Source organism: Bradyrhizobium sp. Y36, assembly GCF_002531575.1.
Taxonomy (GTDB): Bacteria; Pseudomonadota; Alphaproteobacteria; order Rhizobiales; family Xanthobacteraceae; genus Bradyrhizobium.
In genome coordinates, this window is the sequence record NZ_NWTI01000033.1 from 1 (window position 1) to 57,187 (window position 57,187).

Here is a 57,187-nt window from a genome sequence, read left to right on the forward strand (position 1 = left end):
CTGCTTCACGCCGGGAAAACCCGGGCATGCTCCGCGTCACAGTGAATCATTCCCCGGACAGCCCTGCGCTTTCGCGGGGAATGACAGCAGCCACTTGCCAGCTCAGTTGCCCCACACTTCCTTCGCGATCTCGACCGCGAGGCCGAGCTTGGCCCATTGCTCTTCCTCGGAGAGGATGTTGCCCTCTTCCGTCGAGGCAAAGCCGCATTGCGGAGAGAGCGCGAGCTGCTCCAGCGGGGCGAACTTCGAGGCTTCCTCGAGACGGCGCTTGATGTCGTCCTTCTTCTCGAGCTCGCCGAACTTCGAGGTGATGACGCCGACCACGACGACCTTGTTGCCCTTGGGCAGGAAACGCAGCGGCTCGAAGCCGCCGGCGCGGTCGGAGTCGTATTCGAGGAAATAGCCGTCGTAATTGGTGCCAGCGAGCATGGTCTCGGCCACCGGCTCGTAGCCGCCCGAGGAAATCCAGGTCGAGCGGAAATTGCCGCGACAGACGTGGGTCGTCACCACCATGTCGGCGGGCTTCTCGGCCAGCGCATAGTTGATGATGCGCGCATAGATCTGCTGCAGTCCGTCCGGATTGTCGCCGCGCTCGCGCGCCTTCTGCAATTCGTCCTGCGAGCAGAGATAGGCCCACACGGTGTCGTCGAACTGGAGATAGCGGCAGCCGGCGTCGTAGAACGCTTTCACCGCCTTGCGATAGGTCTTGCCGAGGTCCTCGTAGAAGGCGTCGAGATCGGGATAGACGTCCTTGGAGATCGACTTGCGGCCGCCGCGGAAGTGCAGCACCGCCGGCGAAGGTATCGTCATCTTGGCAGTGACGTGGGCCTGATCCGCCACCTTCTTCAGGAAGCGGAAATGGTCGAGCATCGGATGGTTGTCGGGGAAGTCGAGCTTGTCGATCACCCGCACCGCGTCGTGGCGGGTCTGCACGCCTGCGAACTGGATGCCGGCGTCAGGATGAAACAGCTCGCAGCCGGTGAGCTTGGCGAGGAAGTCGAAATGCCACCAGGAGCGGCGGAATTCGCCGTCGGTCGCGAGCTTCAAGCCGACCGAGGCCTGCTTGTGCACGACCTTCTCGATCTCCATGTCCTCGATCTTGCGCAGATCGTCGGCGGAGATCTCGCCCTTCTCGAGACGACTGCGGGCTTCCTTGATCTTGGCCGGACGCAGGAGGCTGCCGACCTCGTCGGCGCGGAAGGGGGCTTTGGTTCGCTGCATGTCTTACTCCCTGGAGATTTTAGTCTAGTGGGCCGCCGCCCCGGCGACGCCGAGATGGCGTTCCAGGACCGATGGGTCGGCCCTCAGTGCGGCGCTCGGGGCGTCGTGGACGATCGTTCCGCGCTCCAATATCACAACGCGGTCGGCCAGCCCCAGAATCTTTTGGGCATTCTGCTCGACGATGATCGAGCAGATGCCGCCCGCGCGGGTGATGGCGCCGATCGCCTTTAAGAGCTCCTCGACGATGATGGGGGCAAGACCCTCGGTCGGCTCGTCCAGCAGCAGCACTTTCGGGTTCAGGGTCAGCGCGCGGCCGATCGCCAGCATCTGTTGCTCGCCGCCGGAGAGCTGGTTGCCGAAGTTGCTGCGTCGCTCCTTCAGCCGCGGGAACATCTCGTACACCTTCTCGACCGTCCAGGGGCCGGGCTGGGCCACCGCGGTCATGTTCTCCTCGACGGTGAGCGAGCGGAAGATATTGCGCTCCTGCGGCACCCAGCCGATGCCGGCGCGCGCCCGCTGGTCGGGCCGGAGCGAAGTGACATCCGTGCCGGCGAGCGCGACGGTGCCGGAGAAGCGGCGAGTGACGCCGACGATGGAGTTGATCAGCGTGGTCTTGCCGGTGCCGTTACGGCCCAGCAGCGCGAGCACCTGCCCCTCGGCGAGGCGCAAGCTCATCTTCGGCAACACCACGGCCTCGCCATAGCCGGCGCGCAGGGAATCGATCGCGAGCAGGTCAGACATTGACCGCCTCCTCGCCGAGATAGACTGCCTTGACCTGCGGATCGCGCGCGACCTGTTCGGGCGGGCCCTCGGTCAGCAGCGCGCCGGAAACCAGCACCGAGATGCGGTCGGCAAAGGAAAAGACGAGGTCCATGTCGTGCTCGATCAGCAGCACGGTGACGTCGCGCGGCAGCGCGCCGACCACGGCCAGAATGTCATGCCGCTCGCTCTCGGGGACGCCAGCGGCTGGCTCGTCGAGCAGCAGCACGCGCGGCTTGGCCGCGATCGCCACCGCAATCTCGAGCAGGCGCTGCTTGCCGTAAGGCAGCGTCACGGTCTCTTCGTTCATGACGTCGAGCAGATGGAAGCGCGTCAGGAGATCGGCGATCTCGCCGTTGACGTCGCTGCGCGTCCCCATCCGCCGCCACCAGTCGCCGCCATGGCCGAGGCGCTCGGAGACGGCGAGGCCGATGGTCTCGAGCGGGGTGAGATCGGGATAGAGCTGGTTGATCTGGAACGTGCGCGACAGACCGCGCAGCACGCGCTTGTGCACGGGCAGATCGGTGATGTCCTGGCCTTCGAGCAGGATGCGGCCCGAATTCGGCTTCAGCACACCCGTGAGCTGGTTGATGACCGTGGTCTTGCCGGCACCATTCGGGCCGATCAGCGCGTGGCGGGCGCCCTGCTCGATCTTCAAGGACAGGTCGCGGGTGACGCGCAAGCCGCCAAACTGCTTTTCGAGGTTTTGGGTTTCGAGCGCGATGGTCATGAATCGCTCTCCGGCACGGCGACGACCGCTTTGCGGCCCGCGACCTGCTTGATGACCAGGTTCGGCACATAGAGCACCCAGCGATGCAGGCGCTGGCGGCCGACCAGCACGATCACGACCAGCACGAGGCCGATCCAGAACTGCCAGTATTGCGGGGTGATGGTCGAGAACAATTCCTGGAGCATGCGGAAGATCACCGCGCCGATCAACCCGCCGTAGAGGTAGCCGGTGCCGCCGATGACGAGGACCAGCATGAGGTCGGCGGAGCGCTCGAAGGCGAAGACGTCGAGCGAGGCGATCGCCGTGGTCTGGGTAAACAGCGCCCCCGCAATGCCGGCATAGAACGCCGCCAGCGTGTAGATCGCGATCAGGCGGCGGTTGACGGGGATACCGATGGCGGCGGCGCGCAGCGGATTGTTCTTGATGGCGCGCAGCGACAGGCCGAACGGCGAATGCACGACGCGGCGGGCGAACAGGAACAGCAGGAACAGGACAGTCAGCGAATAGAAGAAGCCGGCCTTGCCGAACATGTCGAACGGGATCTGGCCGAGGATCGGCTGCATCTCGATGCCCTGCAGGCCGTCGGTGCCGCCGGTGATGTTGGAGAAGCGTTCGGCGAGCGCTTCGAGCAGCAGCGCGATGCCGAGCGTCACCATCAGGCGCGTCAGGTCGACGCCGCGGATCACCAGGAAGCTGGTGGCAAAGCCGAGCACCATCGCGGCAAGGCCTGCGACGACAAGCGCGAGCACGGGCTCGTTGATGATGCCGTGGAGCGCGAGCAGCCCCGCCGCGTAGGCGCCGACGCCGAAGAAAGCGGCATGGCCGAGCGAGACGATGCCGGCATAGCCGAGGATCAGATCGAGCGACATCGTGAACAGCGCAAGGCGCAGGATGTCGGTCATGATCAGATAACGCGAGGGAAATGCGAAGCCGCAGGCCAGCACGACCAGCCAGAAGGCGACCTCGCCAAAGTGCCAGCGCGCCTGGCGCTGGGCGGAATGACCGACGTCGGAAGCAGCGCTCATCGGCGAACTCAACGCGCGGCCGTGCGGCCGAACAGGCCGTTCGGGCGCCAGATCAGGATCACGATCATCATGGTATAGATCACGAAGGGTCCCATCTTCGGCACGTAGTATTTGCCGGCGACGTCGCCGATGCCGAGCAGGAGCGAGGCCAGGAACGGGCCGGTGATCGAGGAGGAGCCGCCGACGGTGACCACGATCAGGAAGTAGATCATGAACTTCAGCGGAAAATACGGATCGAGGCCGAGGATCTCGGCGCTCAGCGCGCCGCCGAGGCCGGCGAGCCCGCAACCGAAGGCAAAGGTGAAGGCAAACACCTGCGGCACGTTGATGCCGAGCCCGCTCGCCGCGCGCGGATCATCGACAGCGGCGCGCAAGCGGCTGCCGAAGCGGGTTTTGGCCAGCACCAGCTGCAGGCCGATCGTGAGCAGGCCGCAGATCACGATGATCATCAGCCGGTAGCGGCCGATGCCGACGCCGAACAGGTCGAACTGGCCCTGAAGCGCGGCAGGCAGGTTGATGAAGACCCGCGAGGAACCCTGGATGTAGTCGACGGCCGCGACCGACATGAAGGTCAGGCCGATGGTGAACAGCACCTGGTCGAGATGGCTGCGCGCGTAGAGATGGCGGTAGAGCGTGCGCTCGAGCACGATGCCGATCGCCGCGGACGAGACGAAGGCGAGCGGCAGCGCGGCGAAGAACGGCCAGCCCATCCGGTTGACCAGCACCATGCAGACATAGCCGCCGGCCATGGCGAAGGCACCATGGGCGAGATTGACGAAATTCATCAGGCCGAGCGTGACTGCGAGCCCGCAGGCGAGCACGAACAGCAGCATGCCGTAGGCGACGCCATCGAACAAATTGGTGAGGATTGCGGTCATCGAGGGTTGATCGGTCCTGGTAGGCGTTCGTCATTCCGGGGCAGCGAATGCACCGCCCCCGGAATGACGCTTCAACAACTTCGAGATCCCGGGTTCGCGCTAATGCGCGCCCCGGGACGACGCGCTTTCGTGCGTCACTTCTTGGTCTTGCCGAGATCCTTGACGGCTTCGAACGTTGCGAACTCGACATTGTAGAGCTCGCCGTCGACCTTCTCCACCTTGCGGATGTAGATGTTCTGCACGATGTCGCGGGTCTCGGGGTCGATCGAGATCGGGCCGCGCGGGCTCTCCCACTTCTGGCCCTTCATCGCCTCGATCAGCTTGTCGCCGTTGGTGTCGCCACCGGTCTTCTTCAGCGCTTCGTAGATCAGGTGGATGCCGTCATAGCCGCTCACCGCCATGAAGCCCGGACGATTACCGAAGGCCTTCTTGTAGGCGGCGACGAAGTCCTTGTTCATCTGCGAGGGGTGCGCCGCCGAGTAGAGATGCGCGGTGACCGTGCCGAGCACGGCGTCGCCCATGTTGTTGAGCAGGTCGTCGTCGGTGACGTCGCCCGGCCCGATCACCTTGATGCCGGCCTTGTCGAGACCACGCTCGGCATATTGCTTCATGAAGTTGCCGCCCTGGCCGGCCGGCACGAACACGAAGATCGCGTCGGGCTTGGCGTCCTTCATGCGCTGCAGGAACGGCGCGAAATCGGGATTGGCGAGCGGGGTCTTGACCTCTTCGACGACCTCGCCGCCACCCGCGGTGAAGTTCTGCTTGAAGAAGTTCAGCGCGTCATTGCCCGGCGCGTAGTCCGAGGTCAGCGTCGCCACCTTCTTGATGCCGTTCTTCACCGCCCAGTCGCCGATGATGGTCGAGGACTGCGCCAGCGTGAAACTGGTGCGCACGATATAGGGCGAGCGCTCGGTGATGATCGAGGTTCCCGCCGCCATCACGACTTCGGGGATCTTGGCCTGCGTGGCCAGCGGCGCGGCCGCGAGCGCGGCCGGCGTCACGCCGAAGCCGGCGATGAAGTTGACCTTGTCGTTGACGATCAGCTCCTGCGCGGCGGTCTTGGTCTTGTCCGGAATCGCAGCGTCGTCCTTGAGGATGATCTCGATTTTCTTGCCGGCGACCGTGTCGCCCTTCTGCTGCATATAGAGCTTGATCGCGTTCTCGATCTGCTTGCCGGTCGAGGCCTGGCCGCCGGTCATCGGCAGGATCAGGCCGACCTTCACACTGTCCTCGGCCTTGGCGGGCGCGACGGCCGCGAGGCTTGCGATAGCGGCCGCCACAGCGGTCCGCGAAAAGATCTTGCGTTCGAACATCAGATGTCCCTCCCCTTCATTCCTGACCTGTTGTGCCTGGACCGAGTACCCGGTCCTTGCCGCGCTCTAATCTACGGACAAGCCATGCCGCACGGCCACATGGCGTCCTCTGTAACCCCGTTGTCAATCGGACGTTGGGCGACCATTCGGCGCAAGCCGCACGGTCACCTCGACAGCAGCCAGGACGAGATTTGTACGATCGTACAAATAAAATGGTCTTGTCAACGAAAATCCCTGCGCGGCCTGCCCGCAGGTTTTCCGATGCGCCACTTTAGGAAGCCCCACGGCGGAGTGGATGGATAATTCCGCCTCTCATTTGCAGAATCTGAACATTCCAGGACGCGTCGCCGTCAGAAGCACCGCAGCGCCCGCGAATTCCCCGTCCTGCTGAGTACGTATTGTATACATTATCAGCAAGAAGACATCGTTCAAGGGCCGATATACCCTACTATATTACCCTAATGTATACAGAATTTTCCACCCTCGAATAGGCCAATTTTACATATTGAGGATTAGAGTCCGCCCTTGGCGCCCATCCCGGGCACACCTCACCCGACCCGCGCCCGATCGGGCACGATCCAGAAGATGCCCATGCGTTTCCGTTCGCTTTCGATCGCTGCCGTCGTCGCCTTGCTGGCCCTTACAGGCTGCGGCACGGTCAACGAAAAACTTTCCGCCGGCATGGGCGACTCCATCCCGCAATGGGCCGGCGGCCTGCCGGCCGACGCCCCGCCGCGGCCGGGCACGCCGCAATACGATGCCTACATGAAGGAACGCGAACGCAAGCGGCTGCTGCCGGCGGCGGATCGCGAGAAGGAAGAGCAGGCGCAGAAGGGTGCGACGGGACCGACGTCCGCCGGCGCGGTGCGTTAAGGGAGCAAATGGCGAACCGGGGAGTGGCGAATGTCGCCACCCGTTCCATTCGCTACTCGCCACTCGCTAATCCACGAACACCACGGTCTTGCGGCCGTTGAGAATGACGCGGTCATCGAGATGGTAGCGGATCGCGCGGGCGAGCACGCGGCGCTCGATGTCGCGGCCCTTGCGAACGAGATCCTCGGGCGTGTCGCGATGGCTGATGCGCTCGACGTCCTGGTCGATGATCGGGCCTTCGTCGAGGTCGCGCGTGACATAATGCGCGGTGGCGCCGATCAGCTTGACGCCACGTTCATGCGCCTGATGATAGGGTTTTGCGCCCTTGAAGCCCGGCAGGAACGAGTGGTGGATGTTGATGCAGCGGCCCGAGAGCTTGGCCGACAGATCGTCCGACAGGATCTGCATGTAGCGGGCGAGCACGACGAGATCGGTCTTCGTCTTGGCGACGAGGTCCACGATCTGCGCCTCCTGCTCGCGCTTGGTTTCCCTGGTGACCGGCAGGTGGTGGAACGGGATGTCACCAAAATCGAGCCCGGCATAGACCTCGCGCGGATGGTTGGAGACGATGCCAGTCAGCATCATCGGCAATTCGCCGGTGCGCCAGCGATAGAGGATGTCGACCAGGCAGTGGTCGGACTTCGACACCAGCAGCATCACCTTGCGATGCGCGGCGCGGTCGCGCATCTGCCATTCCATGCCGAAGCGCTCGGCGATCGCCGCAAAGCCGGTCTGCAGCGCCGACAGTTCCACGGCAAGGTCGGCCGCGGCGAACACCACCCGCATGAAGAACTTGTTGGTCTCGATGTCGTCGAACTGCTGGGCGTCGAGAATGTTTTGTCCGTTGTGGGCGAGGAACGTCGACACCGCCGAGACGATGCCGGGCCGATCCGGACAGGACAAGGTCAGGACATATTGATGATCGGGCATGTTGATGAACAGGCTGGCTCTTGATGAAGGTTTGTGCAGCGGAACGATCCGCGATTTGCACCTGCTCTAGCACCGACGCGACCCTTGCGCCAATCCCGGGCCAAGAGTCAGGATGAACGGACGATTGCGATTTATACCGGAGCATCCCCATGGCCGACCGCTTGAACGGCACCCGCATCCTGATCCTGGAAACGCGCGAGGAAGCGCAGTTTTCCAAGCTTCTGGCCGAACAAGGCGCCGAGGTCGTGCAATGCCCGATGTTCACCATCCAGGATGCGCCCGACCCCACTCCGGTCGAGGCCTGGATCTGCCGCGCCATTGACGAGCCCCTCGACGATCTCGTGCTGATGACCGGCGAAGGCCTGCGGCGGATCATGAAGCTTGCGCGCGCCCGCGGGCTCGATGCCGCCCTCGTCGCCGCGCTCGTCAAGACGCGGAAATTCACCCGCGGCCCAAAGCCCGGCAAGGCGCTGCGCGAGGTCGGTCTGGACGCCCAGCAGATGACCGAGAAGCCGACCACCGAGGGTGTGATCGAGATGCTGGGCAAGCTGGACCTGAAGGGCCGCCGCCTCGGCCTTCAGCTCTATCCCGACAAGGACCACAGCGCGCTGACCGGCGCGCTCGCCGCGCAAGGCGCCGCGGTCGATACCGTGCTGCCCTATGCCTACGATCCCAGGGCAGCGGACGCCAACATCGTCGCTGCGATCGACGACATGGCCGCGGGGCGGATCGATGCGCTTGCACTGACCAATCTCGGCCAGGTCCGCCGCCTGATCGAGGCGGCGAAGGCGCATGGCAGCGAGGCCAAGCTCCGCGCCGGTCTCGAACAGACGCTGATCGCGTCGGTTGGCCCGGCGGTGTCAGGCGAACTTGCGGCGCACGGCCTGCGCACCGACGTCTCACCGGCGGAAGACGCCTATTTCATGCGCCCGCTGATCTCGGCGATGGCCGCGGCTCTCGCGGAGCGGAAGCCGGCGGCGACCAGATAGGAGCTGAGCGCGGGAGCGGCATGCGGCGACTTTGATTGACAGCCGCGTCGTCGGCCCTACCTTGCCGGAAATGAAAAGAAACCACACGGGGCAAGGAATCGCCGTGACACGAGCCATCGCGCCTTGAGCACAGCCTTACGACCGTCTGCGCTCGCGCCGTTCCGCATCCGCAATTACCGCTTTCAATGGCCGTCGGATCTGCTCACCTCCTGGGCGTTCGAGGTCGAGACGCTCGTGCTCGGCTGGTACATCATGGTCGAGACCGGCTCGGTGCTGCTGCTGACCGTGCTGGCCTCGCTGCAGTTCGTCGGGACCCTGGTCGCGCCGGTGTTCGGCATGATCGGCGACCGGATGGGCCACCGCGACCTCCTGGTCGTGATGCGCCTTGCCTATACGGTGCTGTCGTCGACCATCATGGTTCTGGCGCTGAGCGGTCATCTGTCGCCGCTGAGCGTCATGATCATCGTCGCGATCATGGGCCTGATCCGCCCCTCGGATCTCGGCGTCCGAGGCGCGCTGCTCGCCGAGATCATGCCGGCCGAACAGCTGGTGGGTGCCATCAGCGTTGCGCGCACGACCCAGGACAGCGCGCGCATCGCCGGCGCGTTGACCGGCGCCGGGCTGTTCGCCGTCCTCGGCATCGGCTTCGTCTATGTGGCGATCGCCTGCCTCTACTTCACGGCCGCGCTTCTCATGCTTTGCCTGACCCGGCCGACAAGAACCGTCACCACGAGCGATCTTCCCGCGAACAGCCACGCCATCTCGCGGCTGTTCGGCGACCTCAAGGAGGGCATCGTCTACGCCTGGAACGGCCCGGGAATGCGCGCGGCGCTGTGCGTCGCGTTCCTCGCCAACCTCACCGCATTTCCCTTCACCGGCGGACTTCTGCCTTACATCGCGCGGGAGATCTTCCAGACCGACCAGACCGGCCTCGGCTATCTCTCGGCGAGCTTCGCCGTCGGCTCGCTGATCGGCTCCATCACGCTGAGCCTCGTCAGCGGACTGCGCATTGCGCGGCTTCTGATCGGCGCGACACTGGCCTGGTACGCCATGCTGCTGATCTTCGTCGAAGTCAGGACCATGCCGGTGGCCATGTCCTGTCTCGTTCTCGCCGGTATCGCGCAGAGCATGTCGATGATCTCGGCGGCCGTGATCCTGATGCGGACGGCGAGTGCGCATCTGCGCGGCCGCGTCATGGGCGTGCGCATGATGGTGATCTATGGCCTGCCGCTCGGATTGCTCGCCGCCGGCAGCCTGATCGACGTCATCGGCTATTCCGCGACAGGCTCGCTCTATGCCGCCTTGGGCATCATCGCGATGCTGGCGATCGCGATCCGCTGGCGGGCCGACCTCTGGCCATCTCACGCCCCCGCCAATGCGCGGTGACGGCTATTCCTTATCCCCGTACCCGCGCAGCCGCTCGATATCGAGGATCGTGACGCCGCCGTATTCGAGCCGCAGCAATCCCTCCTTCTCCAGCCGGTTCAGCGCGCGGTTGGCGTTCTGGCGGGACATGCCGGAGAGCGCACCGATCTCCTCCTGGGTGATCTCCAGATGCGCGGTCGATTCCGGATAGAGGATCGGGTTGAACAGCGAGGCGATGCTGCGGGCGAGGCGCGCGGTGGCATCCAGCGTGCGGTTGACCTCGAGCATGCCGATGAACTGGCCGAGCCGTTCGTTGAGCTGGCGCACCAGAAAGCGGTTGAAGCCGACGCTGTTCTCGAACAGCCACATGAAGGCGCTGCGTTCCATCAGTGCGACGCGGCTGTCGCGCAGCGCGACAACGTCATAGCGGCGCGGCTCGTTCTTGAGCACGCTGCCCTCGCCGAACCAGGCTCCCGCCGTCAGCCCGGCCAGACTGGTCTCCTTGCCGTCCCGCGAAACCCCTCCCATGCGCGCGAGGCCGCCCACCATCCCGGCCCAATAGGCAAACGTGTCACCCCGCATAAACACGGTCTCGCCGGTGCCGTAGGACCGCTCCGTGATTCCGGCGCGTGCGACCTCGATCTCCGCCTGCGTGAGCTCGCGCGACCAAGCCGCGACGCGCCTCAGATGATCTTCTGAAATCATGATGTCGCGGCCAGCCGCACCGTTTCGTCACTCCACCTTCTGCTGCATTGCAGCATGATAATTCCGGCCGCCATCCGACGAAAGATGAAGACCGCGGCCGCCCGGCAAACTTTGTCGCAGAATTGTCAGCCGGGAGACATTTCAAAATAGCGCTTTCCCCTATTGAGGACCACCTCGGGCGATGCGGCTTTTGATCCCTGACGGGAACGAGAGTGGCGCGGCTCCGGTCGAGACCATCTGCTGCATGGCCTCACCGGCACCGCCGTACTAGGATCGCCGGGCAGGAACGGACGAAGAGCGCCGCTAAAAAGCGCCATCACCGGGAGGGATTCGTTTGGTGGCTACCAGTCTTGAAGTGCGCGGCGTGTCCTTGCGATTCGGCGGCGTCCGGGCGCTGACCGATGTCGGCTTCGCCATCAGGGAGGGCGAGCTGTTCTCGATCATCGGTCCCAACGGCGCCGGCAAGACCTCGATCGTGAACTGTATTTCCGGTCGCTACAAGCCGACCGAAGGCCAGCTGTTCTACCAGGGCCGCGACATCACCGGCCTGACGCCGAACGCGCGGGCCTCGCTCGGCATCGGCCGCACCTTCCAGAATCTTGCGCTGTTCCACCACATGAGCGTGCTCGACAACATCATGGTCGGGCGCCATCATCTCTTGAAGAACAACTTCCTCACCGGCTCGCTGTACTGGCTCACCGGCGCGCGCAAGGAAGAGCTCGAGCACCGCCGCAAGGTCGAGGAGATCATCGACTTCCTCGACCTCCAGTCGGTGCGGAAGGCCACCGCCGGCACTCTCTCCTACGGCCTGCGCAAGCGCGTCGAGCTCGCCCGCGCCATGGCGCTGGAGCCGCGTCTCATCCTCCTCGACGAGCCGATGGCCGGCATGAACTTCGAGGAGAAGGAGGACATGGCCCGCTACATCGTCGACCTCAACGAGGAGTTCGGGATGACGGTGGTGATGATCGAGCACGACATGGGCGTGGTGATGGACATCTCCCACCGCGTCATGGTGCTGGATTTCGGCAAGAAGATCGCCGAAGGCGATCCGGCCACGGTGCTCGCCGATCCCCATGTCAAGCGCGCCTATCTTGGCGAAGAAGACGAAGTGCTGGTCGATCCGGATGACGCTGCACCCGCGCAGGAGAGCGCGGCATGATGGATTACGCAGGACGCGTCGCCCAGGCCGACACCTATCCCAAGATGCTCCGGCTCAACGCCAAGGAGCACGGCAACGAAATCGCATTGCGCGAGAAGGATCTCGGGCTCTGGCGACTATTCACCTGGAACGACTATCAGGCCCGCGTGCGCGACTTCGCGCTCGGTCTCGTCGAAATGGGCCTTGGCCGCGGCGACGTCGTCGGCATCATCGGCGACAACCGGCCGGACTGGGTCGCGGCGGAAGTGGCGACGCACGCCATCGGCGGCCTCAGCCTCGGACTTTATCGCGACGTGCTCGACGAGGAGGCCTCCTATCTCCTCAACTATGGCGAGGCGCAGCTCGTCTTCGCCGAGGACGAGGAGCAGGTCGACAAGCTGCTCACCCTCGCCGACCGCGTCCCGAAGCTGAAGCACATCATCTATTCCGATCCGCGCGGCATGCGAAAATACGACGACCCCAGGCTGATGTCGGCGGAAAAATTCGCCGAGCTCGGCCGCGCGCGGGCCACCCGGGAGCCGGAGCTTTACGACGGACTGGTCGATGCCACCAAGGGCGAGGACGTCGCGATCCTCTGCACGACGTCGGGCACCACCTCTCATCCCAAGCTCGCGATGCTCGCCGCCGGCCGCGTGCTCGGCCATTGTGCGACCTATCTCGCCTTCGACCCCAAGGGTCCGGACGACGAATATGTCTCGGTACTGCCGCTGCCCTGGATCATGGAACAGGTCTACGTGCTCGGCAAAGGTCTGCTGTGCCGGATGAAGGTCAACTTCGTCGAAGAGCCCGACACGATGATGAACGATCTGCGCGAGATCGCGCCGACCTTCGTGCTCTTTGCCCCAAGGGTCTGGGAATCCATCGCCGCCGACGTCCGCGCCAAAGTGATGGACGCCACGCCCTTGAAGCAACGCATGTTCGATGTCGGCATGAAGTCGGGTCTGGCCGCACTCGCGCAGGGCAAGCGCTCGGGCCTTGCCGACGCGATCCTGTTCCGCGCCCTGCGCGACCGGCTCGGTTTCACCCGCCTGCGCTCGGCCGCCACCGGCGGCGCGGCGCTCGGCCCCGAGACCTTCAAGTTCTTCCAGGCCATGGGCGTGCCGCTGCGCACGCTATACGGCCAGACCGAGCTGCTGGGAGCCTACACGCTGCACCCCGAGGGCAAGGTCGATCCCGACACCACCGGCGTTCCGATGGCCGACAGCGTCGAGATCCGTATCGACAATGCCGACGTTCACGGCGTCGGCGAGATCGTGGTGCGGCATCCCAACATGTTCCTGGGCTACTACAAGAACCCGGAAGCGAGCGTCGCCGACATCAAGGACGGCTGGATGCTGTCGGGCGACGCCGGCTATTTCAACGCCAACCAGCAGCTCGTCGTCATCGACCGCATCAAGGACCTCGCCGAGACCTCGCGCGGCGAGCGCTTCTCGCCGCAATTCATCGAGAACAAGCTGAAGTTCTCGCCCTATATCGCGGAGGCCGTCGTGCTGGGCGCGGGCCGCGATGCGCTCGCGGCGATGATCTGCATCCGCTACTCCATCATTTCGAAATGGGCGGAGAAGAACCGCCTCTCCTTCACCACCTACAGCGACCTCGCCTCGCGGCCCGAGGTCTATGCGCTGCTCCAGAAGGAGGTCGAGACCGTCAACGCCACGCTGCCGCCGGCCCAGCGCATCTCGCGCTTCCTGCTGCTCTACAAGGAGCTGGACGCAGACGACGGCGAGCTCACCCGCACGCGAAAAGTACGCCGCGCCGTCATCAACGAGAAGTACGAAGGCATCATCGACGCCATCTACCGCGGCGATGCCGACATCCCCGTCGACACCGTGATCCGCTTCCAGGACGGCACCACCCAGCGCGTGCGGACGACGCTGCGTGTGGTCGATCTCGGCGGGCACGGGCACATGGCGGAGGCGGCGGAGTGATGCAGTCTATAGCCGCGGACGCCGCTGCCGCCTCGCATGCGGGAGCTCCCCCTCACCCGCCGCGCGCTGCGCGTCGGCCTCTCCCCGCAAGCGGGGAGAGGCGAAAGGTCCACCATACATGAACACCGCCTTCCTCATCCAGCTCCTGGTCAACGGCCTCGTGGTCGGCACGCTCTATGGCGTGGTCGCGATGTCGTTCGTGCTGATCTACAAGGCGACGCAGGTCGTCAATTTCGCGCAAGGCGAGTTGCTGCTGGTCGGCGCCTGGGTGTGCTGGGCGCTGCTGGCGAAGTACCAGGTGCCGTTCTGGATCGGCATGCCGCTGACGCTGGTGTTCATGTTCGTGTTCGGCATTGCGATCCAGGTCCTCATCCTGCGGCCGATGATCGGCGAGCCCATTATTTCCGTCATCATGGTGACGATCGGCCTGTCCACGGTGCTGCAGGCGACGCTGAAATGGATGTTCGGCGTCAATCCGCAGCCGTTCCCGCGCGTGTTCGAGAGCCAGTCGGTCAGCCTGCTCGGCCTTCAGATCCAGACCGTCTACGTCATGAGCCTCGTGGTCTCCGTCGCCATGATGATCGGCATGGCCTGGTTCTTCCGCGCCTCCAAATACGGCCTTGCGATGCGCGCCACTGCGTTCAACCAGCAGGTCGCGCAGTCGCTCGGCATTTCCGTAAAGAGCGTGTTCGCGATGGCCTGGGCGATCTCGGCGACGGTGTCGGCGGTCGCGGGCGTCGTCGTCGCCGTCGTCAACGGCGTGTCCTCGGGCCTTGCGGCCTACGGCATCAAGGTGTTTCCGGCGGCGATCCTCGGCGGGCTCGACTCCGTCGGCGGCGCCGTGCTCGGCGGCATCATCATCGGCCTGCTCGAGAACGTCGCGCAATATATCGACAGCGAGTACCTGCACTGGGGCAATCTCTACGAGATCGCGCCGTTCTACGTCCTCATCATCGTGCTGATGATCAAGCCCTACGGCCTGTTCGGCACCCACGACATCGAACGGATCTGACCCATGGCCGGCCCTGCCCTCATTCCCGCTGGTGATTTCCGCACCTCCTACGCGGCCGACACCACGATCTTCCCGACGACGACGAGCCGCAACTTCGCGATTCTGGGCGTCGCGCTGCTCTGCCTCGCACCGCAATTCTTCAGCGGCTACTGGCTCAGCATCCTGATCCAGATCGGCATCTTCTCGATCGCGGCGCTTGGCCTCAACATCCTGGTCGGCTTCACCGGGCAGATCTCGATCGGGCACGCTGCATTCTTCCTGCTCGGCGCCTTCACCTCGGCCTACATTTCCAACAACGCGCCGATTCCGGTGTTCTTCGCGATCCCGCTCGCTGGCGTCATCACCGCACTGGTCGGCCTGATCTTCGGCATTCCGGCGGCGCGGCTGAAGGGGCTCTATCTCGTCATCGCGACCCTGGCCGCGCAATACATCCTGCTCGATTTCTTCTCCCGCGCGGAGTGGTTCACCGGCGGCTCGGTGCCGGCGAGCGCGAATCCGTTCTCGATCTTCGGCTATGCGCTGCGCGGCGATAAGCAGTATTTCTACGTCGTGCTGGCCTATGTCCTGCTCTGTTACATCCTCGTCACCAATCTGATGCGCACGCGCGATGGCCGCGCGCTGGTGGCGATCCGCGATCATTATCTCTCCGCCGAGATCATGGGCATCAACCTGACGAAGTACCGCACGCTGTCGTTCGGACTCGCCGCCTTCTTCGCGGGCATCGCCGGCGCGCTCTACGCGCACTATCAGCTCGTGGTGTCGCAGGAGGGTTTCGGCATCGAACGCTCGATCCTGTTCCTGGCCATGATCATCATCGGCGGCACCGGCTCGGTGATGGGCACGCTGATGGGCACCGCCTTCGTGGTGCTGCTGCCGGAGTCCATGGAATTCATCAGCCTGTACCTGAAGGGCGGCGCGATCGACAAGGCGCTGTCGCTCAACACCAACATCACCTTCCTGCGCGAGATCGCGATCGGGGTGATCATCATCGCGTTCCTGATGTTCGAGCCTGACGGGCTCGCGCATCGCTGGCGGCAGATCAAGGCGTACTGGAAACTCTACCCGTTCTCGCATTGAGCGCGGGCAACCAACTTCACTTAAACAATAAACAGGAGGACCCGACCCATGACGATGAAGTCCCTTTTGAGCACCGCATCGCTCGCGATCGCGATCGCCGCATTTTCGACCGGCGCGCAGGCGCAGATCGCGATCGGCCATCTCGCCGACTATTCCGGCGGCACCTCCGACGTCGGCACGCCCTATGGCCAGGCCGTCGCCGACACCTTCGCCTGGGTCAACAAGAACGGCGGCGTCGGTGGCAAGCAACTCAACGTCGACACCAACGACTATGGCTACCAGGTGCCGCGCGCGATCGCGCTGTACAAGAAGTGGTCGGCACCGGACAGCAAGGTCGCTGCGATCATGGGCTGGGGCACCGCCGATACCGAGGCTCTGACCGGCTTCCTCGCCCAGGACAAGATCCCCGACATGTCCGGCTCCTATGCCGCAGCGCTGACCGATCCGGAAGGCACGAGCGGCAAGGCCAAGCCAGCGCCTTACAACTTCTTCTATGGCCCGAGCTATTCGGACTCGCTGCGCGCGATGCTGATGTGGGCCGCCGAGGACTGGAAGGCCAAGGGCAAGTCCGGCAAGCCGAAATTCGTGCACATGGGCGCCAACCACCCCTATCCGAACGCACCGAAGGCCGCCGGTGAGGCCATGGCGCAGGAGCTCGGCTTCGAAGTGCTGCCGCCGCTGGTGTTCGCGCTGGCGCCGGGCGACTACAGCGCCCAGTGCCTGAGCCTGAAATCGTCGGGAGCCAACTACGCCTATCTCGGCAACACCGCCGCCTCCAACATCTCGGTGATGAAGGCCTGCAAGACCGCCGGCGTCGAAATCCAGTTCATGGGCAATGTCTGGGGCATGGACGAGAACGCCGCCAAGACGGCGGGCGACGCCGCCAACGGCGTGATCTTCCCCTTGCGCACCGCGGTGAGCTGGGGCGGCGATGCACCCGGCATGAAGACGGTGATGGAAATTTCCAAGATGTCCGACGCCAGCGGCAAGGTCTATCGTCCCGTGCACTACGTCGCGGCCGTCTGCTCGGCGCTGTACATGAAGGAAGCGATCGACTGGGCCGTCAAGAACGGCGGCGCCACCGGTGAGAACGTCGCGAAGGGCTTCTACCAGAAGAAGGATTGGGTGCCGGCCGGAATGGAAGGCGTCTGCAACCCCTCGACCTGGACCGACAAGGACCATCGCGGCACGCTGAAGGTCGATCTCTATCGCACCAAAATCTCGGGCGCGACCGACGGCGACCTCAACGACCTCATGGCCAAGGGCACGATCAAGCTCGAGAAGGTCAAGACCGTCGAGCTGCCGCGCAAGCCGGAATTGCTGGGCTGGTGAGCTCAGCTTTCGCCACACGCACAACTGTCATCCCCCGCCTTGTGCGCATTGCGCACTGGAGCGGGGGGTCCAGTACGCCGCGGCCTCTCGGGGAACGACGGGCGTCGCTGGAATACTGGGTCACCCGCCTACGCGGGTGACGACAGCGGAGAATGAAGGCGCATGACCCAGACCACAGAAGCTGTTCGAACCACCCCCACCGTCGTCCCGGCGCCGCCCCTCCTCGCCGTGCGCAACATCGAGGTGGTCTATGACGACGTCATCCTGGTGCTGCGCGGGCTCAGCCTCGACGTGCCCAAGGGCGCGATCGTGGCACTGCTGGGCGCCAACGGCGCCGGCAAGTCGACGACGCTGAAGGCGATCTCGGGGCTGCTCAAGACCGAGGACGGCGAGGTCACGCGCGGCGAGATCCTGTTCGAGGGCGAGCCCATCAACGGCATCGATCCCGACAAGATCGTCCGCCGCGGCATCTTCCAGGTCATGGAGGGCCGGCGCATCGTCGCCGACATGACGTCGCTGGAGAACCTCAAGCTCGGCGCCTTCACCCGCAGGGACCGCGAGGTCGATTCCGACCTGGACATGGTCTTCAACTATTTCCCGCGCCTGAAGGAGCGCACCGGCCTTGCCGGCTATCTCTCCGGCGGCGAGCAGCAGATGCTCGCGATCGGCCGCGCGCTGATGGCGCGCCCGAAGATGATCCTGATGGACGAGCCGTCGATGGGCCTGTCGCCGCTGCTGGTGAAAGAGGTGTTCTCGATCATCCAGAAGATCAACCGGGACCTCGGCGTCACCATCCTCCTGGTGGAGCAGAACGCGCGCGCCGCACTGTCGGTGGCGAGCCACGGCTACATCATGGAGCAGGGCAAGGTCGTGCTCGACGGCACCGCCGACGAACTGCGCGACAACGAGGACGTCAAGGAATTCTATCTCGGCGGCGCCGGCGACCAGCGCAAGAGTTTCAAGAACCTCAAGAGCTTCAAGCGGCGCAAGCGGTGGTTGTGAGATTCAACTCAGCACCTGCTCCGCTTCCGTGACCGCGCAGAGAACATGATAGAACGACGACGCAGGAATGGTGTCGACCAGCGATTTGCCGTCGCGATCGAACTGGTCGTACCAGCCGCCCCGCACGGGATGGCTGAGATAATGCCGTTCGAGCCGCACCAGCGCTGCGCGCGCCTCGTCGGCCGCGCCCGCTTCGCCGGATTCGGCCTGCGCGATCCACGCTTTCGCAATCTCGGTCTGCGGCCACAGCCGGCGCGTGTGACGGCGGATGTTGCCGCTGTCGTCCCCCTCGTCGATCAGGCAGCCCGTGGCCTCGTCGCGATAGCGCAGCGCGGTCGCGAGCAACTCGGCCCGCCGCTGTCCGGTCGGACAGCCCGTGATGCGTTCGAACCCCTTCAAGAGCCAGACCCATTCCGCCTGATGGCCGGGCTCGACGCTGACCGGCTCGATCTTCGACCAGTCCTCTTCGAAATACTCGCTGAGCACGCACTTCCGCTTGTCATAGAGGTTGGCGAGGAACAGCGCGAAGAACTCCCCGGCACGGTTCTGGAACGACAGATCGTGGGTCGCCTCGAAACACGCGATCATCGCCTCGAACAAATGCATGTGCGGGTTCTGCCGACGCGGCAGCGAAACCGGAAGGCCTTCGTGCACGCCCCCGTGCGGCGAGCGGAGATGGCCGTCGAGAAAGGCGAGCAGCGCGTCGATCTCGGCGCGGATCCGCGCGTCCTGGTTGAGCGCGTAGACGGTCGCGAGGGCAAACAGAATGAAGGCATGGTCGTAGGCATCGCGCCGGCCGTCCAGCACCGTGCCCTCCGGCGTCAGCCGGTGCACATAGCCGGGCCGGCCGTCGGGCCCTTTGGCCTTGGCCAGCAGATATTCCAATCCCTTCAGCGCGATGGCGCGCCCCTCGGGATACCAGCCCATCTGCGCCGCCTTGGCGTAACAATAGATCTGGCGGGCCTGCACGAACACGCGCCGCGGCGCGGCGATATCCGCAGTACCGTCGCGGTGCAGCCGGTCCATGAAGCCGCCGGCGGCCTGATCCCAGCCGACGGTCGACCACAGCGGCAGCGCATCGTCGATCATGCGGCGCTTCAGGCGCGCGACGACATCTGCAGCCTCATTTGCCGCAATGTTTCCTACGTCCGCCATCGGGTCCTCTCCAGGCCTTGCCTATGGCGGTCTGATAGCCATGCCGGTGGCGGCGCGCAACGGATGCCAACACGGAAAGAACAGCCATGACCGCCCATTACGACGCCCGCGAGACGCGCGAGCCAGCAGCGCGCGAGGCCGATCTGTTCTCCCGCCTGCCGGAGGTGTTGCGCGCAGCGACGGCAGCCCCGGCCTATGCCGAGCGGCTGAGAGGTTTCGATCCCGCCGCCGTGACCTCCAGAGCGGCGCTGGCGGGCCTGCCGGTGCTGCGCAAGTCGGAACTGCCCGCCCTGCACAAGGCCTCCGCGCCCTTCGGAGGCTTCGTGGCGGCGGCCCCCGGCTCGTTCGCCCGCCTCTTCACCTCTCCCGGCCCGATCTTCGAGCCGGAGGGGCGACAGACCGACCCCTGGCGCGGTGCGCGGGCGCTGTTCGCGGCCGGGTTCCGCCCGGACGATATCGTCCTCAATACCTTCAGCTACCATCTCACCCCCGGCGGCTTCATCTTCGATGCGTCGGCACGTGCGCTCGGCTGCGCCGTGATCCCGGCAGGGCCCGGCAATACCGAGCAGCAGTTCGAGCTGATCGAGGCCTACCGCCCGGTCGGTTATAGTGGCACGCCGGACTTCCTGAAGATATTGCTCGATGCCGCGGCGGGCTCGGGCCGCGACGTTTCCTCGATCAAGCGCGCCCTGGTCTCGGGCGCGGCCTTCCCGCCCTCGCTCCAGGCCGAGATAAAGGCGCGCGGCATCGACGCCTACCAGGCCTTCGGCACTGCCGATCTCGGCCTCATCGCCTTCGAGACGGAAGCGCGCGAGGGCATGGTCGTGAACGAGGATCTGATCCTGGAGATCGTCAAGCCCGGCACCGGCGATCCCGTCGCGCCGGGCGACGTCGGCGAGATCGTGGTGACCTCGCTCGATCCGCACCATCCCTGGATCCGGCTCGCACTCGGCGACCTCACCGCGGCACTATCAGGCACGAGCCCCTGCGGGCGCACCAATATGCGCATCAAGGGCTGGATGGGCCGCGCCGACCAGACCACCAAGGTCAAGGGCATGTTCATCCGCCCCGAGCAGATTGCCGAGATCGGCAACCGCCATGCCGCGCTCGGACGACTACGCCTCGTCGTCACCCGTCATGGCGAGAGCGATGCGATGACGCTGAAGGCGGAAACGGCCGCTGCGAGCGAGGCGTTGCGCGAAGAGATCGCCGGCACCCTGCGCGCCGTGACGAAGCTCGGCGGAGCCGTCGAGCTGGTCAGCCCCGGCGTGCTGCCCAACGACGGCAAGGTGATCGCGGACGAGCGGTAGTCGACCTGGCTTAGGTAACAGCGAATATTCGCAAAAGCTGAGCCCCATTGAGCCGTAGATCTGCGCAAAAACCCCGAGATTTCCGGGACTTGTGCGCCACTGGCGAGAGGCGGGATGGAAAATAACAGGGAATACCAAACTGCGATCAGCGAATTCTTCCTCAAAGAAAAGCGAATATATCGAGCCGAAGCAGGGAAGCTTTCCGGCAACCACGGGGTGAGCGCGCACGACGCCCCGCTGATCTCCCCTTAGCCGGAAGCAGCTGAGCAGGAGGGTGGCCAAGCTGAATCGCTTGGGGCCCTTCTTGCGGCGATTGTGGACCAGCGCTTGTCACGGCCTTGTGATGGATTCCGAAAATCCAATAGGACGCCTCTACATTCGCCAATTGGACTCGCCCGCTCCCCCCATAGCCCTCCGAATCCGCAATATCGGATTTTGAGCGTTTACCAACGCGGCGCGCCGCTCTCTGCTGCGGCTCCATTCTCCGCTAGCGTCTTCGCACCCGCGACTTCAAGGAGACCGACATGAGCATTTCATTCGACGAGCAGCCGCAGCAGCTTCGCAACGATCCGCCATGGTTCGTCCGGCACGAGCCTCCCGCCACAAAGCGTCGCGGTCGGCCCCGCAACAACCCGGCCTTGGAGGACTTTACGCTCGAGCAGGTCGACCGGATCTATCCGTGGCTGTGCAGGCGGCTCAAGGCACGCCACGTGGCGAAGCGGCGCACCGCCGATCATAAGGCTCTCAGCGAGCGCGCTTACGGGCTGTTGACCGATTGGGTGAGAGAGCGCTTTCCGAACATCCATTGGACGACCCTCCGCAATAAACACACCTTTTGGAAGCGCGGGCACCTTCATGGCGAGGAATGCTGCACCAATTCCGAGGACTTCGACGCCGAGATTGAGCGACAGTTTCCACATCCTTCAGTGGCCCACTGTAACCGCTGATTTTCGTGAGCGAATTCTGCCGTCGATCGTGAAAGGACTTCTCCTGGAGCAATCCCGCTCCAAACGAACTTTAATCCAGGAGAAGTCCGTTGCAGATTGAACGCCTATCAATCGACGCGTTAAAGCCTTACGCCGGAAATGCCCGCACCCATTCGCCGAAGCAGATCAAGCAGATCGCAAAGAGCATCGAACGGTTCGGGTTTAACAATCCCATTCTGATCGATGATGACGGTCAGGTGATAGCAGGTCATGGCCGTCTCGCGGCGGCAATCCTGCTGAACCTTGAGACGGCGCCCTGTGTACGCCTTTCGCATCTGAGCGAGACCGACAAGCGGGCCTATGTTCTTACCGACAACCGCCTTGCTGAAAAGGCTGGCTGGGATAACGCGATTCTCGCGATCGAGCTTAAGCAGCTCGCCGAGGTCGGATTCGACATCGATTTGACGGGGTTTGAAGCCGCCGAGGTCGATTGCATTATCGAAAACTTCGACGAGGACTCCGAGCAGCCGGAAAACCGGATTCCGGAGCGCGGCGAGGGTCCACCCGTGAGCCGTCTCGGAGATACCTGGCACCTCGGTAAGCACGTCCTCATCTGTGGCGACGCAACGTATCCCACAGTCTACCGCAATCTCCTCGACCGCGAGCGGGCCGACTTCATTTTCACGGACCCACCGTACAATGTCCGGATCGGGGGCAATGTATCAGGGCTTGGCGCCATCAAGCATCGTGAATTTGCCATGGCGTCGGGTGAGATGAGCGAGGAGGAGTTCACCACGTTCCTCTCAAAGATCTTTCGGCTGCTCTGCTACTACTCTAAGGACGGCTCAATTCATCAGATTTGCATGGACTGGCGGCATATGCGGGAAATGCTGCTCGCAGGGGACCGGTATTATGCCGAGCTTAAGAACCTCTGCATCTGGAACAAGAGCAATGCCGGGATGGGATCGTTCTATCGCTCCAAGCACGAGCTCGTGTTCGTCTGGAAGAACGGGTCTGCCGCGCATACGAACACCTTTGAACTTGGTCAGCACGGCCGGTATCGGACCAACGTTTGGGACTATGAGGGGGCAACGAGCATGAGGGCCGGCCGCATGGAAGAGCTGCAGCTGCACCCGACGGTGAAGCCCGTCGCCATGGTGGCTGACGCCATCAAGGACTGCTCCAAGCGTGGCCAGATCGTGCTTGATCCCTTCTGCGGCAGCGGAACCATTCTGATTGCGGCGGAGAAGACTGGTCGCTGTGCCCGGGCGATCGAGCTTGATCCCGGCTATGTCGACGTCGCGGTGCGGCGTTGGGAGCAGTACACGGGAAAGAAGGCTTCGCTCTATCCCATGCAGGAGACCTTTGAAGAGCTTGCGGAGATTCGTGCGGCTTGACTGCCTATCCCTTCCAAAGAGCTTGTCTCGCTTCGGGGCCGCCCCCGATTGCTACCGCTGCCTTTCCGCAATTGTCGTGAGCGCTAAGCCGCCTCTGACGTGTTACGTCTCGTCCAAACATCCAAGCCCGCGCGATAAAACATGGATCAGCACAGCCATTCGGACGCACTTTCGGCGCTTGAGCGGACTTCGTCGGAGTATGCGGTTGGGTACAAGCGTCCACCCAGGCATGCGCAATTCGCTAAGGGAACATCTGGCAATCCCAAGGGGCGCCCGAAGCGGCCCGAAGGCATCAACCTCAAGGAGCTGTTCGATGGGGTCCAACACACGAAAGACGGGATTGCGATCTCGCGACGAGAACTCATCGTCCGGCGAATCTTGAAAGACGCGATGGCGGGGAATCCACGCGAGTTTAAGAAGTTCCTTGATTTGCTGGAACGCACCGGGCTGATCCTGCGAGCAACCGCTAGGAACACGGGTCCCATCATTGTAAAGCCCGTGAGGGCCGATGTTTCCAACCCTTGATCCCCCATACACCCGGTAGGACGACTAGCAAAAAATTGATAGATCAGAAGAACGAGCCCCCAATGACCCCAGCAAAAGCGAGGCGTCGCCGCTCCGGCCGCGTCTCTGCCGAGAACGCGGCTGACAGCGTGATCGCCATCTTCAAGCGGCTTGCAATGGAGCCCGTGAAGGTTCCCATGAACGGCCGGCAGCAAAAAGTGCCGCTAGCCGAGGCTATCATCCTGAAGAACCACATTGCAGCTCTTCAGGGTGACAAGAATGCTCAGACCAACATGTGGCGCCTTGTCGAACGAAGCGGAGAGCTAGTCGATCAAAATGACCCCGCGACGGCCGGTAAGCCAATCGTCGTTCCAGAGAAGGTCTGGAATACCGAGGAGCTCCTGGAGCAATACGGTGTCGGTATTGTCCAGAGTAGGTCTCCCCGAACAACCTGACGAGGAGCTCGTCCACCCCGCTCGAGACCGAAAAACATGCTTTTCCAAGATCGCGGTGCATAGGGCGATGCGACTTCTGCCCGCTGCTGTCCCCACGCGTATGCCGGCTGACCTTTGAGCCCAGATCCGGCAGTCGCGCCCCTGGCTCGCCACCGAACCAGAAGTAGCGTTCGAAAGCCAAGGTGTGCTGATCGACCTCCAACCAGATAACGCAAGCACTCGGCTTCTCAATCAACCTGGTGCTCACGGTCACATGACGGACGCTTGAGCCTGAAAAGGTCGACTTCAGCTGAACATGCCGGACGATGCCATTGGCTTCCAGCACGATGTCATAACCCCCTCGATCGACCTCGCTCTTGAGCACGTCTATGTCGTGGCGACCCTGCTGCCAGCGTGCGGCCATGAGCTCCCCAAGCAGAAGGTGAAAGAGCGCCTGCTCCCGGACGCTGGAGGCACGGGTGTGAAGCGCAACGGGATTGTGATTCAGTTCGGCTAACATAGCGAGACTCCTCGGGTTAGGTCATACGCCGCAGTTGCGCTCCACAGGCCGCACAAGTCCAGCTCAACCGCGCTCCGTGCCATTCAGCTTCGCATCTCAGAGTTAATGCTATCCTGTTTTGGGATAATCCCGATCTGGGATCAAATTGACTGCTGCCGAATCGAAACTTGCCCGGCGGCCATGGAAAAATCCCTCAAATCCGCCGAATATGCCCGGCTCATCACCCTCCTAGTCGCAGTGCGGCACAAAGCGGGTGTGCGGCAGCAAGCCCTGGCCAAAAAGCTCCGCAAACCGCAATCCTTCGTCGCAAAATATGAGGGCGGCGAGCGTCGTCTCGATGTCATCGAGTTCATCGCCATAGCCGACGCACTTGGGGCCGACCCCATCAGGCTATTGCGTCGGTTCTTGCAAAACAGGACGCGCTAGACGGTCTTCGCAGATTCTTCCAAGGCCTACTTCGAGGTCGGGCTCGTTCGCGCACGCCTTAGCCTCGCTCATCGCTCGAAAGATTGATCGAGATCGGCTGGACTTCTCGCCGGATCGGAGCGTGAATGGCTCATGCAACCCCGGACCGCCTTCACGATGCTGCTGTGCCGCTCGGCCGGATGGTTGCGGCGGGCCGGTAGCACCAGGCTACATCCCGTCGCAGGCTCCGCGACAAGTGCGATGCCATCGAGAAGGACTATCTTGAATAATCCCAACTGAAGGAGTTTTATGTCTTTAATGGGCTGCGTTGGGATGACGTGAATATGAGTAATGCGCTCATTGTTCACAAGGCTCATCTGCCAACTTCGCTACTCAGCGTACGGGCAGCGCAATACGTCCGCATGTCAACGGATCGGCAGCAGTACTCGATCCAAAATCAGGCCGCCGTCATCGCAGCCTACGCTCACGCCCATAACCTTACGCTGGTGCGGACCTACAAGGATGAGGGCGAAAGCGGATTGCTCCTCAAGAACAGGACTGGGCTCCTTCAATTGCTCGAGGATGTCGAAGGCAACCAGGCCGATTTTGGCCATCTCCTGGTCTATGACGTAAGCCGATGGGGTCGCTTCCAGGACGTTGACGAAAGCGCGCACTATGAGTTCCTTTGCCGACGCGCTGGCATCAAGGTTTCTTATTGCGCTGAGCAGTTCGAGAACGACGGAAGCATGCTCGCGAGCATCGTCAAGAACATTAAGCGCGTGATGGCGGCTGAGTACAGCCGTGAGCTGTCAGCGAAAGTTTACGCCGGACAATGCCGCTATGCGCGGCTCGGCTTTAAACCGTGTGGTCGTGCCGGCTATGGGCTGGTGCGAGAACTCGTTGACGAGAAGATGCAAACAAGACGAGTGATGAAAAAGGGAGAGCGGAAGTACATCCTCACGGATCACATTCGTGTTAGGCCGGGCGATCCCATGGAAATCGCAGTCGTAAGGTGGATATTTCAGCGCTTCTTAGAGATTAGGTCTGAAACTGTGATTGCTTGGCAGCTCAACCAGAAAGGTCTCGTGTCTAGCACAGGTGCGCAATGGACCCGCGCTGCGGTCGGCACCATTCTCAGAAACGAGAGCTATATCGGAAACCTCATCTTCAACCGAAAGTCCCAAAAGCTCCGCCAGGCAGCAGTGAAAAACCCGCCTGAACAATGGATCAGAACCGAGGGTTGCATCGAGCCCATCGTTGATCGCGAGGTCTTCTTCAAAGTTAGACAAATTATCGCAGAGCGGCGCGTTGACCTTTCCGAGGAGGAGATGCTCGTGCGACTGCGAAAAACTCTTCTCAAAGAAGGTCGCTTGACGCCCGCAATCATCGATCGAACTCCGGGACTGCCCTGCTCGGCGACCTGCCAAATCCACTTCGGCAATTTTCGAAATCTATATCGGTTGCTCGGCTACGTCCCGAAGCGAAATTATGAATTCCTCGACTCGCGTCCGGTCTGGTCCAAACTCAGATCGAAGCTCGTCGAACAGGCGGCCACGGCGATCAAAGCGGCAGGCGGACGCATCAGCTCGGGTGGCTGGAGCAACTGCCTGCGTGTGAATGGAGCGGCCGGTCTTTCGGTAAGGGCTGCTCGTTGGTGCCCTGGCCAAAAGCCAACGCATGCACCGTATTGGAGCATCGAGCGCGAGGCGTGCCTGCCTGACGGCTGGATAGCTGCCATCCGGCTAGCCGAGCACAACAAGGCGATCCTGGACTACGTATTGCTGCCGACCGATGGCAAAGTAAAGCGCACCATCCGCTTCTCGGAAGCAGTGCGTACGCGGCGGGGCATTCTGCGTTTCAAGTCGGCCAAAGGCCTTATTCAAGCGATCACTCGGCGCCTGGTAGCGTCGCGGACCACCCTCCGCGCCAGGCCAGCGCGCCCCGGCCGACAAAAAACGTCTCGCTCCAAAGTCAGACAAAGCCGCAGGTGACTTTGATGAATTTGCATATGAGATCTTGTGCCAGCCCTCTGGTTGAGATTTGATGGCAGCTTTAGGAATTAGTATTATGAGCGCCAGATCGATAGTTGCAAAGATCATCAGAGACGAACTCGTGTCAATCGGCATTCGCTCGCTCACCATCCAGGAATCGGAGAGGATTGCGGCCCACATCTTCGAGCGGATCACTGATCTCGAATTGGAGCTTGCTGCACGAGACTTCGCTTCTGGGAGCCGCGATCGCGACTGACCTTCTTGCGATTTTCCGCTACGCAACTTCGACATGAGCCGCGCGCGCATGAAAAGTATTAAGCAACCGCCGCCCGCAACTTGGAGAGCGGCAATCACGCCGGAGGTGAAAAGGCGGAAGCTGCCGGGGCGGGCTACTGTCCGGTCGACAACTCAACATATGCCTGCTCTAACCGAGCGCCCCCGTCTTCTGCCGCCGTTAGCTCATGGACAAGCTTCAAACTGAGCAAGAGTCCCAGTTAACGCCGGCGAGTTCCCGTGCTATGGTCCGAACGCGACCACTAGCGCGGTCGCAATCTCAGTTAACTCCCGCCGGCCCCAAGCCGGCGGGTTTTTCATTGACACTCCTGACCTATCCGCTCGATCGACGGACGTTAACTGGGGTTTAACACCATTGTGCAGCGGCGCCGGCTGATATAGGTAGAGGATAAGATCCGCTTCAGCGTCAGTTGCGTTTGAGAGTCATGATTACGTACAAGCAGTACCACATCCAGCGAGTTGAGCACGGCCAAAGAGGTTGGGTTGCCCGCATCACGCGGACCGATGGCCAGAACATCCGCACCATCCTGCCGACTTCTGAGCATCCCTACCTTGATACGAAGCCTGCCGCGTCCGCCGAAGAAGCTGAGGAGCTCGCCAAGGAAGGCATCGACTTCGGCGGGATGGTTTAGCTCAGCTTCGCACGCAGAAGCTTACATCCTAACGCTTTGCGGACGAGAACTCGTCATAGCGCTTAGAAGATCGCTCAGGCCTGAGTGCACCACTCTCCGTGAGTTTCCGCAGCGGCGGGAGAATGGCCGAAGCCATGCGGGTCGCTGTCGTCGATTGCCGCTCAGCCTGAAATCTGCAGCTCACAACGCGACGCCCCGCCTCCCCAGCCACGCCAGTGCCGCTGAACAAATGGCTGAAAGCAAAGCGGTCCAGTACCAGGACCGTCCGCGGGCGGCGCTAATCGAACGCAGATACAAGAATGCACCGAGAAGCTTTCCATAGTTCTTGCGAAATTCCCCGTTGAGCTTAGCTACTTCGGGCAGATCAGATAACGCCTTGCATTCGTCGGCCATCGGCTGGGCTCCTTACTGGACCAGCCCCCCATAAACCAGTGTTTTGCCCGACAATGCAAGTTCCATTTCGGTTTTTTCGATACACTTGTCGCGGTAACGCCTCGCTACCGTCGCGCAAGCCGATAATGGAGATCTAAAGAGCCTACTTACTTATCTCAGACTTGAATCGGGCCAGTGAGGGACCTCATCGGCCGGCCGAGATCGGCGCAAATACGGCCGCAGCATCGCGTAGAGGACAAAAAGTCCAATGGTGATGGCCAATGCGAGCAGTGGGAAAATGTAGTTCATGCAGCCTCCGGGCTTCGAACCAGATACTAGCAGTTCTGCAAATACCGTCCAATCGGGAAGATGTTCCCCCACCTACCAACCGGCCCCACTCAGCTTCTGCTTCGACGCTCCTATCTTGCTTATGGTCCTGATCCCTGGTCTCGCTTTACGCGTTTGAGGCCTCGCCGCTGCCGCGACAGGGCAGCTTTCTCATATCGTTCCAAGCGCGACAGAAATTTCATTTGCTTTGGTTCAGCCCTCTCAATCACGGCCAAGATCAGACCTAGCCTGATAGCTCGCAACCGATCCTGCCGATTCCTGGCTTGAGCCAGATCTTGAAGCGCGATCTCCACTCCCGCCCTTTTCAATTCCTCCGCAAAAAACGCATCGAACCTGACGAGACCAGAACCATCGGAATCGTCCCAGCGAGACAAGCCATGCCGATAGGCATTGCGGCTCGAGATGACCTTTCCAGTGCTCGTTCGCGGGCCGGTACTCTTCGTCGCGTTTGCGCGATTGGCTTCGATTTGTCGCTTTGACGCCAACTTGCCTCCTTGATTTCTTTACCTTGCAATCGATCGGGTTGGTCGCAAAGACCAAGGCTCAATCCTCCGTTCCCGCGCGTCCGCGGTACGACAGTGATGGATCCGGAGGGTGGAACCGATCCGTCAACAAGGGGGTAATGAAAGTATGGAGGTTTGATCCGTCAAACAGATAGGCCGCGATGCCGGCTGCCTTCGCCGCAGCAAGGTCGCTCTGCTTGTCGCCGATCAAGAAGCTGGCATCAACATCCACTGCGTACCGCTCAAGCAGAGCTCTAATCATCCCCGGTTGCGGTTTACGGCAACTGCAGAGGAAACGGTAACGCTCAATCGCGCCATCGGGGTGGTGTGGGCAAAATTCGAACGCATCGATATGCGCACCAAGGACAGCAAGCTCATTCGACATCCATTCGTGCAAATTGCGAACATGGCACTCCTCGTAAAACCCCCGCGCAATTCCTGATTGGTTTGTCACCACAAACGCTAGATACCCGGCGTCATTGACCGCTTTGACGGCCTGTTGGGCTCCTCCCACCCACCGGATCTTGTCCGGATCGAAAGCATAGCGGTCGTCTTCATTGAGGACGCCATCTCGATCAAAAAATACTGCGGGACGCTTCAAATTTCACTGCCCAAGTTGGTAAGGATAACGCTCCGATCTTCCGACAAATATTGCTTGATTTCAACATCTCCGGCGGTTCGACAGTTCGTTGTCTGCGCCGCGCCTGTTATCCAGTTAGCCCTCCGCTGTTCACGCGAAAATTGGCTTCGTTTTGTCGAATTGATGCTCGTCCGTTTCCATCTCGCACCTGCCCTAGGCGAGTGAAAACAGGAGCCATTCCAGGCGATAAAACGAGCAACAAAGTTGCTGCAAAAAGGGCTGGCCTTTAGCCGGGATTGGAGCGTTACTGAGTCGGCCGGGCGCCAACGCCGAAGATAGCGCCGGTATCTCGCCTCGCGAATGCGGGGCTTCGGGCAGTGCGGCATGTGACGCCGCTTGTTCTTGGGTAGGAGATACCGGTGACAACGGTTCAAACGAATAGCGCAGATGCGCCAAATCACATCATCAGATTCAACCCGAACGACCGTCGCCGTTTTATCGGCGGTTCGGACGCCCGCATCATCATGGGCGACGACCAAGAGAGCCTCATCCGCCTTTGGCGAGAAAAGCGCGGCGAGGCAGAGCCGCAGGACCTCTCGGACAACCTCATTGTTCAGCTCGGCACCGTGACCGAGGTCTTGAATCGCGCCTGGTATCAACGCGCGAGCGGCCACACGGTAAAGGACATCCAAAAGCGTATTCGTCACCCCATCCATAAATGGATGGCCGCAACGCTGGATGGGACCGTCGAGCAGACCGGCGCCGTTTTCGAAGCCAAGTTCATGTTGCCCTGGGCCTTCACCGAGGAAGCCGCAGCGGAGAAGCACATGGCTCAACTGCAGCACAACATGTGGGTTACCGCATCCCGCAGCGCTGTTCTCTCCATCATCACCGGCGGCGGCAAATGGGTCGAGATCAAGCTTCACGCCGACCCGTTGTACCAGCATCTCCTCCTCACGGCTGAAAAGAAGTTTTGGCGGTGCGTCCAAAGCGGCGAGCCACCCATCCTGTTCAACATCGAGACGCCTCGCCCGAGGCTAGAGGCCATCAAGGTCATCGACATGTCCACCTCCAACCAATGGGCGGAGCTTGCGGCCACCTATCTCCGAACCCGAGAGGCGCACGGACAACATGAGGCAGCCAAGGCCGACCTGAAGGCGCTCATGCCGGAAGACGCCAAGGAGGCGGCAGGTCACGGCCTCAAGGCCAAGCGCTCCAAGTCGGGTGCCGTCAGCTTCGAGGCCCAGGCGACGGAGGGTTCCCATGCATCAGTCTAGTGAGCGCATCGGAACCATCGCTGCCGCCCTCGCCCGGGCGCAGGCTGAACTGACGAACCCCGAGAAGACGCTGACCGCCGTGATCCGGTCACCCTTCCCACGGGAGGACGATCGCACTTTCCGCTACGCGTCCCTCGCCACGGGCCTCGATATCGTCCGGAAGACCCTCAGCCAGCAGGAGATCGCCACCATCCAGACCACCCGGATCGAGCAGATCACCGGTCAGATCCATCTCACCACCCTCCTCGCACACGCCTCCGGGGAATGGATCTCCTCGGACCTTCCGGTCTGCGCCTCCAAGGAGGTCGAAGCGCCGCACCGGATGGGCTCGGCGCTGACTTATGCCCGCCGGTATGCCCTATTTGCCTTGGTCGGGATCGCCGGAGAGGACGATTTGGACGCGCCTGACGTCGTCATGGGTCCTCCCGCAGCACCCGAGCCGCAGGCCGCATCAGGACCGAAAAGACGGCCGCCTGGCGGCCTCCTGAACCGGCCTCCGGTATTGCCACCCGAACGTTCCGCCGAGCTCCTGGACCGGCTCCTTGGTCAGCTATCCGCCCAGGAGGACGACGACGGACTACTTGCTTGGGCCAGGACCAGCCTGCCCCTCAAGAACACTCTGCTGGAAGCGGACGCCCGCATTCTTGAAGCCGCTTATCAAAAGCGGATCTGGGATGTCCCTCTGCCCGAAGTCCATTCCGCTGACAGGCAGCCTGCGCCTTCCACGTCCGTTCCTCCCGACGAAAGCCTTGAGACGGCATCAAGCAACATCGATGTGGCCGCTGCCCCCGCTCGGCAAGAACAAGCCGGCCTCGCCTTCCCGAAAGAGCCGCCTCGAAGACGGAGCAAGGATCACCTCGCCTTCATCCGCAGCCAAGGGTGCCTCGTCTGCCAGAAGAGCCCCGCCGACGCGCATCACCTCAAGTTCGCCCAACCCCGATCCTTGGGGCGCAAGGTCAGCGACGAGTTCACGGTGCCGCTCTGCCGATCTCACCACCAATCCCTGCACCGGCTCGGAAATGAAAGAGCCTGGTGGACCAATTTGCAAATCGCGCCCTTAACAATCGCGAAGGAGCTTTGGGATGCTAGCCCCATCCATCTGATGAACGGCGAAACAGTTTCTGCACCGTCCTCGGTGCCGGTATCAGGGGCGCAAGGTCAATGAACGGTCCTCTTAACCTTCATCAATCGCAGACATCCACCATCTTGCCGCCTCGATTTGAGGCGCTGTGTCCCCCGCCTCAGCTATTGCCGGGGGAGAACCTTGACCACTATCGCGCATTGCAGGCTGTAATCTTCCGCGACGTTGATCCGCAATCAGCGATCGAATGGCTGATCGTTATCGATATCGCTGAGTTGTCCTGGGAAATCCAGCGGTACAGAGTACTGCGTCATCGAGTTTTGACTACGTTCCGCCAAAAGGCAATCGAAACAACGCTCCGGCGAATTGATGTAGTCGATAATTTACCCTCGCTTCGGAGCATTGCCGAATTCTACATCGTTCGGAATGCCTTGGACTGGCAACTGGATCCAAATGCCGCAGCCGAAATCGATGCCCGCCTAGAAGCCCACGGGTTCGACCAACACACCGTCAGCATGGAAGCTTACGTTCATGCGCGAGAGGTTCTCTCCCTATTCGAAGCCCTACTGAATGGCGCCCAGTTACGTCGGACGTCCTTATTCAAAGAACTGAACACGCTTCGCGCAAGCAAAGTTGACGAACGTACCGGAACGTGGCGTTCCTTGAGGCAGCCCGCACCGGCAACTCACCAAGGAACGTAGACAGCGACAAAAACTGCTGTCGCGATCAAAAACGCCAGCCAGAACAACTTGCTAGCGTATATCGAAACACCACCTACCCGGGCCCGAAACTCTCCCAACAGCCAGTGCGAGTACAATTGAAGCCACCTTTCATCCCGGCTGCATCGCTAACTCGCCGGGCCGACCCAAAAAGGGCAGCAGACCTGACAGCCTGCTCATATTGTTTCCGCGACCTCCAAGAAAGCATTCTTTTCAAGCTCTGTCGAGCAGCTCGCTTGTTCCAAGCAGATCATACGCAGCCGTTGGAACTCGTTGAGTGCCTCTCTATGCGCGAACGTTTGCAATTGGCTGCGCTTGCGCCGCCGGGGCGCGCTGGGGCCGAGATGCAATATTTCCTAACCCGAAAAGCGCCAAGTTCCTTGTTACAACAGGCGGATCACCCATCACCGCCCGATAAAACCTCCTTGGCCTCGTTCGAGGCCGAGATTGGGGAGGCCTGCCGCGCTCATCGAGAGAGCACCGCCGCACCCGTTTTCGGTGGTAAACTTATTCGGTCGGCCGAAATAAAGCAGCCGAGACCCTAGACTCGCGAAATTGCACCTGCGAACAAGGTCGCTCGAGCTGTTCATGAACAGCTGAGCTTTCATGCGCTTAAAGACTTCAAGTGAATGATCATTTGCGAGAGACCAAGGTCCAGATGCTGCGGCGCCGTTTTCAGAGCCCAGCAGCCTGGGTGGAGACGGCCGATCTGTTTGCCATCCTCACGACCGTATCGCTACCCTGGTCGACGTCCCTTACGGCCATCTTCAACGCCGCGTTCTTGGTTTGCATGGTGCCGTTCCTCGACGTCGGAGCGTTTCTTAGGTCGCTCACCCGCCCGATCAGTGCTGCACCTATCGCGTTGTTCCTGCTTGCGCTGGTAGGAACTCTCTGGTCCGACGCGGCCTGGGTTCTACGTCTCCATGCCGTCAGCCCGACCGTCAAGCTGCTCGTGTTGCCCGTGCTGGTCTACCATTTCGAACGCTCGCAGCGTGGGCACTGGATATTCATCGCCTTCCTCGCGTCCTGCGCGGTCCTGTCGGTGATGTCCTGGCTGGTCGTAGTCTATCCGGGTCTATCGCTGAGACCTTATGATCCGCTTGAGCGCGGTATATTCGTCAAAAACTACATCGATCAGAGCCAGGAATTCGCCCTGTGTGCGATCGCACTCGCCTATCCCGTGATGATGCTGCTGCGCGAGAGGCGCTATTGGCTCGCCGCTCTATTGACCATGCTGGCACTGAGCTTTGTGGCCAACATGGTCTTCGTCGTCATCTCCCGCACCGCGTTGGTTACCATGCCGATCATGCTCGGCATGTTCGGCTTGCTTCATCTAAGGGGGCGCAGCATCGCTATCATCACAGTATCGCTGCTCGCTTTAGCCGCTATCGCATGGCAAGCCTCACCGCAGCTGCGTAGGACGGCCGACACCTTTTCGCAAGACTACCAACTCTACATGCAAAAGAGAATCCCAACGTCTATGGGCGAGCGTCTAGAGTATTGGCGCCACGCCGTTCAGTTCTTCGTGCGAGCTCCTTTGAAAGGGCATGGCACCGGCTCCACGCAAGGCCTGTTCGAAAGGGCCTCGACAGAGCCCTCTTGGGTTCCAGGCGTTAGGGTGTTCCCGAACCCCCATAACCAGACGCTGCATGTCGCCGTGCAATGGGGTCTAGTGGGCATTGTCGTTCTATATACGATTTGGATACTACATTTGATGCTGTTTCGGGGTGATGGGCTCGCCTGCTGGATCGGTATGCTCGTAGTGGTCCAAAACATCTTCACCTCACTATTTAACTCCCATCTCTTCGATTTTCACGAGGGTTGGATGTACGTCATTGGCGTGGGTGTTGCCGGGGGCATTGTGAACTACGCGAAACAGAAGCCGATGGCAGCTCAGTCTGAATATAGCCTCGCCGCAACTTTGGCGCAGACCGGCGATCCCTGAGAGGGGCTTGTCGTCTACACTTTCTCTAATACAGCAAGGATGCGAAATCCGGCGTTCCTTCGCACAAACTTAGGAATCATCGCCTCAACCCTCAGCAGCGAATCCAATAATCTCGGCGGGATCAGGCACCACTCTTTGAGTCCTCCGCTGAGGGGATACGCAAGCAAACTTAGCCAATCCACCTCAACGACCCGAAATTGTTCGATCTCCCCTTCGAGCCGCTTTCGTCTCTGATCTGTTGCGAACAAAAGCGTGGGAATAGCCTGATTGGCGTCGAAGGGATCTCTGAGGGGGTCGTGGTTCACAGCAGTGAACGGATCGATCTTCAGATCAACCGGCTCTTCGTGAATGTATTGATAAAATGGGTAAGCCACCATAGTCATCGCGGGTTCAATCATTGCTAACCGGCCGCCAGACCGAAGAACTCGACCTGCTTCCCGCAAGAATTCAATTGGACGCTCCAGATGATGAAGTACATCGATCATTACCACACCTGAAAAGCAATCGTTAGCAAAGGGAAGCGAATGCGCATCCCCCACGACGTCTATGCCAGGAAATGCTAGGATGTCGGTTGAAACGACGTCGCTCCTAATCTCTTTTATGTGTGCCGTACCACTTCCAACTTCTAGCAGCCTTCCTTGCGGACAGTACTTGAGCAATCGGCTGTGATAATCGCGATATATTCGACGGATAGTCTCTTTGCGGGCCCAGACGTCTCTATGGGCGACCTGTCGCTGATCAAGTCCTTCTCGAAGTGCCATGTCAAACTCAGATAGCCTTCAGTTTCCGATAAGCGAACCATACCATTTTGAACAACAACCAGCCGTCTCTAAAGCGCGAGATCTGAGTCTCACCAAAGGTGCGCGCCCTATACTTGATTGGCACCTCGATGATCTTCAGATTATGCTTCGCCGCACCAAAGATAAGATCGAAATCGCCGAACGGGTCGAACTCTCCAAAATAAGCTCTATTTCGGGCCAGCTCTTCATAATCGCTGCGCAGCAATGCCTTTGTACCACACAGGGTGTCGGTTAGACGGGTGTTGACAAGGAACGTGAACAACCACGCGAACAGGCGATTTGCCATCAGGTTCAGAGGACGCATTGCTTCGTCTTCCATCGGATAAACGAGGCGCGTCCCGTTGACGAACTCGGCCTTCCCGCTCTCGATGGCGAAGTGATATTTTGGAAGATCCTCAGGCGGCATGGTCAGGTCGGCGTCCAGAATCATGAGGACATCGCAACTGGCGGCCGCAAATCCCTTTCGTACCGCGTCGCCTTTACCCTTCCCGTCCTGCTTGAGAACCTTGATGTCCCACTGATCCTTGTAGGCATCCTTCACTCTCAGGCACTCTTCATAGGTGCCATCCGTCGAGTTGCCCTCAACGAAAATCAGTTCCTGACGGAGGCCGAATTTCGGTATTCTGCGAACGGCGTTCTCGACATTCCCCCTCTCGTTACGGCAAGGGATCAGGACACTTGCCGATAGGGATTGATCCGAATTCCGCTTGATCGGCCGCCCAACGACGTAAGTCCGAAGGCAGAGGGCGCGAATCCCGGGAAGCGGTGCGACAAACCGATTAACAAATGTACCGACCCCAAGCAGACTGCGCGGCAGCAATTGTTTCCGCTCGAGCTTCAGGACCTCGAAATCTGCAAGATCCATCATGTTGATGAAGTCGGCGCCGGAGAGATAATTGATGTCCGGCTGACGGCTCTTGAGCCGCACGAGCTCGCCGAGCTTCAGAATCGGCTCCCACAGCGGCGAGTAATAGGCAATCACGAGACGTGTGGACAGCGAGCATACCCGATGCAGCGCGCGCAACGTACCGTCGATATCCTCCAGCATCCCGATCGTATCCGCGATCAGTATGTAGTCGAACGTACCTTCGAGCTTCTCAAAGGCGCCGGGCTGCTCGACGTCCTCGCAAACAAACGTGAGATGTGGATGACGCTCTCTCGCTTTGGCGATCATGGTCGGACTGAAATCGATCCCGACGCCATGAGACGGCTCCAGCGCACTCAGAAGATCGCCCCGGCCGCACCCGACTTCGAGAACCCTCTGGCCCGACGGAATCAGGAACCGCACGAAGCTACGGTCGCTTTCGTAGTAAGCTGAATTCAGCTTCCGCCAGTCCTCCTGAGCATCAGCCGTGCTTTCGACGTGCTGAAGCAGCTCCCGTTTCCGGTTCGAAAGCAACTCATCCTGAGTGGAGCTTTTGTCCGATTGCGGCATCATGATCCGGTACTTGTCAATGTTCGGTTAGGTCGGTCGTGCAACAACATTGATGCTTCCATTCGTCGGGATCAGCCGACTTAATCCTTGCGCCGTGGATGGAAGCGCCTCGAAAGATCGCTCGTCTTGAAATGAGTATCCGTTCGGAACGAAGAACGACACCAGCTCGCCCAACGAAGAGCCCCGTTCGGTCAAGACGTGCGGGGCAAGCTCCATGACAAAGACCGGTCGTGGCCCCCTCAAGGTCTCGCGCGCGCCACGAAGCACGTCGCACTCGAACCCATCAACGTCGAGCTTTATGAGACTTACGACGCGATCCCCCATCTCGCTGTACAAGCCATCCACGCTCACGGCATTTGCGTGCGATGCGGTCATTTTGCGCCCCAGATGCCTCGCGTGCAGTCGGTCATCAGATTCGAGGGGCCAACTCGAATAGATCTCCTCCGGAACGCTGCCTCCCGTGTCACAGGTCACGAACGACTGCGACGCCTTGATTCTGGGCGCGAGCGTCGGATTGAGCTCGATATTCCGGCGCAACTTGCCATACGCGAAGTCGGTCGGCTCGAACGCCAGAACACGTCCTTCGGGACCGACGAGCTTTGCGAGATGGAGAGTGTGCGCCCCAATGTTCGCGCCAATGTCCAGAACCACACTCGAAGGAACCACGAGCCGGTCCAGCGCCCGACGTGTATTTCGTTCGAAATAATCGTTGAGGTAGATCGCCAAGTCAATTCCCTCGGACAAATCCAGCTCGTAGACGATGCCGTTGCGCGAGACGACGACAGTATCTTTCAGTCCCAACGCCGACCGCATCGATCGCACGAGCCTGTAAATGTTGCGAGCGATCGCAATTTTCTGCGCTGTATTCATTGCCCCCGCACCTGTGCCACGCTTTTGGGTAGGTCCACCTCCTCGCAAGTGCGGCGGATCAACAATATGTTGAGCCCGCCGACCTTGCATAGATCCGTCGCGCGACCGCTGAACACGGCGGAATCCCGATTTAAGGGATAGCTGCTGATGACTGCCGCGCACCCGTCAGGTCCTACGAATTCGTTGAAATCAACCATCGCCCCTGGTTTGAAGACCTTCTGTTCGAAGTATTCGTAGTTTGGGAACATTCCGCCAAATGCTTCCTTGAGCGCGACATTGAAAAAGGCAACCTGGTCGTCCAACCGGGCTCCGTACAGAAACCCGAAGGCGATTGGGTAGTTATACATCCCGACGCTGTAAGACGGCGCGAGAAAGCAAGCCCCCTGCATTTTTGCGAGCCCCGAAACCACCCGCCTTTCGTCAGCGTTCTGCGACAGCGCTCCCTTATACCACCCCCAGGCCTGCTTCGTGGGACCGGCGACACAGCCCAGGATGAGAACGGCCGCGCAGAGCCGCCGGGCGACGAATCCAAACTTCGACGAGACGGGAATAAGCGTGAAGGCCAGAGCCACCATGAAGGGCACCATGGCCAACCCGGGGACGAGGTAGTACGCGGTATATTGTTTCGCGATCATTGCGATCGAACCGCACAGAACGACGGTCACGGCGAGCAAGACTCGGAAGGCGCCCTGATCCGACCGGCGGAAGACGAGCGCGACGGCAAATGAGATGAATGCCGCCGATATCTGTATGCCATAGTCCCTGGCAAGATTCATAAAAGCGACAGCGGCCACTTCGAAATCCAGGAAGCCGGGAAGACCGGAGCCGTATGGCCCTCTGTGCTGCATGATGCCCCTGATATAGGTACCGAAGACCCCGAGTTCGGAGTGGAGCGGCACCAGCAGCAGCGTTAGACTCAGGAACACACAGATCCAATAGGTCGTCAGCGGCCGGGCACGGAACCCTACCGTTATCGGATAGAGCAGGAGAAATGGTGCGAACAGGATCTTCGTCGACAAGCCGATGCCCACGAGCACGCCGGCGGCAACATCAAAACGGCGGTGAGTGAATCCGCCGCGAACCGCCGAATAAGTCACCGCAACGAGCATGATGGCGACCGCGATCAGAAGCGACTCCGGCATGATGCGGCCGCCATATGTCAGGGCGGCGGCCGTTGCAAAAAGTCCGAGCTGAAGCGCAATCCCGTAAACGCGATCCCTGGTCCCTCGCGCGACGATCAATCCTGCACCGATCGTGGCGGCAGCGACCGCAAGAACCAACGACAGCCGGATGGTTTGGGAGAGTTCCTCGAAATGCAGGAGCGCTTGGGCGCCTAGCGTCCCCGGATAGAGAGTGGCTTTGGCGACAGCAAGAACAGCCGCGCCGAAATATATGATCCCAATTCCGGGGTGCAGCACAAAATGGAGGCTGTTGCCCGCCAGCAGATTGACGCAAGCGATATAGTATGCGGCGTCCGGATCCACGAACTCGCCGAAAGAGCCTTTCAGCGAGACCGTTTTGACGCTTTCGAAAATGACGTAAATCGCCGGAACGACGAACAGCGGCCAAATGGCTCCAGGACGATTCAAGACCTTCTGCACGAAAACCCGCTCTTGCCGCAATCGACAGCCTGCCCGATATTACTGCCAGTTCCGAGGCGGCACAATTTTAAGTTATCTATCGGGCACAGGGTTGCGGTTGTCAAACCCGAGGCCTCGAAACCGAAATCCTGGCGCATCGGCGATACTCGCCTCGTACCGACAACCGGCATGCTCCCGCGGGGCAGGCGCAAAACCGCATCCGGCACCGGCCAGCTCCCCGGGACTGTCAGGCAGGCAAAAAGCAGAAGCCCTCCGGCGTCGGGGAACCGGCGCCCGACGTAATCGTCGCCGCCTTCCTCCTGATCGTGACGCCGCCGCTCCGCTTCAGTGGATTTTTTCGAGCCGCTGGGCTATCCAGTCCTGAGTTTCACAACTGCCCTCGGCGATTCAAACGAGTTCGGAGCCAGATGAATACCGTCACTAATGATCGTGGAAGACGCGTTGCGCTCATCACGGGCGTAACCGGCCAGGACGGCGCCTATCTTGCCGAGTACCTGCTGTCGCTCGGCTATGTCGTGCACGGCATCAAGCGCCGCTCGTCCTCGTTCAACACCGCGCGCGTAGATCATCTCTATCAGGACCCGCATGACGGCGCCGTGCCGTTCCTGATGCACTACGGCGACATGACGGACTCGACCAATCTGATCCGCCTGGTCCAGCAGATCCGACCGACCGAGATCTACAACCTCGCCGCCCAGAGCCACGTCGCCGTCAGTTTCGAGAGCCCCGAATACACCGCCAATGCCGACGCGATCGGCGTGTTGCGTTTGCTGGAGGCGATTCGCATCCTCGGCATGGAGAAAGAGACGCGGTTCTATCAGGCCTCGACCTCCGAGCTTTACGGTCTCGTCCAGGAGATCCCGCAAAAGGAGACCACGCCGTTCTATCCCCGCTCGCCCTATGGCGTGGCGAAGCTCTATGGTTACTGGATCACGGTGAATTATCGCGAGGCCTACGGCATGTTCGCGAGCAACGGCATCCTGTTCAATCACGAGAGCCCGATCCGCGGCGAGACATTCGTCACCCGAAAGATCACGCGCGGCGTGGCTCGCATCGAGGTCGGCCTCGAACAGACACTCTATCTCGGCAATCTGTCGGCCAAGCGCGACTGGGGTCATGCTCGCGACTATATCGAGGGCATGCACAAGATTCTCCAGGCGGAGAAGCCCGACGATTTCGTGCTCGCCACCGGGGAGACGCGTTCCGTGCGGGAGATGGTTGAGCTGGCATTCTCGCAGGTCGGACGCCGCGTCGAATGGCGCGGCTCCGGGATCGACGAGACCGGCGTCGATACCAAGAGCGGCAAGACCGTGGTGCGCGTGGATCCCACCTATTTCCGCCCAACCGAGGTCGACCTGCTCGTCGGCGATGCCAGCAAAGCACGCGCGGCGCTCGGCTGGACACCGAAGCGGACGTTTGCGCAGCTCGTCGAGGAGATGGTGGCGAGCGATCTGGCGGAGGCAAAACGGGACGTAGCTGGTGGCAAGCGCACCGTTTGAACTGGCAGGCGAGACCGTCTACGTCGCGGGCCATCGCGGCATGGTCGGCAGCGCGCTGGTGCGCCGGCTGGCGCGGGAAGACGTGAAGCTCCTCACGGTCGATCGCCGTGAGGTCGACCTCCGCAACCAGGCTGCCGTGTTCGGCTGGTTCGCACAGATGCGGCCTCAAGTCGTGTTTCTCGCCGCCGCCAAGGTCGGCGGTATCGTTGCCAACGATACGCTGCGCGCCGAGTTCATCTACGACAACATCGCGATCGCGGCCAATTTGATACAGGCGGCGCATCTGAACGGCGTGAAGAAGCTGATGTTTCTGGGCTCGTCCTGCATCTATCCGAAGCTCGCCGAACAGCCCTTGCGCGAGGATTCGATGCTCACCGGCCCCCTGGAGCCGACAAACGAGCCCTACGCGATCGCCAAAATCGCCGGCATCAAGATGGCGGAGGCCTATCGCTCCCAGTATGGATGCGACTTCATCAGCGTGATGCCGACCAATCTCTACGGCCCAGGGGACAACTATCATCCCGAATTCAGCCATGTCGTCGCCGCCCTGATCCGCCGCTTCCATGAGGCGAAGGTCGCAGGCGCCGGGAGCGTCACCGTCTGGGGCACCGGCACGCCGCGCCGGGAGTTCCTCTACGTCGACGACATGGCCGACGCCTGCGTGCACCTGATGAAGACCTATTCGAGCGCGGAGCTGGTCAACGTCGGCACCGGCGAAGACATCACCATCGGCGACTTCGCGCGCGTCGTTGCCGGCGTGGTCGACTATCGCGGCGAGATCAACTTCGACACCTCGCGGCCCGATGGGACGCCGCGCAAGCTGCTGGACGTGAGCCGCCTCGCGAACCTCGGCTGGCGCGCGCAGACATCGCTGGAAGATGGAATTCGCCGCGCCTATACGGCATATTTGGCGGAGCAACGAGCCGACGCGCCGTTGGCGCCCCGATAAAGGGCGAAGATCGATCCACTCATGGACAAGCCCGCGAAGCTGCTCATCACAGCACAATTCTATCCGCCGGATACGAGCACAACAGCAGTTTATGTCGGAAGGATTGCCGACACACTCGCCGCTGATCATCAGGTGACGGTCATCTCGGCAACGCCCGGTTCAGGCGGGATAGACCCGCCGGGCAAACCCGCTGTCGTCGAGATAAGCACCTGGAATCCGAGCGGCTCCGCTCTCGTGCGGCGCTCCTTGGCGATCTGCTTGCTTGCGGCGCGGATGTTCTTTTCTGTTTTCAGGCGCGCAGGCCCGAAAGATACCGTGTTCTGCGTCACGACCCCCTTCACGCTGCCCTATGCCGTTATCCTGGCAGCCAGGCTGAAGAGAGCCGCCACTGTGCTCCTCATCTACGACCTCTATCCCGAGGTTTTGGAAGCGGCCGGCATTGCGCAGTCCAGATCTTTTCCCGTCCGGCTGATTCATGCCGCAAATGCCCTGTTGTTCAGGCGCCTGGATGCCATCATCGTCATTGGACGGGATGTCCCTCCCCTCATCCAGAAGTATCGCGGTGTCGAGGCTGGCAAGATCCACTACATACCCAATTGGCCGTTGATCCCAATCGGATATCGCCAGACGGATCCCGCCAGCCGATTTCGCGCGCCCGATGCCTCACGCTTCATCGTCGGCCTGTCCGGCAATCTCGGCTTCACACACGATCCCGCGACGGTCTTCGAGGCGGCAAGACTGCTGCGGGACGACGACGATATCCACTTCATCCTGTCCGGATGGGGTGTGGGCTGGAAGGAGCTGAACGATCTGTTCGCGAGGGACAGGCTCGAGAACGTCACCATTCTGAGCCCGGTCGCCGAGAATGAACTCGTCGAATTCCTGTCCGCCGCCGATCTCTGGATCATTCCCTATCGTCGCAATGTTGCCGGCGCTTCGATACCGAGCCGCCTCTACAACATCCTCGCCGTGGGCCGGCCCGTGATCGTGGCCTCCGAACCGAACTCGGAGGGGGCTCTCATCCTCAATGAGGAGGCAATCGGATGGGTCGTTCCGCCGGAAAACCCGGCAGAGCTGGCCCGCACGATCCGCGAGGCCGCCAGAGACCGCCAGTCGACAACTGACAAGGGCCTTCGTGCGGCCGACATTGCCCGGAAATACTCCGAGGAAGTCGCGCTTGCTCGCTATCGTCGCGTGGTGAGCAGCGTCAGGCGAGCGTAACCGAAGCGGAAGCACACAAGCCGTAAAGGCGCCGGCAGCAAGGTCGATGCGTCCACTCGACGGCTCAGGAAGACGCGGAATCCCGCGCAGCCGCGCGCTTGATGGCATCCGTGAAATCTTCAGCGAACTTGGCGACCCGGGCTTCGACGGACGCCCCCAACTGCCTCACACGGAGCGGCTCGTCCCTGCAGAGGGCCTCGGCAAGATAGCCGGCAAGCGCCGCGGCATCGTCGACGTCGAAGTAGAGTGCCGCGCCACCCGTCTGCTCGCGGTGCACCGCCAGATCCGAAACGATCATGGGCACTTCGAACGATTTCGCTTCTTCCACCGTCGTGCTCCAGCCTTCGAAGCGCGAGGGATTGATGAGGGCCGTGCAAGACCGGAGCAGCGCATAAACATGACCGAGTGGAATCATCCCGAGGTATCGGAAATTCTCCTTGAGCCCGCGTTCCTCGACTTCCCGCATGATCGTCTTGAAATAGTCGGGTGGTTCGTCGGGACCACCTGACACTGCCACGACGGCCTTTATCCCCCGGTTCGCCAGAAGCGTCAGTGCATCCAGAACCAGCTTGTGATTTTTGTGTCGCCAGAACTGATTGGGCAAATAGAAATATTGCGCGGGCAGATCATAGAGGCGAATGACCCCGTGCGGGTTCACCGCGAGAAGATCATCGGTCGGGCGACTGGCGAATCTGACGACCGACATCTGGTTTCCAGCGCGCGGATAGAACTGCCGGCAATCGTCGAGGGCGCTCTGACTGCTTAGGACGATGGAGCGTCCCGACGCGAGTTGCGCACGGAAACCAATCTCGCGACGCCACCAGGCCGCTCTCGAAAAGAGATGAGGAAGACTCCTGTGCTGCAAGTCCGGAAACCAGGACACAGCGGGGAGGGGAAGCCGCCAGCCAAAGAAGCGCGCGTGCTCGAACACAACGTCAACGCCGGCCGAATGGAAGGCGGCCGCCGCGGCGAAATCGATCCCAGCAACGATTGCGCTCGTTAGGCCCGAATGGTCGCGCTCGAAAGCCCTCCGCTTGACGACTTCAACCCCGGGAATCCTTACAAAGGTGGCCAGGTCGCTGTCGTCGTCCGACAGGCCCGCAAACACGACAGCTTCCAGCTCGCCGGGACGATATCTGTGCAGCGCGACGAACAGATTGCGGAGGTAATTGAATCCTCCAGCATGCAGGCGACGGGGTATGAAGGTGAAACCGACACGGAGCGGCAGACTCAACGATGCTGCTCCTTGAACCAGGCGACGTAGTCGGCGATCCCACACCGAACGGCGATTTGCCACTCGAAGGACAGTGCATTCAGCATACCCGGATCGGCAACAAGGCTGAAGGGGTCGCCTGGACGTGTCACACCTGAGAACTCGATGGGAATTTCCCCTCCCCAACTGCTGACAATGGATCTGGCGATATCGGCAACCGATGTGGCAACGCCGGAGCCTCCGTTGATGACACCGACCAGCTGATCCTGCTGGTTGTCGCCGATGCACGCCAGCAGCCGCGCGACATCGCGCACGTCCGTCCAATCCCGCTGTTCTTGCCCGGTTCCTCCGAGCTTCAACACCCTAGCGCCTTCGCTCAGGCGCGTGCAAAGGTCCCATAGCAACTGCTTGCGCAGATTGGCGCCATAGACCGAGAACAGCCTCACGATCGTGCTCTGCAAGCCGAAGGTAGCCGCGTGACTACGACAGAGCTGCTCGATCATGAGCTTATGCTGCCCATAAGGAGATACCGGGTTGGTCGGGGCGCTTTCGCTCATGCGCTCCGCATTGCCGGCGCCATACACCGCCGCGCTGGACACGACCACGAGGTGACACTCGGGTGCGCTGGTGCGTAGCCATTCCAGCAACCGGGCCGACGTTGCGACCGTACGCGAAAAATCTTCGTACGGCTGCGCGATGGACGCGCCAACGGACGATCCGCCCGCAAGATGGAATAAGACGGTCGGCAGCCCGGTATGCACCGCCAACGCGCCGAGATTGGTGGAGTCGACCTCGCCGTTGAGCCAATGGCCCATCCCAAGCCGGCGCCTCTCGGCCTCATCGAGCGCGCCGTGCCCAAGACCGTGGACTGGGGATCCCCGCTGGGCAAGCTCGCGCGTCAAATACCTGCCGATGAATCCGTTCGCACCAGTGATCCAGATTGTCATGATCGCGCCCAACGCCCATAATCAGCCGAACTCATCGAAACGTAGCAAAACATAACCGACATCCAGAGGAAGAAAAGCGCGCTCCAAGCCAGCTCTACCCTCTCGGTAAACGTGGAAGCGGCCTCTCCGCTGCTGCTGCACGGCGGCATCTCGGCTACTCTCAACTTTCAGGGCAAGCTAAGCTGCGCGACGGCGAAGCGATCACGAGGCGAGGCCTAGGCGAACGCGACGCGGCACGAAGCGGAGGAAGACCTCTTGCCCCGTCTCGATGGATTCGTACAGCGCCGAAATCAGTTCGAGGCTCTTGCGCCCCTGGAGCCCATCGACCAGCGCGGCGCCCCGGTCGGACACGCATTCGACGACATGCTGATAATAGGCCTGATGGCCAAAGCCGTAGACGTTTGGCGGGTTGACCGAGAACTTCTCGATCACCTCCCTGTCCGACGGCAGCTCATCTACGAAGCGCCAGTGCCGGATCTGGTTCATGGCGAAGCCCCCAACCTCCACCGTGCCTTTTTCGCCGAGGATCGACAGCGAGCCTTCGAGATCGGAGGGACGAACAGCCGTCGTCGCCTCGATGATGCCAAGAGCGCCATTTCGAAACTTCAACGTTGCGACGGCGGTATCTTCGGTCTCGATGTTGACTAGCGCGGTGGTGCTGCGCGCATGAACACTGACGACGTCTCCGAAAAACCATTCGAGCATATCGACGTGATGGCTGGCCTGGTTCGTGAGGACGCCGCCGTCATACGCCCAGGTGCCGCGCCAGGGATCCTGATCATAATAGGCCTGATCCCGGCACCACCGCACCCGGACCGAGCCGAGCACGAGCTTGCCGAACCGGTTCGCCTCGAGCGTCTCGCGCGCCTTCACGATCGGAACGTTGAATCGGTTCTGCTTGACCACGAAAAGCTTCACTCCCGCCTCGTCGCAGGCGCGAATCATGTCGTCGGCGTCCTGAAGCCGCAGCGCCATCGGCTTCTCGACCACCACGTGCTTGCCCGCCCGCGCGCTAGCAATAGCATGCTTCGGGTGAAGGCCGCTCGGGGTCAGCACCACGACGACGTCGATGTCCTCGCGCGCAAGCATGTCGTTGAGGTGGTTATGGGCGGGAACCCCGAACTTGGCGGCGAGCGCATCCGCCCGCGCTCGCTGAGAGTCACATACGGCGACGAGCCGGGCCCCTGCGATATGGTTGCCGCCCAAGAGTTCGGAATGACGCTTGGCGATGCGCCCGCAGCCCAGCAGGCCGAACCTGATCATCTCATTGTCCTTTCCGCGGGGGCGCCCGGCAAAACAGCCAGCAGACGGGTCTATAGTCGAAATAGCCGAAATGAATCAAGCCTTAAGGACCACTGTCGCAGCCCGCGACAGACCCTAAATGCGTGCATTGGTGATGCTAACCGGCCAGGAAGACCGGGTTGACCGAGCTCTCGCCGACCGCTGGATCAGCGTCTCTCGGCCTGGTCGGGATCGGCTTCGATCGTTTTGACGAGCGTTGCCGGATTGCCGGCGACGACGGCGTGGTCGGCCACGTCTCTGGTCACAACCGAACCGGCCGCGACGATCGCGCCCGCCCCGATGGTGACACCTCGCATCACGAATGCTCCGGCACCTTCATGCGCGACATTAACGGTGGGCGCGCAAAGTATTCTTCGATCTCGAATCCAGTACTGCCAATCGTTACTTATGAGCGACGAACGAATACAACCGGCCAGGCCGGTTGTCGAAATAGCTGCCCATCGCTAGAGCTACTTCGATCGCTCTTCGCGGAATCGCGAATTGCATAAGCGACGATAAAGAACCTTTCCCGCAAAACTTCGCGACGAGTTCGTCGCGAATGCGATCAATCGTGTATGGATAGAGATTGATAGGACTTGAAAGCGGCGAAAGCACCTCAATTGAGCGAAATCTCGCTCGCTTTAACGCGCCAAGATAGTTGTCCAGTCGGAACGCATTTTCCCCGCCATAAAGATGGTGCAGCGGGTGTGCAGCAAGGAACCGAGGCAAGTCGCTATCTTGCGTGATAACATGTTCTCTCGCCGCGAGCAGCAAACCACCAGGTTTGAGCACGCGATACATTTCCGTGCACGCATTTTCGAGGTTGCGAGTATGGTGGAGAACTGCACGCGCGAAAACGACGTCAAAGCTTGCATCGGGGAAGGGTAGCTGTTCCGAAAAGTGCTCAACGACCTGTATGTCAAGTTCGGCTTCGGCCGAAAGCCTCCGGATTGCAGCGGCGCCCACGATTGCGCTCGGATCGGGCTCGAGAGCTGTGACCTCGAATCCCTGACGTGCCAATGCATAGCTCGCTATGCCTCGTCCTGCTCCAACGTCCAAGGCCTTCCCTCGCCTGGCCGCCAACAGCCGCGACACTTCTTGCCACTCCGTGGATTCGTAATAACGCTCGGCCGCCGCAATGAGCGGATCATCGTAGAAGGCATCCAAAACAAGCTGCTGTTGCCCTGGCTGCTCGCGAAGCCAACACACCGCATCTTCCCAGGAGCTCTTGGGGATCGAGTTCATGAGGTGAAAATCATCCCGCGATCAGTTCTTGAAATCGAATCCATTGACGCCGTTTGCTATACTCGGTCTGGACCATGCTGTTGCCGGCCTGAGCAATCGACGAGGCCCAAGCCGGGTCGGACAGAAGTCGACGGACCAGACCAGGAATCTGATCGGGCGAAGAATAGGTCACCATGGTCTTACCATCGATAAATCCATCTGGGTAGTTTCCAGCATCCGTCAGGAGAACTGAACCACAGCCGGTCGCTTCAAAGCACCGCATGTTCCCGCGATCTGAACCGGCCATATCGACAGCCCCGTTCAGGACGATACGCGAAGCTGCAAATTGAGCGTACATTTCACGTCCGTACACCGGACCGGCGGTGACTTCTCGTACTTGCCGAGGATACGCGTGCTTACCAAGAATGGGAACAAACGGAAGCACGTTGGCTAGACGCGCCAAGCGTCCCTCTTCGAGGTGAAAGGTCGTTCGAACGCCATCGAGAGACGCAGCCTCCTGCAACGCGGCCGTCCTTGCAACATGATGACGAGAAAATCCGCCGACGAACACCAGGTCCAACGATTTCTCCACCCGACCTGCATACTCACTCATCGCCGGATCATATGCTGGCGCGAAATATGCAGTCCGACATCCTCTATGCTCCCAATCCTGCAGGATTGAAGGAAAATTGCATATTACGAGATCGTATCCCGAGAGATCGACATTGCCAGAAGGTGCCGCCCGCCAGCAAATGGTGCGTCTCACACATCCGGGCAGTCTCTCTACGAAATCGGATCCATACAACATGGGATCCAAGTTATAAAACACCTCGGCATTGTGATCTTCGATCTGCGCCAGAAGTATCTCCGTCAAGTCACTCGTCCGAACGCCATGCTCACGTGCCCAAGCGCTCTGCAATTGGTCATCATCGCCGTTCGTGTAGAATGCCAATGGATCGCCTTCGAGCACCGGAAGCAGAAGGTGCAACGCTGCAAACCGACTGTGAAGGAAGCTTGACATCTGCTGGCCGAACGTGGTGCCGTGCGGCTTGGGCCGGTGACTCCGAAAGCCTCTCGAAAGACCGTTGTTCTGAAATATCTTCATCGCGACGATTGGATCCCGTCCTCGGCGTCAAGCATCCGAATGATACGGGCCGGATTCCCGCCAACGAGAGCTCGAGGAGGAACGTCACGCGTAACCACGGAGCACGCCGCGACCACGGCCCCCTCTCCGATCGTCACCCCCTTGAGGATCGTGACGTTGAATCCGATCCAAGCCTTATCGCCGATCACGATCGGAGCACTGGGCACGTGCGTCCAGTCCTTGCGATTCCGAGCCCAGTCCCGGACGTCGTTTCGACGCAAATCCCACTCCAGGCTGTGCGAATCGTGGTCAACGATCGTCACGCCCCAAGAAACCAGAACGTCGTCCCCGATGGCGATGTTGCGAAAGCAGATCAAAGTCGAGAGGCCGAGATAGCTCCGGTCGCCGATGCGAACCTCGCCTCCCTGATTTTCGAAGATGATATTCGCATGAACGATGGATCCGTCACCGATGTGAAGTCGATTGCCCGACACACCGCGCAACCGGCGCCAATCCACCGAGGTGTCGCTTCCGCGCGTGACAGACTTCGATCTCCAACTTTTCCAACCCAAGAGGACATCGACCACCCGCACAGGAATGGAGCCGGACATCAACTCCTCCCCTTGATCTCGATTGCGTCCGTTGAATGGCCACCCACAGTCTCTGGTCGCCAATAACGGCTGAACTGCTGGATCACAGCCACCGCAAGCGGCAAACCCAATCCACCAGTAACGATAGACGTCGGCAGCGCGGAAATCATGAGATTGTAAATACCGATAAAAGACGCTGCGAGGACGGCCAGAGTCATCGCTGTCTTTCCCATCCTGAGCAGCGACAAGTCGATCCATCTGCATAGAGCGCCCACCACCAGTGAGTAGATGATCACCCCGAAATAGGAGAAGTCCGCCCATGCATCGGCGATGAACAAGGCGGTCGTGTGGGTACCATCGACGGATCGCCACAGTTTTGCGACGAGGTCGTAGGAAGGCTGCCATTTCCAGCCGGCAAGCGCCGCCAGCACGCGCACATTTCCTCCCCACATGTGATCCAGCCGCCAAGGAAACGCACCCCAGTACTCCATTAATGCGGCATTCGAGAAGTCGAAAGCGCGGTAGTAGAAGAATTCAAACGCTTCGCTCGGTTGCATGCCCGGAATTGCGATCATGAAGATCGGGATGAATATCAGGAATGCGGCGCCGACCCCAAGGAGGCACACGCGCCAATCGAGATTGTTGCGAAACAAGAGATAACCGACCAACAGCAATTGCAGAATGAACAGCACGATCGGCGCCTTGTTGAGCGTCTCGAGCTTACCCAATATGGTCGCAGCCAGAAGCATCGCGGTGACAGCGCCCAGTATCCACGAGCGCCGCCCCCAGGCGACCAGACCGGCCCACACGATGATCATCGGTGCGATGGTGCCCGTCACTAAATTGAAAAGGTAGACCCGGCTTCCGCCATTCTGTTGGCGATAGACGATCTTGGCAAACTCGTCGCCCGGCACCGAGAGGTAGCCGAGCAGGATCTGCAGGTGATGCTCCCGGTAGGAGACCCAGAACATGAAGGCCGCCAGCAAGAAGCTGATGCCCAGGAGCCACATTTCTCCCGAAGGAGCCTTGGCCAGAGGCTGGCGGCCCCAGTTCTTCAGTCCATCGCGCGTGCTCTCGACCGCCGCCGGCATAAGACGATTGATCAGTTCGATCCCGGCCGTCACCGAAACGAACATCAAAGCGATCGAGAGATTCAAGGCGACCGTGATCTCAGGAAAATGCACCGAATGCGAGATCTGCTTGTCCACCGCCGAAATCGGAATGCGCCAAAGCATGTAGGTGAGATAGGCGGGGCCATAAACCAGGAGCAGGAAGCTGAGCAGCATCGTCGATGCCGAGACGAACCTGTCGCAGCGGAAGATCAGGTAAGCCGCCGCACCGATCATCGCCAGCGCCGCAAGCACATAGCTTGCTATAACCATCATCGCCTCCCTGCGCGCAGTCTTTTGAGAGAATGGTTTAGCCGGTACAGCAAGGCGTTGTTTGCAAAGCTCTCGTGCAGAACCGGGGGCAGAGCGACTAGTCTCTCCAGCTCATCCGCCGTTATTCCCAGCTTCTTGGCGACAAAGCGCTTGTCGCGAGCGGCCTGCTCCTTCGAGACCAGCGGTTTCTGCAGCTCCGACAGCGCCTCGTCGCGCGTCATCTGCCTGGCCACGATCAGCGCGGAAAAGTGAAGCCGCCGCTTGTCGAAGGAATAGCGGGCCGGCAGGTAGATCTCCTGGTAGAACTTGGTGAAGCGGCTCTCTTGGTGCTTGCTGCCGTAGTCGACAAAACCGTATTCCTTCATCAGCAGGCGCTTTGCAGCTTCCTTGTCGTAAGGGAGGAAATTCAGCGGCTTGAGGATCTGAACCTGCCCGCGGGCGCGCACCAGCCACAGATATTGGAGAGTTCCCATGAGAGGAAACGTCCGCAATGGAGCCGTTCCATGCGCCTTGTGAATGGCCCGAACGTTGCGTCCGTCCATCGCGGGGTACCCGCCACCAGGCACGTGAATGCTCTCGCTGCTGAAGTTGACGCCGTTCATGAAGTAGCGCTGACCGTAGCGGTGAGCGAGCCTGTAGAGAGTGGAGAAGAAGGCGTGGTCTTGCGGCGTGTCCTGATTGAGCACCGAGGCGCGCAAATACGCCAGTTGCAGATCGCGCATTTCCTCCCACTCAACCACATAGGTGTAGAGATCGATGTCGAGTTGCCTGACGATCTTCTCGATATTGCGGACGGCCGCTTCCGTGTTCCAGCCGCCGTCGACATGAACGGCAAGCATCCGCAGATTGAGCTCACGCTTGAGGAAATGGGCGAGATAGGCGCTGTCGACGCCGCCGCTCAGCCCGATCATGACATCGTAGGGCTTGTTTGCCATCTCCTGCTTGATGTTCTCGACCGTCTTCTCGAGCCTGGCGCGTCCCTCCTTGGTCGGCCACCACTCATGCGGCTTGCGCGTGAAGGCATCCCGACAACAGATGCATTGACCGGCTTCGTCGAACGTCACGCCGGGATTGTTGTTGTCCATCACGCAGATGGAACAGACTTGGTATCGTCGGTTACTCTGCGGCATCGGCACCCTCTCGCAGGTTCGCCCGCATCTGCTCGATGTCGGCCGCAGAAGGATACGTGATGAGGACCGCCCTCAGGCGTCCATAAAACACGAAAGCGCTGCCGGAGGCCACGGCCGAAGCGCCTGCACGGAGTCCTTCGGCCAGATGTCGCAGCTCGCCCGCACCTCCTACCGCCATCAGGGGGAGCTCGACGGCCTTTGATACATCCGAGATGAGCGCAAGATCATACCCGCTGCGCTCGCCATCGCGATCGATGTTCTGCAGGAGGATTTCACCGGCGCCGGCACCTTCAGCCATCCGCGCCAGCTTGATCGGGTCGAGATCAGTTACAACGCGACCGCGGTCAATCGCGGTCCGCCATCCTTCTTGCGTGCGCTTGCAATCGACACAGACCGTCACGGCCTGGGATCCGAATTCGTCGGCAATCGCCCGGATCACGTTCGTGTCCGTGCCGGCGCGACCAAGCACGATCTTCTCGACGCCGGCCGCGAAAATGGGAGACACATCGGAAACCGCTGTCACGCCGCCGCCGTAGCTCAACGGCATGAAACATTCGCTCGCCAGCTCCCGGATGAAGCCCACATCCGGCCGTCTTTGCTCGACCGAGGCGGTGATGTCGAGCACGCAGATCTCGTCGACCTCCTTTTCGTTGAAGATGCGAATGACATTGAAGGGATCGCCGACATAGACCGGATCGCCGAAACGGCGCGTCTTGACCAAACGACGGCGGCTGTCGAGCAGCAGGACCGGGACGACTCGGGGTCTCATCCTGCGGCTCTTTCGACGAAATTGCGGAGCAGTGCCATGCCGAACCGATGACTCTTTTCAGGATGAAATTGCACACCGTGGATATTGTCGTGTTGCACCGAACAGACGACCGGTTGATCGAACTGGTAGGTCGCAGCCACATCGCCGGCATGGTCACATTCCATGCGATAGCTATGAGTGAAGTAGAAGCGAAATTGTCCGTCACCGGCAAACAGCTTGGCGTTCGGCACGGCCTCGATGTCCGCCCATCCCATGAAAGGCACCTTGAGCTTGAGAGCGGAAGCCGGCCGCATGCGAACCGAGGCCGCGGGAATCCAGCCCAGTCCTGCCGAGGATCCCTCCTCACTGCCCCGGCCAAGCAGTTGCATCCCAAGGCAGACGCCCAGCAACGGGGTCTTCCGGACAAGGGCCGCGGTCTCGAGCGCGGGAATGAGATTGGAATCGCGCAATCTCTGCATGGCAGCGTCGAACGCACCGACGCCCGGCAGCAACAGGTGACTGGCTTCGAGAATAACCGAAGGCTGATCGGTAATGCGCGCCTCGTAGCCGATGAACTCAAACATGTTCACAAGGGCGCCGGGATTTCCCACTCCGTAATTGACGATGGTAATCATCGCAACTCCCTCCTTGCCATCAATAGCGCGAAGGCACTTATCATACCAGCCAACAGGACGCCCAACGCAATGACCGCAAAAGGTTCGAGAAAGCGCGCCAGCACGACAAGGACGGCAAAGACCGCCGCGCCGAGGACGGCGGCGACAGCAAACGATTTCACCAATCCCGCGGCGGGCCAACCCGCCGCGTCATAGCAAATCCAGAGGACCGCTAGATAGCTGAGAGTCAATGCAACGGCTTGCAGGGCCACGGCCTCCGGCAGCGGGCGCCCTGAAACAAGCACGCCCCAAAGAGAACCGACCGAACAGATCGCGGCGACGGCTTCGAGCTTGAGATTGAGGTCCTGGCGGCCGATCGAGTCGAGAAGCCGGTCCATCCAGTTTGTCATCATGAAAAGCGATGCAGGCAGGACGAGGATTGCCGAGAGCCCACCGACACCCTGCCATCGAGGCCCGAGCACGATCGCGAAGAGCGTGTCGCCTCCGAACACCAGCAGGGCCATCCACGGACTGCTGACCACGAGCAGCCACCTCATGATCCGGTCGATCGCCGGGCCTTGCGCGGCAAGCCCTTCGGTCGCCGCGCGATGAAAGAACACCGGCCTTAGGGCCGCGCTCGTGAATGCGGACGGCAGATGCGTCAATCTCCAGGCTTGGCTGTAAAGGCCGACCTGCGCGGCTGTCCCGAAGGCACCCGCGATGAAGATCGGCGCACGCTCGCGCAGCAGGGAGAGCACCGTGAAAGGCAGCGAGAACTGCAGGAAACGCATGTTCGACGCCAGGGCAGCGATCATCGCGCGCGCATTCGCCGGCCGCAGGGGTGCTCCGGCCGAGCGCCGCACGCTGCGGGCATAGAAAAGGGTCGCCGCGCCCTGTCCGACAACGCTCCCGATCACCAGCCAGACCCCGTCGCCGCTTAGAGCGCCGCCGAGTTGGACGAGATTGGCGACGATCGCATTCACTACGGCCCCCGTCGAGATCTGGGCAAATGCGCCTTCGCGCATCAGCCAGGCCTGGCATGCGACGCTGAGCCCGACGAGAGCCAGCCAGCCCCACCCCAGCGCCGCGGCCAGCGGCCCGATCCCGAACTCCCGGAGAGCCCCCATGGAGAGGACGAGGAGAATACCAAGCACCAAGGCCACCGCGCAAACGATGCATATGATCGCAAAAAAGAGATCACTCGCGGCCGCGGAATCGCGCTCAATCACCAGGCCGAGGTCAAAGCGAAACGAGAGCAGCGAGCCCGCGGTGACTGCCGCAGCCTGAATACCTGCCCAGACGCCGAAATCGGCGGGTGCGTAGAGACGAAACAGCACGGGCAGAAGCGCGATCGCGAACGCCTGCGACGCGAGGGGACCAAATCCCGCCGCGATCAGGGATCTGCCCAGGCGATTGGACGGCTTAAGACTGCTCAAACTTCGCCACCAGATCAATGACGGCGCCTTGCTGTTCAGGTGTGATCTCGGCGAACATTGGCAGCGAGAGAATGCGGCTTTGATGGCGATGCGCGTTCGGGAACTGCTCCGGTCGCAAATGCAGGCGTTCGTAGCTCTGAAGAAATGGCAAGGCGGTCGGATAATTGACCGCCGTTTGGACGCCGTTTGCGTTCAGGTACCGGGCCAGTTCATCGCGGCGAGGATGCTGAATCGTATACAGGTGATAGACATGTTCGCGCGCGGCCGCGACATAGGGAACGATCAGGTTCTCGATCTGGTTCAGACCGGCATCATAGATTGCGGCGGCCGCCCTGCGCGCCCTGGTCCAGTCCGAGAGGTGCCGCAGCTTCGCCGACAGGATCGCGGCCTGCAGGCCGTCCAGCCGGCTGTTGATCCCCTCGATCTCGTGATGATGCTTGGTGAGTCCGCCGTGCCGCGCGATCTTGGCCATGCGGCTCGCAAGGGCTGCATCGTTGGTCACGATGGCGCCGGCGTCCCCCATCGCGCCGAGGTTCTTGCCGGGATAGAATGAGAACGTCGCGACGTCACCAAACGTGCCGACCTGCTGCCCCTTGTATCGCGCCAGATGGGCCTGCGCGCAGTCCTCCAGAACCCAAAGCTTGTGCTTGCGGGCGATCTCCATGATCGCATCCATGTCCGCAGGCTGTCCGTACAGGTGAACCGGGATGATGCCGACGGTGCGCGGAGTGATCGCGCTTTCGATCGCGGCCGGATCGATCGTGAAGGTCCGTGCGTCGGTATCGCAGAACACCACGTCGGCGCCGCTATGGGTGATCATGGACGATGTGCTGACCCACGAATGCGCGGTGGTGATGACTTCGGCGCCGGGCGTAACGCCGAGAGCGCGCATCGCGATGTAGAGGGCGTCGGTTCCGTTCGCACAGGAAATGCAGTGGTTCACGCCGATCGCTTCGGCAAACTCCTGCTCGAAGGCATCGACATAAGGCCCCCGGATAAAGGCGCTGTCGCGAATGACGGAAGCGATCGCGTGGTCGATCTCGCCCTTGATGGTCTGATATTGAAGATTGAGATCCGCAAACGGTACGTTCATAGCGTCCCCTTGGTCACAGCTGCCTGTTCTATTCCCGGACCAGCCTTCGGGCGGGGTTACCGACGTAAAAGCCGGGTTCGGTGATATCGCGCGTCACCACAGCCCCGGCTCCGACGACGACGTCGTCGCAGATGCTGACAGGGAGGATCGTGGCGTTAGAGCCGATCGATACGCGATTGCCGACAAGCGTCGCGCGCCAAAGCTCCTTGTCGCCCCGGGCAGGCCCGCCGATCGAGAAAGTATCGTTGATGAAGACGGCTCCATGACCGATGAAGCAGTCTTCGCCGATGGTCACCAGCTCGCAAACAAAGGCGTGCGACTGCACACGCGTCCTGGCCCCGATCCTGGCGGTCTTCTGGACTTCCGTGAACGGCCCGATGAAGCAATCATCCCCGATCTCGCAACCGTAGAGATTGCACGGCTGGACGATTTTGACCCGCAACCCGAACGTCACGCCGCGGACGTCAACCTCGTTGACGGTTGGCAAGTTCATGATGTCTCGCCCAACCGGCACCGCTTCGGATTGAAGTGGAGCTCGACTTCCTTGCCGGTCTCGATCGACTCGTAGAGAGCCGAGATGAGCTCGAGGCTCTTGCGCCCCTCAAGCCCATCGACCAGCGCCGGGCTCTGGTTACTCAAGCAATCGACGACATGCTCGTAATAGGCTTGATGCCCGAACCCGTACACGTTGGGAGGATTGACCGAAAAATTCTCGATCACATCCGCATCCGAAGGCAGCTCGTCGCGAAATTGCCAGTGCCGGATCTTGTTGACCGCGAAGCCCGCAATTTCAACCGTGCCCTTCTCGCCAAGGATCGAGAGCGAGCCTTCCAGATCCTTTGGCCGTACGGCGGTCGTCGCCTCGATAATCCCCAAGGCTCCGTTGCGAAATCTCAAGGTCGCGACGGCCGTGTCCTCTGCCTCGATATTCACGAGCGCGGTGGCGGCTCGCGCATGCACGCTGACGACGTCACCGAAGAACCATTCGAGCATATCAACGTGATGGCTGGCCTGATTGGCAAGCACCCCGCCGTCGTAGGCCCAGGTTCCACGCCATTTGTCCTGATCGTAATAGGACTGATCCCGGCACCATCGCACACGTACGGTACCGAGGATCAGCTTGCCGAACCGGCCGGACAGCAGCGCCTCGCGGGCCTTCACCACCGGAACGTTAAAGCGGTTCTGCTTCACCACGAAGAGCTTCACGCCTGCGGCATCGCAGGCCTGGATCATCGAGTCGGCATCCTCGAGGCGCAGGGCCATGGGTTTTTCGACAATGACGTGCTTTCCCGCCTTCGCGACCTCGATCGAATGCAGCGCATGCAACCCGCTCGGCGTCAGAACGGAAACAACATCCATATCGGCCCGATTGAGAAAAT

The 57,187-nt window shown here is 61.1% G+C and carries 55 protein-coding genes and 1 pseudogene (1 of these 56 cut by a window edge); 26 read left to right on the forward strand and 30 right to left on the reverse strand.

Features of this window, described 5'->3' with window-relative positions:
• Positions 1-102: 102 nt before the first annotated feature.
• The 6 genes from CO669_RS33315 to CO669_RS33340 all read right to left on the reverse strand — a co-directional run bounded on the left by CO669_RS33315 (position 103) and on the right by CO669_RS33340 (position 5,926).
• On the reverse strand, positions 103-1,221 hold the full coding sequence (locus CO669_RS33315; RefSeq protein ID WP_097666672.1) for a cobalamin-independent methionine synthase II family protein: 1,119 nt from the start codon (positions 1,219-1,221) through the stop codon (positions 103-105).
• A 24-nt stretch (positions 1,222-1,245) separates the two neighbouring features.
• Positions 1,246-1,962 carry an ABC transporter ATP-binding protein gene (locus CO669_RS33320; RefSeq protein WP_097666674.1) on the reverse strand — a complete coding sequence of 239 codons (717 nt, stop codon included), beginning with the start codon at positions 1,960-1,962 and terminating at the stop codon, positions 1,246-1,248.
• Positions 1,955-2,710, reverse strand: coding sequence for an ABC transporter ATP-binding protein (locus CO669_RS33325; protein WP_011088691.1), 756 nt, complete (start codon positions 2,708-2,710; stop codon positions 1,955-1,957). The genes CO669_RS33320 and CO669_RS33325 overlap by 8 nt, the downstream gene beginning before the upstream one ends.
• Entirely contained in the window at positions 2,707-3,735 is a 1,029-nt protein-coding gene (locus CO669_RS33330) for a branched-chain amino acid ABC transporter permease (RefSeq protein WP_097666676.1), read from the reverse strand. Before CO669_RS33330 ends, CO669_RS33325 begins: the two co-directional genes overlap by 4 nt.
• 8 nt (positions 3,736-3,743) lie before the next feature.
• Complete coding sequence (locus tag CO669_RS33335; protein WP_097666678.1) at positions 3,744-4,613, reverse strand: branched-chain amino acid ABC transporter permease; 870 nt, start codon at positions 4,611-4,613, stop codon at positions 3,744-3,746.
• A gap of 134 nt (positions 4,614-4,747) precedes the next feature.
• Entirely contained in the window at positions 4,748-5,926 is a 1,179-nt protein-coding gene (locus CO669_RS33340) for an ABC transporter substrate-binding protein (protein ID WP_097666681.1), read from the reverse strand.
• A gap of 585 nt (positions 5,927-6,511) precedes the next feature.
• Here CO669_RS33340 and CO669_RS33345 point away from each other — a divergent pair.
• Positions 6,512-6,799: a hypothetical protein gene (locus tag CO669_RS33345; protein ID WP_097666683.1), complete on the forward strand. Its 288-nt coding sequence runs from the start codon at positions 6,512-6,514 to the stop codon at positions 6,797-6,799.
• Positions 6,800-6,865: 66 nt separating this feature from the next.
• Here CO669_RS33345 and purU read toward each other — a convergent pair whose 3' ends face one another.
• Complete coding sequence (gene purU, locus CO669_RS33350) at positions 6,866-7,729, reverse strand: formyltetrahydrofolate deformylase (protein ID WP_097666685.1); 864 nt, start codon at positions 7,727-7,729, stop codon at positions 6,866-6,868.
• 149 nt (positions 7,730-7,878) lie between these two features.
• Here purU and CO669_RS33355 point away from each other — a divergent pair, with 149 nt between their 5' ends.
• Positions 7,879-8,718: a uroporphyrinogen-III synthase gene (locus tag CO669_RS33355; RefSeq protein WP_097666687.1), complete on the forward strand. Its 840-nt coding sequence runs from the start codon at positions 7,879-7,881 to the stop codon at positions 8,716-8,718.
• A 123-nt stretch (positions 8,719-8,841) separates the two neighbouring features.
• The gene (locus tag CO669_RS33360; protein WP_097666689.1) at positions 8,842-10,104 is read left to right on the forward strand and encodes an MFS transporter; all 1,263 of its coding nucleotides are present in this window, start codon (positions 8,842-8,844) and stop codon (positions 10,102-10,104) included.
• A gap of 3 nt (positions 10,105-10,107) precedes the next feature.
• Here CO669_RS33360 and CO669_RS33365 read toward each other — a convergent pair whose 3' ends face one another.
• The gene (locus CO669_RS33365; RefSeq protein ID WP_097666691.1) at positions 10,108-10,788 is read right to left on the reverse strand and encodes a Crp/Fnr family transcriptional regulator; all 681 of its coding nucleotides are present in this window, start codon (positions 10,786-10,788) and stop codon (positions 10,108-10,110) included.
• Positions 10,789-11,125: 337 nt separating this feature from the next.
• On the opposite strand from CO669_RS33365, the gene CO669_RS33370 reads away from it, so the two are divergent.
• The 6 genes from CO669_RS33370 to CO669_RS33400 all read left to right on the forward strand — a co-directional run bounded on the left by CO669_RS33370 (position 11,126) and on the right by CO669_RS33400 (position 18,298).
• Positions 11,126-11,947 (forward strand): ABC transporter ATP-binding protein, encoded by an 822-nt coding sequence (locus CO669_RS33370; RefSeq protein ID WP_097666787.1) that lies wholly within the window; start codon positions 11,126-11,128, stop codon positions 11,945-11,947.
• Entirely contained in the window at positions 11,944-13,875 is a 1,932-nt protein-coding gene (locus CO669_RS33375; RefSeq protein ID WP_097666693.1) for a long-chain fatty acid--CoA ligase, read from the forward strand. Before CO669_RS33370 ends, CO669_RS33375 begins: the two co-directional genes overlap by 4 nt.
• A 118-nt stretch (positions 13,876-13,993) precedes the next feature.
• Entirely contained in the window at positions 13,994-14,887 is an 894-nt protein-coding gene (locus CO669_RS33385; protein WP_097666695.1) for a branched-chain amino acid ABC transporter permease, read from the forward strand.
• A gap of 3 nt (positions 14,888-14,890) precedes the next feature.
• On the forward strand, positions 14,891-15,964 hold the full coding sequence (locus tag CO669_RS33390; protein ID WP_097666697.1) for a branched-chain amino acid ABC transporter permease: 1,074 nt from the start codon (positions 14,891-14,893) through the stop codon (positions 15,962-15,964).
• A 48-nt stretch (positions 15,965-16,012) separates the two neighbouring features.
• Positions 16,013-17,296, forward strand: a complete 1,284-nt coding sequence (locus CO669_RS33395) for an ABC transporter substrate-binding protein (protein WP_097666699.1) — start codon at positions 16,013-16,015, stop codon at positions 17,294-17,296.
• 162 nt (positions 17,297-17,458) lie between these two features.
• Positions 17,459-18,298 (forward strand): ABC transporter ATP-binding protein, encoded by an 840-nt coding sequence (locus CO669_RS33400; RefSeq protein ID WP_097666701.1) that lies wholly within the window; start codon positions 17,459-17,461, stop codon positions 18,296-18,298.
• Between the two features lie 3 nt (positions 18,299-18,301).
• Here the strand turns inward: CO669_RS33400 and CO669_RS33405 are convergent, their stop codons facing one another.
• Positions 18,302-19,453, reverse strand: a complete 1,152-nt coding sequence (locus tag CO669_RS33405; protein ID WP_097666703.1) for an AGE family epimerase/isomerase — start codon at positions 19,451-19,453, stop codon at positions 18,302-18,304.
• Between the two features lie 86 nt (positions 19,454-19,539).
• Between CO669_RS33405 and CO669_RS33410 the strand changes: the two genes are divergently transcribed.
• The 10 genes from CO669_RS33410 to CO669_RS33455 all read left to right on the forward strand — a co-directional run bounded on the left by CO669_RS33410 (position 19,540) and on the right by CO669_RS33455 (position 27,866).
• Positions 19,540-20,763: a phenylacetate--CoA ligase family protein gene (locus CO669_RS33410; RefSeq protein WP_097666705.1), complete on the forward strand. Its 1,224-nt coding sequence runs from the start codon at positions 19,540-19,542 to the stop codon at positions 20,761-20,763.
• Between the two features lie 524 nt (positions 20,764-21,287).
• Positions 21,288-21,710: a hypothetical protein gene (locus CO669_RS33415; protein WP_097666707.1), complete on the forward strand. Its 423-nt coding sequence runs from the start codon at positions 21,288-21,290 to the stop codon at positions 21,708-21,710.
• Positions 21,711-21,799: 89 nt separating this feature from the next.
• Positions 21,800-23,086, forward strand: coding sequence for a site-specific DNA-methyltransferase (locus tag CO669_RS33420; protein WP_097666709.1), 1,287 nt, complete (start codon positions 21,800-21,802; stop codon positions 23,084-23,086).
• Positions 23,087-23,227: 141 nt separating this feature from the next.
• On the forward strand, positions 23,228-23,611 hold the full coding sequence (locus tag CO669_RS33425; protein ID WP_097666711.1) for a DUF5681 domain-containing protein: 384 nt from the start codon (positions 23,228-23,230) through the stop codon (positions 23,609-23,611).
• Positions 23,612-23,673: 62 nt separating this feature from the next.
• Positions 23,674-24,045: a hypothetical protein gene (locus CO669_RS33430; protein WP_097666713.1), complete on the forward strand. Its 372-nt coding sequence runs from the start codon at positions 23,674-23,676 to the stop codon at positions 24,043-24,045.
• A gap of 295 nt (positions 24,046-24,340) precedes the next feature.
• Complete coding sequence (locus tag CO669_RS33435; RefSeq protein ID WP_097666715.1) at positions 24,341-24,541, forward strand: hypothetical protein; 201 nt, start codon at positions 24,341-24,343, stop codon at positions 24,539-24,541.
• A 183-nt stretch (positions 24,542-24,724) separates the two neighbouring features.
• A complete protein-coding gene (locus CO669_RS33440) occupies positions 24,725-24,970 on the forward strand; it encodes a helix-turn-helix domain-containing protein (protein ID WP_097666717.1) in 246 nt (81 codons plus the stop codon).
• A 323-nt stretch (positions 24,971-25,293) separates the two neighbouring features.
• Entirely contained in the window at positions 25,294-26,940 is a 1,647-nt protein-coding gene (locus CO669_RS33445) for a recombinase family protein (RefSeq protein ID WP_097666719.1), read from the forward strand.
• 76 nt (positions 26,941-27,016) lie between these two features.
• Entirely contained in the window at positions 27,017-27,196 is a 180-nt protein-coding gene (locus CO669_RS33450; protein ID WP_097666721.1) for a hypothetical protein, read from the forward strand.
• A gap of 463 nt (positions 27,197-27,659) precedes the next feature.
• The gene (locus CO669_RS33455) at positions 27,660-27,866 is read left to right on the forward strand and encodes a hypothetical protein (RefSeq protein WP_097666723.1); all 207 of its coding nucleotides are present in this window, start codon (positions 27,660-27,662) and stop codon (positions 27,864-27,866) included.
• A 180-nt stretch (positions 27,867-28,046) separates the two neighbouring features.
• Here the strand turns inward: CO669_RS33455 and CO669_RS33460 are convergent, their stop codons facing one another.
• Positions 28,047-28,259: a hypothetical protein gene (locus CO669_RS33460; protein ID WP_097666725.1), complete on the reverse strand. Its 213-nt coding sequence runs from the start codon at positions 28,257-28,259 to the stop codon at positions 28,047-28,049.
• 870 nt (positions 28,260-29,129) lie between these two features.
• Positions 29,130-29,690 carry a D-glycero-alpha-D-manno-heptose-1,7-bisphosphate 7-phosphatase gene (locus CO669_RS33465; RefSeq protein WP_097666727.1) on the reverse strand — a complete coding sequence of 187 codons (561 nt, stop codon included), beginning with the start codon at positions 29,688-29,690 and terminating at the stop codon, positions 29,130-29,132.
• A gap of 398 nt (positions 29,691-30,088) precedes the next feature.
• On the opposite strand from CO669_RS33465, the gene CO669_RS33470 reads away from it, so the two are divergent.
• The 4 genes from CO669_RS33470 to CO669_RS33485 all read left to right on the forward strand — a co-directional run bounded on the left by CO669_RS33470 (position 30,089) and on the right by CO669_RS33485 (position 34,691).
• Entirely contained in the window at positions 30,089-30,946 is an 858-nt protein-coding gene (locus CO669_RS33470) for a YqaJ viral recombinase family nuclease (protein WP_097666729.1), read from the forward strand.
• Positions 30,933-32,111 carry an ERF family protein gene (locus CO669_RS33475; protein ID WP_097666731.1) on the forward strand — a complete coding sequence of 393 codons (1,179 nt, stop codon included), beginning with the start codon at positions 30,933-30,935 and terminating at the stop codon, positions 32,109-32,111. Before CO669_RS33470 ends, CO669_RS33475 begins: the two co-directional genes overlap by 14 nt.
• A complete protein-coding gene (locus CO669_RS33480; protein WP_245444627.1) occupies positions 32,108-32,728 on the forward strand; it encodes a hypothetical protein in 621 nt (206 codons plus the stop codon). The genes CO669_RS33475 and CO669_RS33480 overlap by 4 nt, the downstream gene beginning before the upstream one ends.
• A gap of 676 nt (positions 32,729-33,404) precedes the next feature.
• Complete coding sequence (locus tag CO669_RS33485) at positions 33,405-34,691, forward strand: O-antigen ligase family protein (RefSeq protein WP_097666733.1); 1,287 nt, start codon at positions 33,405-33,407, stop codon at positions 34,689-34,691.
• Positions 34,692-34,705: 14 nt separating this feature from the next.
• On the opposite strand, the gene CO669_RS33490 is transcribed toward CO669_RS33485, so the two are convergent.
• From CO669_RS33490 to CO669_RS33505, 4 genes are read right to left on the reverse strand one after another with little or no spacing between them, the layout of a single operon-like run.
• Complete coding sequence (locus CO669_RS33490) at positions 34,706-35,452, reverse strand: class I SAM-dependent methyltransferase (protein WP_097666735.1); 747 nt, start codon at positions 35,450-35,452, stop codon at positions 34,706-34,708.
• A gap of 7 nt (positions 35,453-35,459) precedes the next feature.
• Entirely contained in the window at positions 35,460-36,929 is a 1,470-nt protein-coding gene (locus CO669_RS33495; RefSeq protein ID WP_245444629.1) for a glycosyltransferase, read from the reverse strand.
• A gap of 24 nt (positions 36,930-36,953) precedes the next feature.
• Positions 36,954-37,796: an FkbM family methyltransferase gene (locus CO669_RS33500; RefSeq protein ID WP_097666739.1), complete on the reverse strand. Its 843-nt coding sequence runs from the start codon at positions 37,794-37,796 to the stop codon at positions 36,954-36,956.
• Positions 37,793-39,397, reverse strand: coding sequence for a hypothetical protein (locus tag CO669_RS33505; protein WP_097666741.1), 1,605 nt, complete (start codon positions 39,395-39,397; stop codon positions 37,793-37,795). The genes CO669_RS33500 and CO669_RS33505 overlap by 4 nt, the downstream gene beginning before the upstream one ends.
• A gap of 407 nt (positions 39,398-39,804) precedes the next feature.
• Between CO669_RS33505 and gmd the strand changes: the two genes are divergently transcribed.
• Genes gmd through CO669_RS33520 form a run of 3 tightly spaced genes read left to right on the forward strand, consistent with a single transcriptional unit; the run spans position 39,805 to position 43,066 of the window.
• The gene (gene gmd, locus CO669_RS33510) at positions 39,805-40,896 is read left to right on the forward strand and encodes a GDP-mannose 4,6-dehydratase (protein WP_097666743.1); all 1,092 of its coding nucleotides are present in this window, start codon (positions 39,805-39,807) and stop codon (positions 40,894-40,896) included.
• The gene (gene fcl / locus CO669_RS33515) at positions 40,877-41,845 is read left to right on the forward strand and encodes a GDP-L-fucose synthase (RefSeq protein WP_097666745.1); all 969 of its coding nucleotides are present in this window, start codon (positions 40,877-40,879) and stop codon (positions 41,843-41,845) included. The genes gmd and fcl overlap by 20 nt, the downstream gene beginning before the upstream one ends.
• Before the next feature lie 21 nt (positions 41,846-41,866).
• Entirely contained in the window at positions 41,867-43,066 is a 1,200-nt protein-coding gene (locus CO669_RS33520; RefSeq protein WP_097666747.1) for a glycosyltransferase family 4 protein, read from the forward strand.
• 64 nt (positions 43,067-43,130) lie between these two features.
• Here the strand turns inward: CO669_RS33520 and CO669_RS33525 are convergent, their stop codons facing one another.
• The 15 genes and pseudogenes from CO669_RS33525 to CO669_RS33595 all read right to left on the reverse strand — a co-directional run.
• Positions 43,131-44,300, reverse strand: a complete 1,170-nt coding sequence (locus CO669_RS33525) for a glycosyltransferase family 4 protein (RefSeq protein WP_097666749.1) — start codon at positions 44,298-44,300, stop codon at positions 43,131-43,133.
• A complete protein-coding gene (locus CO669_RS33530) occupies positions 44,297-45,226 on the reverse strand; it encodes an NAD-dependent epimerase/dehydratase family protein (RefSeq protein ID WP_097666789.1) in 930 nt (309 codons plus the stop codon). The genes CO669_RS33525 and CO669_RS33530 overlap by 4 nt, the downstream gene beginning before the upstream one ends.
• Positions 45,227-45,427: 201 nt before the next feature.
• Positions 45,428-46,489, reverse strand: a complete 1,062-nt coding sequence (locus CO669_RS33535; protein WP_097666751.1) for a Gfo/Idh/MocA family protein — start codon at positions 46,487-46,489, stop codon at positions 45,428-45,430.
• Between the two features lie 185 nt (positions 46,490-46,674).
• Positions 46,675-46,824: pseudogene (locus CO669_RS33540) on the reverse strand (chloramphenicol acetyltransferase); the annotation flags it as partial.
• Between the two features lie 85 nt (positions 46,825-46,909).
• Entirely contained in the window at positions 46,910-47,752 is an 843-nt protein-coding gene (locus CO669_RS33545) for a class I SAM-dependent methyltransferase (protein WP_097666753.1), read from the reverse strand.
• Positions 47,753-47,762: 10 nt separating this feature from the next.
• On the reverse strand, positions 47,763-48,836 hold the full coding sequence (locus tag CO669_RS33550) for a glycosyltransferase family protein (RefSeq protein WP_097666756.1): 1,074 nt from the start codon (positions 48,834-48,836) through the stop codon (positions 47,763-47,765).
• Positions 48,833-49,426 (reverse strand): acyltransferase, encoded by a 594-nt coding sequence (locus CO669_RS33555; protein WP_097666758.1) that lies wholly within the window; start codon positions 49,424-49,426, stop codon positions 48,833-48,835. The genes CO669_RS33550 and CO669_RS33555 overlap by 4 nt, the downstream gene beginning before the upstream one ends.
• Positions 49,426-50,790, reverse strand: coding sequence for a hypothetical protein (locus CO669_RS33560; RefSeq protein WP_097666760.1), 1,365 nt, complete (start codon positions 50,788-50,790; stop codon positions 49,426-49,428). Before CO669_RS33560 ends, CO669_RS33555 begins: the two co-directional genes overlap by 1 nt.
• Complete coding sequence (locus CO669_RS33565; RefSeq protein ID WP_097666762.1) at positions 50,787-51,917, reverse strand: N-acetyl sugar amidotransferase; 1,131 nt, start codon at positions 51,915-51,917, stop codon at positions 50,787-50,789. The genes CO669_RS33560 and CO669_RS33565 overlap by 4 nt, the downstream gene beginning before the upstream one ends.
• Positions 51,904-52,686, reverse strand: a complete 783-nt coding sequence (locus CO669_RS33570; protein ID WP_097666764.1) for a HisA/HisF-related TIM barrel protein — start codon at positions 52,684-52,686, stop codon at positions 51,904-51,906. The genes CO669_RS33565 and CO669_RS33570 overlap by 14 nt, the downstream gene beginning before the upstream one ends.
• The gene (gene hisH / locus CO669_RS33575) at positions 52,683-53,300 is read right to left on the reverse strand and encodes an imidazole glycerol phosphate synthase subunit HisH (RefSeq protein WP_097666766.1); all 618 of its coding nucleotides are present in this window, start codon (positions 53,298-53,300) and stop codon (positions 52,683-52,685) included. The genes CO669_RS33570 and hisH overlap by 4 nt, the downstream gene beginning before the upstream one ends.
• Positions 53,297-54,715: an oligosaccharide flippase family protein gene (locus CO669_RS33580; protein WP_158228809.1), complete on the reverse strand. Its 1,419-nt coding sequence runs from the start codon at positions 54,713-54,715 to the stop codon at positions 53,297-53,299. Before CO669_RS33580 ends, hisH begins: the two co-directional genes overlap by 4 nt.
• Positions 54,702-55,808: a DegT/DnrJ/EryC1/StrS family aminotransferase gene (locus tag CO669_RS33585; RefSeq protein ID WP_097666769.1), complete on the reverse strand. Its 1,107-nt coding sequence runs from the start codon at positions 55,806-55,808 to the stop codon at positions 54,702-54,704. The genes CO669_RS33580 and CO669_RS33585 overlap by 14 nt, the downstream gene beginning before the upstream one ends.
• Before the next feature lie 28 nt (positions 55,809-55,836).
• Positions 55,837-56,301 carry an acyltransferase gene (locus CO669_RS33590; protein WP_097666771.1) on the reverse strand — a complete coding sequence of 155 codons (465 nt, stop codon included), beginning with the start codon at positions 56,299-56,301 and terminating at the stop codon, positions 55,837-55,839.
• Positions 56,298-57,187 carry the 3' portion of a Gfo/Idh/MocA family protein gene (locus tag CO669_RS33595; protein ID WP_097666773.1) on the reverse strand. It continues 172 nt past the right edge of the window, so the window shows 890 of its 1,062 coding nt (coding positions 173-1,062); its start codon lies beyond the right edge, outside the window — the gene reads right to left on this strand; it ends in the stop codon at positions 56,298-56,300. The genes CO669_RS33590 and CO669_RS33595 overlap by 4 nt, the downstream gene beginning before the upstream one ends.

Bases quoted from the DNA above. Each gene is read 5' to 3' on its own strand.
- CO669_RS33315 (WP_097666672.1), bottom strand. From the start codon at position 1,221: ATGCAGCGAACCAAAGCCCCCTTCCGCGCCGACGAGGTCGGCAGCCTC.
- CO669_RS33320 (WP_097666674.1), bottom strand. From the start codon at position 1,962: ATGTCTGACCTGCTCGCGATCGATTCCCTGCGCGCCGGCTATGGCGAG.
- CO669_RS33325 (WP_011088691.1), bottom strand. From the start codon at position 2,710: ATGACCATCGCGCTCGAAACCCAAAACCTCGAAAAGCAGTTTGGCGGC.
- CO669_RS33330 (WP_097666676.1), bottom strand. From the start codon at position 3,735: ATGAGCGCTGCTTCCGACGTCGGTCATTCCGCCCAGCGCCAGGCGCGC.
- CO669_RS33335 (WP_097666678.1), bottom strand. From the start codon at position 4,613: ATGACCGCAATCCTCACCAATTTGTTCGATGGCGTCGCCTACGGCATG.
- CO669_RS33340 (WP_097666681.1), bottom strand. From the start codon at position 5,926: ATGTTCGAACGCAAGATCTTTTCGCGGACCGCTGTGGCGGCCGCTATC.
- CO669_RS33345 (WP_097666683.1), top strand. From the start codon at position 6,512: ATGCCCATGCGTTTCCGTTCGCTTTCGATCGCTGCCGTCGTCGCCTTG.
- purU (WP_097666685.1), bottom strand. From the start codon at position 7,729: ATGCCCGATCATCAATATGTCCTGACCTTGTCCTGTCCGGATCGGCCC.
- CO669_RS33355 (WP_097666687.1), top strand. From the start codon at position 7,879: ATGGCCGACCGCTTGAACGGCACCCGCATCCTGATCCTGGAAACGCGC.
- CO669_RS33365 (WP_097666691.1), bottom strand. From the start codon at position 10,788: ATGATTTCAGAAGATCATCTGAGGCGCGTCGCGGCTTGGTCGCGCGAG.
- CO669_RS33375 (WP_097666693.1), top strand. From the start codon at position 11,944: ATGATGGATTACGCAGGACGCGTCGCCCAGGCCGACACCTATCCCAAG.
- CO669_RS33385 (WP_097666695.1), top strand. From the start codon at position 13,994: ATGAACACCGCCTTCCTCATCCAGCTCCTGGTCAACGGCCTCGTGGTC.
- CO669_RS33390 (WP_097666697.1), top strand. From the start codon at position 14,891: ATGGCCGGCCCTGCCCTCATTCCCGCTGGTGATTTCCGCACCTCCTAC.
- CO669_RS33395 (WP_097666699.1), top strand. From the start codon at position 16,013: ATGACGATGAAGTCCCTTTTGAGCACCGCATCGCTCGCGATCGCGATC.
- CO669_RS33400 (WP_097666701.1), top strand. From the start codon at position 17,459: ATGACCCAGACCACAGAAGCTGTTCGAACCACCCCCACCGTCGTCCCG.
- CO669_RS33405 (WP_097666703.1), bottom strand. From the start codon at position 19,453: ATGGCGGACGTAGGAAACATTGCGGCAAATGAGGCTGCAGATGTCGTC.
- CO669_RS33410 (WP_097666705.1), top strand. From the start codon at position 19,540: ATGACCGCCCATTACGACGCCCGCGAGACGCGCGAGCCAGCAGCGCGC.
- CO669_RS33415 (WP_097666707.1), top strand. From the start codon at position 21,288: ATGAGCATTTCATTCGACGAGCAGCCGCAGCAGCTTCGCAACGATCCG.
- CO669_RS33425 (WP_097666711.1), top strand. From the start codon at position 23,228: ATGGATCAGCACAGCCATTCGGACGCACTTTCGGCGCTTGAGCGGACT.
- CO669_RS33430 (WP_097666713.1), top strand. From the start codon at position 23,674: ATGACCCCAGCAAAAGCGAGGCGTCGCCGCTCCGGCCGCGTCTCTGCC.
- CO669_RS33435 (WP_097666715.1), top strand. From the start codon at position 24,341: ATGCCGGACGATGCCATTGGCTTCCAGCACGATGTCATAACCCCCTCG.
- CO669_RS33440 (WP_097666717.1), top strand. From the start codon at position 24,725: ATGGAAAAATCCCTCAAATCCGCCGAATATGCCCGGCTCATCACCCTC.
- CO669_RS33445 (WP_097666719.1), top strand. From the start codon at position 25,294: ATGAGTAATGCGCTCATTGTTCACAAGGCTCATCTGCCAACTTCGCTA.
- CO669_RS33450 (WP_097666721.1), top strand. From the start codon at position 27,017: ATGAGCGCCAGATCGATAGTTGCAAAGATCATCAGAGACGAACTCGTG.
- CO669_RS33455 (WP_097666723.1), top strand. From the start codon at position 27,660: ATGATTACGTACAAGCAGTACCACATCCAGCGAGTTGAGCACGGCCAA.
- CO669_RS33460 (WP_097666725.1), bottom strand. From the start codon at position 28,259: ATGGCCGACGAATGCAAGGCGTTATCTGATCTGCCCGAAGTAGCTAAG.
- CO669_RS33475 (WP_097666731.1), top strand. From the start codon at position 30,933: ATGCATCAGTCTAGTGAGCGCATCGGAACCATCGCTGCCGCCCTCGCC.
- CO669_RS33480 (WP_245444627.1), top strand. From the start codon at position 32,108: ATGAACGGTCCTCTTAACCTTCATCAATCGCAGACATCCACCATCTTG.
- CO669_RS33485 (WP_097666733.1), top strand. From the start codon at position 33,405: ATGCTGCGGCGCCGTTTTCAGAGCCCAGCAGCCTGGGTGGAGACGGCC.
- CO669_RS33490 (WP_097666735.1), bottom strand. From the start codon at position 35,452: ATGGCACTTCGAGAAGGACTTGATCAGCGACAGGTCGCCCATAGAGAC.
- CO669_RS33495 (WP_245444629.1), bottom strand. From the start codon at position 36,929: ATGATGCCGCAATCGGACAAAAGCTCCACTCAGGATGAGTTGCTTTCG.
- CO669_RS33500 (WP_097666739.1), bottom strand. From the start codon at position 37,796: ATGAATACAGCGCAGAAAATTGCGATCGCTCGCAACATTTACAGGCTC.
- gmd (WP_097666743.1), top strand. From the start codon at position 39,805: ATGAATACCGTCACTAATGATCGTGGAAGACGCGTTGCGCTCATCACG.
- CO669_RS33520 (WP_097666747.1), top strand. From the start codon at position 41,867: ATGGACAAGCCCGCGAAGCTGCTCATCACAGCACAATTCTATCCGCCG.
- CO669_RS33530 (WP_097666789.1), bottom strand. From the start codon at position 45,226: ATGACAATCTGGATCACTGGTGCGAACGGATTCATCGGCAGGTATTTG.
- CO669_RS33535 (WP_097666751.1), bottom strand. From the start codon at position 46,489: ATGATCAGGTTCGGCCTGCTGGGCTGCGGGCGCATCGCCAAGCGTCAT.
- CO669_RS33545 (WP_097666753.1), bottom strand. From the start codon at position 47,752: ATGAACTCGATCCCCAAGAGCTCCTGGGAAGATGCGGTGTGTTGGCTT.
- CO669_RS33550 (WP_097666756.1), bottom strand. From the start codon at position 48,836: ATGAAGATATTTCAGAACAACGGTCTTTCGAGAGGCTTTCGGAGTCAC.
- CO669_RS33555 (WP_097666758.1), bottom strand. From the start codon at position 49,426: ATGTCCGGCTCCATTCCTGTGCGGGTGGTCGATGTCCTCTTGGGTTGG.
- CO669_RS33560 (WP_097666760.1), bottom strand. From the start codon at position 50,790: ATGATGGTTATAGCAAGCTATGTGCTTGCGGCGCTGGCGATGATCGGT.
- CO669_RS33565 (WP_097666762.1), bottom strand. From the start codon at position 51,917: ATGCCGCAGAGTAACCGACGATACCAAGTCTGTTCCATCTGCGTGATG.
- CO669_RS33570 (WP_097666764.1), bottom strand. From the start codon at position 52,686: ATGAGACCCCGAGTCGTCCCGGTCCTGCTGCTCGACAGCCGCCGTCGT.
- hisH (WP_097666766.1), bottom strand. From the start codon at position 53,300: ATGATTACCATCGTCAATTACGGAGTGGGAAATCCCGGCGCCCTTGTG.
- CO669_RS33585 (WP_097666769.1), bottom strand. From the start codon at position 55,808: ATGAACGTACCGTTTGCGGATCTCAATCTTCAATATCAGACCATCAAG.
- CO669_RS33590 (WP_097666771.1), bottom strand. From the start codon at position 56,301: ATGAACTTGCCAACCGTCAACGAGGTTGACGTCCGCGGCGTGACGTTC.